Origin of the sequence: Nocardia wallacei, from assembly GCF_029868745.1 — a bacterium.
In the GTDB taxonomy this organism is placed as follows: Bacteria; Actinomycetota; Actinomycetes; order Mycobacteriales; family Mycobacteriaceae; genus Nocardia; species Nocardia wallacei_B.
The window spans coordinates 1-57,671 of the sequence record NZ_JARWOP010000323.1 but is presented as its reverse complement, the minus strand read 5'-3'; the positions used below and the strand labels follow the sequence as shown (position 1 = coordinate 57,671).

Here is a 57,671-nt window from a genome sequence, read left to right as displayed (position 1 = left end):
GACACTGGAACCTAAATCCAGCGCGTCTGCCAATTCCGCCACTCGCGCGTGATGGTACGACCGTCCAAACTCTACCGGGCTTGACCGCCATCATGAAGTTCCCCCGGGGCGTTTCGTACCCACGAGTAACACGACCTGCGATTATAACAATCGAGTAACGGGCAATGTGAGGGACCCTCAACTTTCCTACGGCGGTGTAACCGGCTCCACCAGCGGGTTCAAACATGAGGGAGGGTCATGTTTGGCGGTGTTCTTGTACGGACGTACCGAAATACTGGGCGGTAGCGGCCGTGACCGGACGGCAAACGTGAGGATTTCCTCATGATTTATGCGATCCTCGGATTTCATCAGGTCCTCAGGGGCGAGGGACACCTGCGCATGGACAGCGGCCCCCACGAGGGACCGGCCGCCACGAGTAAGGAAGTCGAACGTCTTGACGATCAACGAGAGCACCGAGACCGGATCGAACGCCAAGATTGTTGGGGGAGCTTCGGATACGGCGATCAAGTCGTCACTGCTGGATCGGCTGCTGGCCGGGGAGACGTACGCGCTGGCCTTCGGGGGGCAGGGCGCGCAATGGCTGGGCGAGCTGGAGGAGATCGGGCGCGACAGCGCGCTGGAGCCGGAACTGACCGCCCTGGTGAACGAGGCCGCGGCCGCGCTGGAGCCGGTGGCGGCGCAGCTGCTGGTGGTGCGGCCCGTCGGCTTCGACCCGATCGGGTGGATGCTGGAGGACGACCTCGCCGACCTCGATCAGGGCGAGGTGTCGGCCGCGCCGTCGGAGCAGGTGCTGCGGTCGGCCGCGGTCTCCATGCCGGGCGTGTTCCTGGCGCAGGCGGCGGCGCTGCGCGCGCTGCGGCTGCAGGGGCTGGACCCGGCCGAGCACGCGCCGGTCGCGGTGGTCGGGCACTCGCAGGGCCTGCTCGCCGCCAAGGCCGCCGAGTCGCACGGCGCGCGCGACGCCGAACTGCTCGCCCTGGCCCAATTGATCGGCGCCGCCGCGACTCTGGTGGCGCGCCGTCGCGGATTGATTCCCGTGGGCGCGAAGTCGCCGATGGTCGCGGTGTCCAATGTCGACCCGGACCAGCTGCGGGCCGTGGTGGCCGAGGTCTCGCAGGGCGTGGACCCGAATATCGCCGCGGTGGTGTCGATTCGCAATGGACGGCGGCGAGTGGTGCTGTCGGGCACCGTGTCTCAGCTGGACCGGGTGCGGCAGCGCTGCGCGCAGATCCATGACGAGCAGACCCGCGACCGCGACGCCAAGAAGCGTGGCGGCGCCGTGTTCGCGCCGGTGTTCGAGGATGTCGAGGTCGAGGTGGCGTTCCACCACCCGGCGCTGGCGGACACCGTCGAGCTGGTTACTGCGTGGGCCGAGCAGTGCGACATCGACACCGCGCTGGCCGCGGAGCTGACGCGCGCGATCCTGGTCGACCCGGTGGACTGGGTGGAGATCGTCGACGGGGTGGTTTCGGCTGCCGCGCACTGGATCCTGGATCTGGGCCCGGGCGACCTGCTCACCCGTCTGACCCAGGGCTCGCTGAAGGGCACCGGCGTCGGCGCCGTTCCGGTCGCGACTCGTCCGGGGCAGCGCGCCCTGTTCACGCCGGGCGCCGCGCCCGAGGTGCCCCCGGCGTGGTCGGCGTTCGCGCCCGAGCCGATTCGCCTGCCCAACGGCCGCGTTGTGGTCGAGACGTCCTTCACCCGGCTTACCGGCCGTTCGCCGATCCTGCTGGCGGGCATGACCCCGACCACGGTCGACGCGAAAATCGTTGCGGCCGCGGCCAATGCGGGCCACTGGGCCGAACTCGCCGGTGGCGGCCAGGTGACCGAGCAGATCTTCACCGACCGGGTGGCCGAACTGCAGACATTGCTGCACCCTGGCCGCGCGGTGCAGTTCAACTCGCTGTTCCTGGACCCTTACCTGTGGAAGCTGCAGCTGGGCGGCAAGCGGCTGGTGCAGCGGGCCCGGTCCGCGGGCGCACCGATCGACGGCGTGATCGTCACCGCGGGTATCCCGGAGCTCGACGAGGCCGTGGCGCTGATCGAGGAACTCTCCGAGGTCGGCATCACCCATGTCGCGTTCAAGCCCGGCACCGTCGCGCAGATCCGCGCGGTGCTGCGAATCGCGGACGCGGTCGGGGACTACCCGGTGATCATGCACATCGAGGGCGGCAAGGCCGGTGGCCACCACTCCTGGGAGGACCTCGACGACCTGCTGCTGGAGACCTACGCCGAGCTGCGCAATCGCGCCAACGTGGTGGTCTGTGTCGGCGGCGGCATCGGCACACCCGAGCGCTCCACCGAGTACCTCACCGGCGAATGGTCTGTGGCGCACGGCTATCCGGCCATGCCGCTGGACGGCGTCCTGGTCGGCACCGCCGCCATGGCGACGCTGGAGGCCACCACCGCTCCCGAGGTGAAGCAGCTGCTGGTCGATACCCCCGGCACCCCCGACTGGGTGGGCGCGGGTACGGCGGTCGGCGGAATGGCTTCGGGCCGTAGCCAATTGGGCGCCGACATCCACGAGATCGACAACTCGGCCTCGCGCACCGGACGACTGCTGGACGAGGTCGCCGGGGACGCCGACGCCGTCGCCGAGCGGCGCGCGGAGATCATCGAGGCGCTGAACAGCACGGCCAAGCCGTATTTCGGCGACGTCGCCACCATGACCTACCTGGAGTGGCTGGAGCGCTACGTCGAACTCGCGGTCGGACTGGACCGCCGCAAGGACTTCGACTGCGGCAGCGACCTGGGCGACGCCATCGCCGACGCCACCCGCTCGGTGTGGCTGGACATCACCTGGCGCGACCGGTTCGCGGAGATGATGCGCCGCACCGAATCTCGGCTGCACCCCGCCGACCGCGGCGAGATCCCGACGCTGTTCGGCGACGACGACGCGTTCGAGCAGCCGGTGCAGGCGATCTGCGCGCTGCGCGAGCAGTACCCGGCCAGCGCGAACACCGTGCTGCACCCGGCCGACGTGCCGTTCTTCGTCTCGCTGTGCAAGACCCCGGGCAAGCCGGTGAACTTCGTGCCCGTCGTCGACCAGGACGTGCGGCGCTGGTGGCGCTCGGATTCGCTGTGGCAGGCGCACGATCCGCGCTACGCCGCCGACCAGGTCTGCGTCATCCCGGGCACCGTGTCCGTCGCCGGTATCACCCGCGTCGACGAGCCGGTGGGCGAACTGCTGGACCGGTTCGAGCAGAACACCGCCTACGCGCTGATGCGTGACGGCGTGACGCCGAAGGCGGTCGACGGCCGCCGCCGCGTCGAGGTCGCCGCGGGCGCGCTCGACATCGTGCTCGCCGCACCGGATGTGCAGTGGGCCGGGCGCACCACGGTCAACCCGATCCACCGCCTCGGTGACCTGAGCGAGTGGACCATGAACGGCAAGGGCGCGAAGCACCCGCCGACCGGCGCGACGCTGAGCGCCACCGAGGGACCCACGAACGACCATGCGTACGTGGAGCTTTCGGTGCCGCTGCTGGGCCGCGACGCGGTGCGGATCCGCATCACCGTGCCCGCCTCGGTCTACAACGGCGGCGCGCCGGTCATCACCGAGGACGACGCCGAGGCCGCCATGTCGGCGCTGCTGGCGGTCGCCGCCGGGCAGTCGCTGCCGGAGGTCAAGTCCGCCGACGGCACGCACGTCGCGCATGTCAACACGGCCTGGACCCCGGATCTGATCGCCGACCACGCCGGTGTCACGGGCTCCGGACTGCCGCCGACCCTGAGCACCATCGGCCGCACCGTGCCGGACGTGCTGGTGGGCGCCTGCTGGCCCGCCGTCTTCGCGGTGCTCGGCGCCGGCCGCACCGAGGACGGCGCCGCCGTCATCGAGGGCATGCTGGATCTGGTGCACCTCGATCACCGGATCGAGCTGGTGGGTGAATTGCCCGACAGCGCAGCGGTTCTCAGCGTGCGCGCGGAGTCCGCGTCGGTGCTCGACACCGATCTGGGCCGCGTCGTGGAGGTGAATGTCACCGTCGGCGTGATGCGCGACCACGGTCTCGAGACCCCGACCGTGGCGAAGCTGGTGGAGCGCTTCGCGATTCGCGGCCGCACCGGCGGCGGTGAACTCACCGATCCGCCGCGTGCCGGAGGCGCCGTCTCCGACTCAGCCACCGACACCCCGCGGCGTCGCCGCCGCGATCTCACCATGGTCGCGCCGCGCGCCATGGCCGCGTTCGCCGCGGTCTCCGGCGACCACAACCCCATCCACACCAGCGACAACGCCGCCAAGCTGGCCGGGCTGGGCAGCCCGATCGTGCACGGCATGTGGCTGTCGGCCGCCGCGCAGCACGCGGTGTCGGCCGTGGACCCCGAATCCCCGGTTCCCGCACGGACTCTGACCGCGTGGACCACCCGCTTCCTGGGCATGGTGCGGCCGGGCGCCGAGATCGACGTGCGGGTCGAGCGGGTCGCCGTCGATGAGGGCAGCGAGATCATCGAGGTCTCCTGCCGCGCCGCCGGTGACCTGGTGATGACCGGCACCGGCCGGCTCGCCGCGCCCAAGACCGTGTACGCCTTCCCCGGTCAGGGCATCCAGTCCAAGGGGATGGGCCTGGATGCTCGCTCGCGTTCCAAGGCGGCCAAGGAGGTGTGGGACCGCGCCGACAAGCACACCCGCGAGGCGCTGGGCTTCTCCATCCTCGCCGTGGTGCGCGACAACCCGACCTACCTCAAGGCCCGCGGCGTGGAATACCGCCACCCGCAGGGCGTGCTGCACCTGACGCAGTTCACCCAGGTCGCGATGGCGACCCTGGGCGTCGCCCAGGTGGCGGAGCTGCGCGAGGCCGGGGCTTTCGTCGAGGGCGCGATGCTGGCCGGGCACTCGGTCGGTGAGTACAACGCGCTCGCCGCCGTCGCCGGGGTGCTGCCGCTGGAGGCCGTGCTCGAGGTGGTGTTCCAGCGCGGCTCTGCCATGCACGAGCTGGTGCCGCGGGATGCCCAGGGCCGCAGCGACTATCGGATGGCCGCCATCCGCCCGTCGCAGATCGGGCTGCCCGACGCCGAGGTCATCGACTTCGTCGCGGAAATCGGCGCTCGCGCCGGAGAATTCCTCGAGGTCGTCAACCTGAACCTGCGCGGCTCGCAGTACGCGATCGCCGGCACGGTCAAGGGCCTCGAGGAGCTGGAGGCCGAGATCGAGCGCCGCCGTGCGGAATTCGGCGGCAAGCGGGCCTTCGTGCTGGTGCCCGGCATCGACGTGCCGTTCCATTCGACCGTGCTGCGCAAGGGCGTGCCGGAGTTCCGGCAGAAGCTCGAGGACCTGCTGCCGGAGAATCTGCACCCCGAAATCCTTGCGGGACGCTACATTCCGAACCTGGTGCCGCGGCCGTTCTCGCTGGAGCGCGAGTTCCTCGCCGAGATCGCCGATCTGGTGCCCTCCGAGCCGCTGGCCCGGGTGCTGGCCGACTGGGACGACTGGTCCGCGCGCCCGACCGAGCTGTGCCGGGTGGTGCTGATCGAGCTGCTGGCCTGGCAGTTCGCCAGCCCGGTGCGCTGGATCGAGACCCAGGACCTGCTGTTCGGCGACCCGGCCGAGGGCGGGCTCGGGGTGGAGCGCTTCGTCGAGATCGGTCTGGCCGCCACGCCGACCGTGGCGAACCTGGCCACCAACACGTTGAAGCTGCCGCAGTTCGCCACCGCCAAGGTCGAGGTGCTCAATATCGAGCGCGAGGCCGGCGTGGTGTACTCCACCGACACCGACCCGGCGCCCGTGGAGGAGCCGGAAGAGGTTGTGGCCGAACAGGCTCCGGCCGCTGCCGCCGCTCCGGCCGCCGCGGCTCCCGCTCCGGTCGCTGCCTCCGGTGGCCCGCGTCCCGACGACATCCCGTTCACTGCCGCCGACGCGACCCGCGTGCTGATCGCCCTGTGGACCAAGCTGCGCCTGGACCAGATCGGGCCGGTGGACACCATCGAGAGCCTGTGCGACGGCGTCTCCTCGCGGCGCAACCAGCTGCTGGTCGACCTCGGCTCGGAGCTGTCGCTGGGCGCCATCGACGGCGCCGCCGACGCCGACATGGGCGCCCTCGCGGCGACCGTGGAGCGGCTGGCCCGCACCTACAAGCCGTTCGGCTCGGTGCTCTCCGACGCCGTCGGCGACCACCTGCGCAAGGTGTTCGGCCCCTCCGGCAAGCGCCCGGCGGCCATCGCCGACCGCGTGAAGAAGGTCTGGGAACTCGGTGACGGCTGGGCCCACCACGTCACCGCCGAGGTCTCGCTGGGCACCCGCGAGGGCGCCAGCGTACGCGGTGGCGACCTGGGCGGCCTGGTCTCCGGCGCGCTCGGCGACGCCGCCGCGGTGGATGCCGCGATCGACGCCGCCGTGCAGTCGGTGGCGGCCCGGCGCGGGGTGAGCGTCTCGCTGCCCGCCGCCGGTGGCGGCGGCGGCGCGACCGTCGACGCCGCCGCGCTGGGTGAGTTCACCGAGCAGATCACCGGCCGCGACGGCGTGCTGGCCACCGCCGCCCGCGTCGTGCTGGAGCAGCTGGGCCTCGCGGAGCAGGTGTCCGCGCCGGAGGCATCCGACGACTCGCTGGTCGACCTGGTGTCCGCCGAACTCGGTTCGGACTGGCCGCGGCTGGTCGCCCCCGCCTTCGACGGCCGCAAGGCGGTACTGATCGACGACCGCTGGGCCACCGCACGCGAGGATCTCGCGCGCCTGTGGCTCGGCGACGACGCCGACCTCGGCGAGCTGCCGGTCGACACCTTCGTCGGCGCGGGCGAAACCGTTGCGGCGCAGGCGAACTGGTGGCGGCAGCGGGCGATGTCGGAGGCGCGCTCGGTGCTCGCCGGCGTCTACGAGCGGATCGCCGAGGCGGCCCTGGACGCCGACGAGGCCGGAGCCTGGTCCTCGGATATCGCCGTGATCACCGGTGCGAGTAGGGGTTCCATCGCGGCCGCGGCCGCCGGACGTCTGCTCGGTGGCGGCGCGACGGTCATCGTCACCACCTCCAAGCTCGATGATTACCGGCTCGGGTTCTACAAGCGGCTCTACCGCGAGAACGCCCGGCACGGCGCCGCGCTGTGGGTGGTGCCCGCCAACATGGCGTCCTACGCCGACATCGACGCGCTGATCGACTGGGTCGGTAACGAGCAGACCGACAATGCCGGTGGCGCAAAGGTTCTCGTCAAGCCCGCGATGACGCCGACGCTGCTGCTGCCGTTCGCGGCCCCGCGGGTGGCGGGCGACCTGGCCGACGCCGGCGCCCGCGCGGAGATGGAGATGCGGGTGCTGCTGTGGTCGGTGGAGCGCCTCATCGGCGGTCTGTCCGGCCTCGGCGCCGACCACGACGTGGACGCGAAACTGCATGTGGTGCTGCCGGGTTCGCCCAACCGCGGCATCTTCGGCGGTGACGGCGCGTACGGCGAGTCGAAGGCCGCGCTGGACGCCGTGGTCGCCAAGTGGCGGGTCGAGAAGTCGTGGTCGCAGCGGGTCACCCTGGTGCACGCGCTGATCGGCTGGGTGCGCGGCACCGGGCTGATGGGCCACAACGATCCGCTGGTCGCGGCGGTCGAGCGGGCCGGTGTGCAGACCTGGTCGACGACGGAGATCGCCGACGAGCTGCTGAAGTGGTGCACCAGCCGGGCCCGCGTGGTCACCACGTCCGGACCGCAGCAGATCGACCTGACCGGCGGCCTGGCCCGCGCCAAGCTCGACCTGCCCGCGCTGGCCAAGGAGGCGGAGAACGCCGAAACCGACGCTGCCGCAGTCGAACTCGAGGCCGCCGAGCGCACCATCGCCGCCCTGCCCACCCCGCCGACGCTGACCTCGGCGCTGCCGGTGCCCGAATGGGGTCCGGTGACAGCCGATCTCGCCGACATGGTGGTCATCGTCGGCGCCGGTGAACTCGGCCCGTACGGCTCGGCCCGCACCCGCTTCGAGATGGAGGTCTCCGACGAGCTGTCGGCGGCCGGCGTGCTGGAGCTGGCGTGGACCACCGGCCTGGTGACCTGGGAGAACGAGCCCAAGCCGGGCTGGTACGACACCGAATCCGGTGAGTACGTGGACGAGTCGGAGGTGGCCGAGCGCTACCACGACACGGTCGTGGAACGTTGCGGCGTGCGCCGCTACGGCGACGACGGCGCCATGATCGACAACACCTCGCCGCTGCTCACCTCGGTGTTCCTGGACAAGGACCTGTCGTTCGTGGTCACCAGCGAGGCCGAGGCGCGCGCCTTCCAGGCCGCCGACCCCGAGCACACGGTCGTCGCGCCGGTGCCGGATTCCGGCGACTGGCAGGTGACTCGCCAGGCGGGCACCGAGATCCGCGTCCCGCGCAAGGCGAAGCTGTCGCGCACCGTGGGCGGCCAGATCCCGCAGGGCTGGGACCCGACCAAGTGGGGCATCTCGCCGGATATGGCGAGTTCGGTGGACCGGGTGGCGCTGTGGAACATCGTCTGCACCGTGGACGCGTTCCTGTCCGCCGGGTTCAGCCCCGCGGAGTTGATGAGCTGGGTGCACCCCTCGCTGGTGGCCAACACCCAGGGCACCGGCATGGGCGGCATGTCCTCCATGCGGTCGCTGTACATCGACAACCTGCTGGGCGAGCCGCGCGCCAACGACATCCTGCAGGAAGCGCTGCCGAATGTCGCTCTGGCACACGTGGTTCAGTCCTACATCGGCAGCTACGGCGGGATGATCCACCCGGTCGCGGCGTGCGCGACCGCGGCCGTGTCGGTCGAGGAGGGCGTGGACAAGATCCGCCTCGGCAAGGCCGATGTCGTGGTCGCCGGTGGGTACGACGATCTCGGCATCGAGGGCATCGTCGGCTTCGGCGACATGTCGGCCACTGCGGATTCGGCCGCGATGAGCGCCAAGGGCATCAGCGACCGCTACTTCTCCCGGGCCAACGACCGCCGCCGCGGCGGGTTCGTCGAATCTCAGGGCGGCGGAACGGTGTTGCTGGCTCGCGGCGACATCGCGCTGGAGGCCGGGCTGCCGGTGCTGGGCGTGGTGGCCTACGCGCAGTCGTTCGCCGACGGCGTGCACACCTCGATTCCGGCTCCCGGACTCGGTGCGCTGGGCGCGGGCCGGGGCGGCGCTCAGTCGCGACTGGCGGCCGAACTGCGGAAGCTGGGCGTCGGGCCGGACGACATCGCGGTGCTGTCCAAGCACGACACCTCCACGGCCGCAAACGATCCCAACGAGTCGGAGCTGCACGAGCGGCTCGCGGGCGCGCTGGGCCGGTCCGAGGGCAATCCGCTGTTCGTGATCTCGCAGAAGTCGCTCACCGGCCACGCCAAGGGCGGCGCGGCGGCCTTCCAGCTGATCGGGCTCTGCCAGGTGCTGGAGCAGGGCGTGATCCCGCCGAACCGCAGCCTGGACTGTGTCGACGAAAAGATGCAGGAGTACCCGCACCTGGTGTGGGTGCGGGAGCCGCTGCGCTTCGGAGATCGGTTCGCGCTCAAGGCCGGTCTGGTCACCTCGCTCGGCTTCGGCCACGTGTCCGGGCTGCTGGCGGTCGTGCACCCGCAGGCGTTCGTCCAGGCCATCGACCCGCAGCGGCGCGAGGAGTACCTGCGCCGGGCCGAGGAGCGGCAGCTGGCGGGACGGCAGCGGTTCGTCGAGGCCATGTGCGGCGGCGCCCCGCTGTACGAGCGCCCCGCCGATCGCCGGCTGGGCGCGGACGGCACTCCGTCCGGGCAGATCCGGCAGCTGGAGGCCGACATGCTGCTCTCGCCCCAGGCTCGCCTGGCGCAGGACGGCACCTACGTCGCCGACGGCGGGCCCGCCTGCCGTTGATGGTGAACTGACGGAAACCGCTGCCGCGCAGGCATATTCGCGGCAGCGGTTTCGTCACTTCGCCCGGAGACGGAAATCCCCGCGGTTCCGTCTCTCGTTGTCCCCGGGGAACGGCTGCCGCGCTGGTATGTTGCAGCCGAATCGGTGATCGCTCGTCACGAGCGGCGGTCGTCGTGTTCGAGTTCATTGAACGAACGGCGGTGACGCGGTCGCCGCGGTGCACAGACGGTTGAGGAGCTGCGACGCTGTGACCATCTTGGGGATCGGGCTGGACCTGGTGACCATTTCCGAGTTCGCCGAACAGTTGAAGCGGGCCGGAACCACCATGCTCCGGGAGAGCTTCACCGCGGGGGAGCGCCGCTACTGCGAGAGCAAGGGCACCGACCCCGCGCGCAGCTACGCGGCCCGCTGGGCGGCGAAGGAAGCGGTGCTGAAGGCTTGGGCCTCATCGCGTTTCGCCCGCAGCCCCCAGATCGGCGACAACCCGTACCCCCTCATCGAGGTGGTCAACGACGCCTGGGGCCGCCCCAGCATCAAACTGCACGGCCTCGCCGCCGAATTCCTCCCCCGAGTCCGAGTCCACCTCTCCCTCACCCACGACGGCGACACCGCCGCCGCCATGGTCGTCCTGGAAGACCCGGGCGAACTGGCAGACCTCATCAACTCCTGAGCGGTCCCGATCTACTCGTCGCGTTGGCCGCCCGTGCGGGATTCCTTTTCCGCCACCAGTAGATACGCGACCATGAGGCGCTTGAGTTCGGCTACGGCGGCTTCGTGGCTGAGGCCGTCCTGGACGGAGAAGTTCATCATCGAGTAGACGACGTGGACCAGGACCTGGGCCATCATGGAGCGGCGGGCGCGGGGGGTGCGGGGCATCAGGGGGCGCAGCATCTGCTGCACGGCCTCGGCGAACTCCTTTTCGTGGATGGCGCCGGTGGCCCGGGTGGAGGGGGTGGACTGCATGGCCAGCCAGACCTCGCGGCGGGACGGGTCGGTCATCCACAGGTCGGCCAGGTGGTCGACGAGCTTGTTCATGTGGCGCAGCCAGTCCATCGAGGGGATCTCGCCGTGGAAGTCGGCCAGCTCCTGCGATACGGCGACCAGGTCCTGCCGGTTGAGTTCGCACACGATGACGTATTTGTTGGCGAAGAACTGGTACAGCGTCCCGATCGGGACCTCGGCGCGTGCCGCGACCTCTTCGCAGGTGAACGATTCGAACCCGACCTCCACCAGCAGCTCCCGCGAGGCCTGCAGGAGGGCGTCGAACTTGCGCTTGCTGCGTTCCTGCGTGGGCCGGCGCCGGGGCATGAGTTCCCGCGGGTCGTCTTGCAACTCCAACGCGGGGTCCGCACGTCGGTTCGACCTCGTTGCCGTGCGCGCTTCCACCACGTCACCAGGCTAGCGGTAGCGACACGCTGATGACACGCGGCGGCACCGACTGAGTCCGGTTTGGTTGCCGTTCATAACCCATCCGTACCAGATGTGGTGACGAACACATAACCGAGTGAGCGTCCATCGACCAGGCGGAAGGCTGATCAGTAGTGGCTCGATTAGTGGTGACATTCGGCGTTTCCACCGAGCGCGGCGCCGTGCAGGCGGTGGCGCTCCGCAGCGGCCCGGACAGTTTGCCGGAGCGAATCCTGCACCATCGCACCCAGCGCATCCGCGGCGACGGCAAGCACGACCTGGCCCACGCGGTCGAAACGGCGCTGGAGGATCTGGACGCCGAACTCGGCGCCGACTACGAGGCCGCCGGTGCGGCGGTCACCTACCGCGACGCGGCCGAGCGCCGCGCGATCGTCACCGGTCTGGCCTCGAGCCCGTGGCGCACGGCGTCGCTGGTGTCCGCCAAGTCCGCGCATCTGGCCCTGGCCCGCGCCATGACCTGGGTCGACGGCTTCGATCACCTGGTCATCTGCGAGGTGGTACCCGGCTATCAAGGCTTCTCGCTGATCTCCCCGGGCCGCGACCGGGTGGTGGCGGGCCTGACGGCGGCGGGCGGCGCGGTCACCCGCGAGACGATGCGGCCCGCGGTCACCGCCGCGTGGGACCAGTTCGAGGCGGCCGGTGTCGACCCCGACGCGGTGGTACTGATCGGCTCCGCAGCCGGCGATGCCGCCGTCGCGTCGGCGCTGGGCACCGGCTTCGGCGCGTCGATCGTGCCGTGCAAGGTGGCCGCGGCCGGGTCGGCGATCGGCGCCGCGCTGGTGGCGCAGCCGGAGTTGTCCGACACGGCGGAGAGCGGCCCCCGCGCCCGGGTGTCCCGCGGCGCCACGGCGGTGTTCGCGGCGGCGAGCGTGCTGGCGGGCGGGCTGGTCGTCGGCGGCGCCTACCACGCGACAGGCAAGTCGCGCACCGACTCCGAGCTGACCGATGCCCGCATAGCGGCCCAGACACACCGCACGGTCCCGAGCGCGCATCCCATGCAGCGGCGGGATGCCCTGCGCGGGAGCGACGAATCCGCCGGCTCGGAGCCCGATCCCGAGATCATCACCGTCGACCCGGCCGCCGTGAACTGGCGACCATGCGATTCCGACCGGCTCGGGATACGCCAATTCGATTCCGAGCCCGCCGATTCCGAGGTCTCGGAGGGACAGCCGCTCCTGCATCACTCCGATGCGGAGCCGGCGGCCATGGGCTCGTCCTCGGTGATTCCGGCGCCCACCGTCCAGGTCGGCGCACCCAACGGCTCGCTGCTGTTCCCGGGCGAGACCGCGCCGCCCCAGTTCGGCACCGAGGAATTCGGAAAGTGGTGGGACAACCACTGGCGCATGATGGTCCAGTGGGCGGCCCAGCTGATGCCGCGCGTATGAACAGCGAAACGGCCCGGGGCAGCACGTCCCGGGCCGTCGTCGTTCCGGCCGGTCTACACCGAAAGATCGCGGCGGAGCTTCGCCACGTGCCCGGTGGCGCGCACGTTGTACTGGGCCAGGGCGATCTTGCCGTCCTCGTCGACCAGGAAGGTGGAGCGGAGCACGCCGGTGATCTTCTTGCCGTACATCGTCTTCTCGCCGAACGCGCCCCAGGCCTCGAGCACCTCGCGGTCGGGGTCGGAGAGCAGCGGGAAGGTGAGCTTCTCGTTGTCGCGGAACTTGGCCAGCTTGGCCGGCTTGTCGGGGGAGATGCCGATGACGTCGATGCCCGCGCCGCCGAGTTCGGCCAGGTTGTCGCGGAAGTCGCAGGCCTGCTTGGTGCACCCCGGCGTGCTGGCGGCGGGGTAGAAGTAGACGATCACCTTCCGGCCGCGGTAGTCGGCGAGGGACACCTCCTTGCCGTCGGCGTCGGGAAGGGTGAATTCCGGCGCGGTATCGCCGGGACTGAGTCGGTTCTCGGTCATGTCCAAGCACGGTAATCGACGGCGGTGACAACGGCGACGACTTCCCCGCGCCGGATAGACTCGTCCCCTAGCGACGCACGACCGACGACGAATATTTCAGGAGACACTTGTGGCGAAGGAAACCGAGGGCATCGAGCGGGAGATCGAAGCCGCGCGCAATCGGCTCGCGAACACACTCGACGAACTCGCGGTGCGGGCGGACCCGCAGCGGATCGCCGACAACACCAAACACGCCGTGGTCGCGAAGGTCAACGAACCGAAGGTGAAGTACAGCCTGATCGGTGCGGGCGCGCTGGTGCTGCTGCTGGTGCTGGTGAAGGTCTTCCGGCGCTGAGCCCGGACACACGACACCCGGTGTGGCAGCGTGCCACACCGGGTGTCGTCGTTGACGCGAGTGCCGCTCTGGGAGCCGTTCAGACGGTCGGGCAGGCCATTCCGGTGCCGTCGGGGTCCAGGTGCGGGGAGTAGCCGGGCTCGCCGCGGAACAGCGGCGCGCGACCCGCGGCGCGGGCCTCGTCGCAGTTCTTGAATGTGCCACCGGCCGAACCGGTCTGGGCGAGTCCCGCGGATCCGGTGGCGCCGATGGCATCGTCGATGCCGGAGGAGCCGGTTCCGGCCGAGCCGGAGGGTACGAAACCCTCGGCCGAGGCCGAGGTGGAGAGGGTGATCGGGGCCGCGAGGGTGATCAGTCCCGCGCCGGCGGTCACGATTAGCCTGCGAACGTTCATGTATTCCTCGATGTCTGATGGGTCGTCTGAGACGGGGCCGGTCGGCACTCCCCGCGGGGCCGGGCCGGGATCCGCGGAGTCTACTGTTCTGATGGCTCGGCCAGTTGTCAACTGGGCGGCCGAGAGCCGCTTACTCGCCCAGCCGTCGCCCGGTCACGTGCTCCGCCGGAATGTGCCCCATCCGGCCCGCCTCGAAATCCTCGATGGCCTCGATGATTTCGCTGCGCGAGTTCATCACGAACGGACCGTATTGCACCACGGGCTCGCGGATCGGCGCCCCGCCGAGCAGCAGGACCTCCAGATCCCCGGACGGGGTGTGCTGGTCGGCGTCGGCGGTCAGGGTGAGCGCGTCGCCGTGCCCGAACACAGCGAGCTGTCCCTCGGTGAGCGGGCGGCTCTCCGCACCGGCCGTGCCGCTGCCGCCCAGCACGTACGCCATCGCCGAGAACTCTTGCGGCCAGGGCGTTTCCAGGCGCCCGCCGGGGCTGAGGGAGGCGTGCGCGTACGCGATCGGGGTGTGAGTGGCACCGGGGCCCGCGAAGCCGCCGATCTCGCCCGCGATGACCCGCACCAGCGCGCCGCCGTCGTGCGAACTGACCAGCGTCAGCTCGCTCGCGCGCAGATCCTGATAGCGCGGTGGGGCCATCTTCTGCGCCCGCGGCAGGTTCACCCAGAGCTGGATGCCGTGGAAGACGCCGCCGGAGATCACCAGTTCCTCGGCGGGTAGTTCGTCGTGCAGGATGCCGGAGCCGGCCGTCATCCACTGGGTGTCGCCCTCGCTGATGACACCGCCGCCGCCGTTCGAGTCGTGGTGCACCATCGTGCCGTCGAGCATGTAGGTGACGGTCTCGAAGCCGCGATGCGGATGCCAGGGCGCACCCTTGGCCTCATAGGGCTCGTAGGCGACCGGGCCCATCTGATCCAGCAGGATGAACGGGTCGGCCTGGCGCAGTTCCGCGCTCGGGAACGGGCGGCGCACCTCGAAACCGGCGCCCTCGCGCTGGCGGTGTGCCGTGCTGATGCCGCGGACCGGCCGCTGCCGCGCGGTGCCGTCCGGTCGGGGCAGCCGCGGCAGTACCAGAATGTTGTCGACGGTGATGGCGGGCATCGGGACCTCCTCGGCGGGTTGGTGTCCATGTCAACCAAACGCCGGTTAGGATCATTCCATGGTGCGATGGCTCGGCGACGCGGAACAGGCGACATGGTCCGCGTACATCCGGATGCGGCAGCGCCTGGACGCGGCGATGGCGGCCGGGCTGGCCCGCGACGGCCTGTCGATGTCCGACTACGAGATCCTGGTGGCGCTGTCGGCGGCCCCCGGCGGCTGTCTGCGGGCCAAGGAACTGGCCGCCGAGATCTGCTGGGACAAGAGCCGCCTGTCGAAGCATCTGGGCCGGATGGACAATCGCGGCCTGGTATCGCGCACCCCGGCCGCCGACGACGCGCGCGGCGTCCTGGTGCGGCTGACCGAGGCGGGCCGCCGAGCCCTCGAAAAAGCCGCCCCCCATCACGTCGAGCTGGTGCGGCGGCTGTTCATCGACGACATGACCGAGGACGAGGCGAAGGCGGTCCGCTCCCTGGCCGAGAAGGTCGTGCGCGAGGCCGAGCACAGCACGGATATCGATCTCGGCTGACCAGGGTCGTCCGGTGGCGCGGAGTCTATTCGCCTGCGCTCGAACCCTTCTCGAACTGCGCCCGCTTCCAGTCGCCGAACGGCTCGTCCCGCTCGCGCACGGCCTCGCGGAAGCCCACTGTCGCCGAACGCAATTGGAAGGCGTAGCCCTCGCGGGTGTGCCGGGAGATGCCGTCGAAGACCGTGCTGACCATGCCCGAGTTCGTCACGCCCTGCGCCAGCAGCGCGCTGTTGAGTGCCAGCTTCGCCATGATCAGCTGATTGATCGGGACGCGTGAGATCCGTTGCAGCAGTTGCTCGGTACGCTCGTCGAGTTCCGCGGCCGGACAGGACTCGACCGCCAGGCCCCACTCGACGGCCTGCTTGCCCGTCAGGCAGTCGCCGGTGAACAGGAGTCGCTTGGCGCGCTGATCGCCGAGCCGATGCGCCCACATGCCCGCGGCGGGAATGCCCCAGACCCGGGTGGGCGGATAGCCGATCTTGGTGTCGTCGGCGCAGATGATCTGGTCGGCGAACAGGGCGATGTCGGTTCCGCCGGCGATGGCGAAGCCGTGCAGTTTGGCGACGACCGGCTTGTTCGCGTGCAGCAGGCTGGCGAAGCCGCGGTTGAACCGGCTCATCATCTGATAGTCGACCATGGGATCCCAAGTGCCCCAGGGGTTGTGGTTGCGGGCCTGCACGGCGGGGTCGAGCACGGTGCCGGTGGTGGGCTGGGCCGCGCCGGTGGGGGAGAACCCGCCCTCGGCGAAGATCGACAGGTCGTAACCGCCGCAGAAGCCCTTGCCGCGGCCGGATACCACCATGACGTGCACGCGCGGATCCAGATCCGCGCGCTCGACCGCGTGAGCCAGCTCGATCGGGGTGTCGGCGGTGATCGCGTTGCCCTGCTCGGGCCGGTCGAAGGTGATTCGCGCGATGCGGCCGGTCACCTCGTAGGTCAGCGTGCGGTAGGCGATATCGGCGTCCGGCGCGGGGAGGCCGGTGTACGGCGAATCGTCGCCGCTGGTCGCGTCGTCGCGCCAGGCCGCGGGGCGGGTGCCGGAATGGTGCTCGTAGTCGGGTGCCACATCAAGGAGTGAACCCCTGTTCATTTCTTGATGTCAAGGCCCCGGCTCGGGTGCGGTCCACGGCTTCACGGGCGGCTTCACCCACAGGATCTTCTCGTCGCGGTGTGCGCGCCGCGCCGCGGGATGCTCGGGGTGGCGGGCGGCCCAGTCGTCCTTCTCGTCGAGCAGGCGCGCGACCATGGCCCAGGTCTCGTCGGTGCCGGGCGGATTGGTGTCGGCGGCGCGGGCGAGTTTGCGCCGGGTCGCCGCGGGCAGGGCGAGCAGGTCGGCGCCGGTGATGCCGCGCTGCCAGAGGTAGGCGGCGAGGCGGCGCGCCTTGTCGGCGCGGCCCTTGGCGGCGTGGTCGGTGTGTGCGTAGTCGGGCATGGCGGACTCGTATCGCGGGGACGGTGGCGTCGATCCTAGTCGCTCACCATGCCGAGGGCCGGACCCTGCCCGGCGCCACCACCCGCGCCAGCGCGTCGCGCAGGCCGGCGGTCCGCTCCCTGCCGAGTGCGGCTTCCCATCGCGCGGTGAATTCGGCGGCCGCGGCGTCGGCGGCCCGGGTCGCCGCCCACCCGCGCGCGGTGAGGGTGATGAGCCGGGAGCGGGCGTCGCGCGGATGCGGATTGCGTTGCGCGTAGCCCTTGTTCACCAATTCCTCGACCAATTGACTCGCGGCCTGTTTGGTGACGCCGAGGTGTTCGGCGATCTCGCCGGCCGTCGCGCCGTCGGGCGCCATGCGGGCGAAGGCGAAACCGTGAGTGGGACGCACATCGTCGAATCCGGCCGCGGCCACCGCGGCGTGCACGGCGTCGGTGACCTCCGCGGCGGCCGCGAGCAGCAGCATGGGCAGATCCTGGGCGGGTGCGGCGGCTCGGGTCGGCATGGTTGCATCTTGGCACTTGACAGATAGGTCAAGCAGCTTGACTATATAGTCAAGAAAGTTGACTAAAGAGGAGTTGTCCGATGCCTGTCGTCCGTGCCGCCGAGGCCGATGTCCACGAAATGCACAACGCCCGCTTCATTTCCTACGCCCGGCCCGGCACCGGCAGCACCGAGCTGTGCGTCTGGCAGCTCGAGGTGGCCGCCGGCACGGCCGGGGAGCCGCATCGCGTGCTGCGCGAGGAGGTGTTCGTGGTGCTGGCGGGCGAGATCGTGCTCGCGATCGATGATGCGGCAGAACGGTTGTCGGCCGGTGACGCCGCCGTCGTCCCGGCCGGCGCTCGCATCCGGGTCGACAATCTCGGCGAGTCGCCGGCCGTGCTGATGGTGAGTGTGCCGGTCGGCTTCTCCGGTGAACTCGCCGACGGGAGCCGGTTCACCCCGCCCTGGGTGAGCTGAACCGCCGCCGGGTTCAGGCGACCCCGGCGCCGATCAGCGTGCCGATCTCGGCACAGATATCGTCCAGTGTGAGAGGCGATTCCGGGTCGTGCCGGGCGAGTTCCTGGGCCAGCGAGTTCACCGCGCCCATCACCGAGATCGCGAACAGCCCGTAGTGCCCCCCCCCCCCCCCCCCCCCCCGCCCCCCCGCGGGCCCCCCCGGCGCCCGCCCGGGGCGGGGCCACACCGCGCGTTCGGCCTCACCCTGCAACAGCGCGCCGATCCGCTTGCGCCACTCGGCCCGCCACCGCTCCACGGCATCGCTGACCCCGACCACCTCGATGTAACACACCCGCGCCGAACCAGGTGTGCGGCAGGTGATCTGGAGATACGCGCGAACCCCGCGGGCGATTCGCTCGGCCAGGGGCAGTTCGGCCGCGGCGTCGATCTCGGCCAGCCCGGCGGCGACCGCGCGGCCGATGAGGTCGTCCGCCAGGGCGATCAGCAGCTGCTCACGGCTGCTCATTTCCTCGTAGAAGCTGCGCGTGGAAATGCTTGCCGCGGAACACAACTGCTCGATGCTGGTGGCCGAATACCCCTGGGTTCCGAATAATTCGAGCGCGGCCTGCAACAGTCGTTCCCGTCGTTGTCCGGCCCGCTCTTCGGCGGTGCGACCGCCGTAGTGGCGCCTGGCCCGGGCGCCCTGCTTCGTAGCCACTGCCGCGACGTTACTCGAGCGCGTCAGATCTGGTCAACCTGTGATGCAGACCACCTATGTCACCAGGTCGCGCGGCATCTGTCTCAGTAGGCCCGGCCGAAGATCACCCGTTTACCGTAAGTGGACGGCGCGCCGCAGCGGACGCAGGCGCCCGTCGCCGGTTCGCCGTCCAGCGGGATGCATCGCGGGGTGGCGGCGGTGCCGGACTTGATGTCGTCCTCGCAAGCGGGTGTGCCGCAATGCAGCGCCAGGGCCCAGCCGGTCGACACGGCGTCCGCGAAATCGTCCCAGCTGACGACTGTTCGGGTGTGGCTGTCGCGGAATTCGGTGGCGCGGGCGAGCAGGAAGGCCTGGAATTCTTCCAGGATGCCGGGCAGGACCTCCGGCAGAGTATCGATCGGCACGGCCTGTTTGCCCTCGCCGCCGAGCCGCCGCACCAGCATCGCCGTCCCGGCTTCCAGATCCCGGGGTCCCAGTTCGAGCCGGACCGGGACGCCGCGCATCTCCCACTCGTTGTACTTGAACCCGGGGCTCAGCTGCGGGCGGGCGTCGACGTGCGTACGCACCCCGGCGGCCCGCAGGCGGCGGGCCAGCTCGTCGGCCGCCTCCTCGACCGCGGTGTTGCCGCCGCGCGTGATCGGAACGATCACCGCCTGGTACGGCGCCAGTCGCGGCGGGAAGACCAGGCCCTTGTCGTCGCCGTGGGTCATCACGATGCCGCCGATCATGCGGGTGCTCATGCCCCAGGAGGTGGTGTGGCACAACTCGTCTCGACCGGCGTCGCTGGTGTATCGGATGTCGAAGGCCGTGGCGAAATTGGTGCCCATGTAGTGCGAGGTGCCCGCCTGCAGGGCGCGGCCGTCGCGCATCATGCCCTCGATGGTGAACGTCGACACCGCGCCCGCGAACCGTTCGCCCGGCGTCTTCTCGCCCGGAATCACCGGCATCGCGGCCAGATCGCGCGCCACCTCGTGATAGATGTCGAGCGCGAGCTTCGTCTCCCGGTGCGCGTCGGCCGCGTCGGCGTGTGCCGTGTGGCCCTCCTGCCACAGGAATTCGGTGGTACGCAGGAACATTCGCGGGCGCAGCTCCCACCGCACCACGTTCGACCACTGGTTCAGCAGCAGCGGCAGATCCCGGTGCGAGCTGATCCACTTGGCCATCATCTCGCCGATGATCGTCTCCGACGTCGGCCGCACCACCAGCGACTCTTCGAGATCCTTGCCGCCGGCGTGGGTGACCACCGCCAGTTCGGGCGAAAACCCTTCCACGTGTTCGGCTTCCCGGCTCAGGTAGCTCTCCGGGATCAGCAGCGGGAAGTAGGCGTTCTCGTGACCGGTCGCCTTGATCCGCCGATCCAGCTCGGCCTGCAACTGCTCCCACAACCGATACCCGTACGGTCGAATGACCATGGTGCCCTTGGCAGGTCCCCGGTCGACGAGTCCGGCCTTGAAGACCACCTCGTTGTACCAGGCAGCGAAGTCCTCACTCTGGGCGGTCACACCGCGCTCATCCCGTGCCATGCCCAGAGAGATTACTGGTCCGGGCCACGATCACCCGACCCCGCCCGATCCCACAACTCGCCCCGCCCCCAGGGCAGCAACAGCGAACTGGCCACCAAGATCACCGCGCCAAAGTATTTCGGCTCTACGCCCGATTGTCAGACGAGCGCGGTCAGGGGTTCGCGGGGGACGAAGGCTACTCCGCGGCGGGTTAGTTGGAGGCGTAGGCGGCCTACTCGGGCGAGGATCAAGGCGACGACGAGCGCGGCGGCGGCGGAGACGGTGCCGCAGGCGAACAGGCCGATGCGCGGGCCGAATTGCTCGGTGATCCAGCCGACGATGGGGCCGCCGATCGGGGTGCCGCCGGTGAACACCATCATGTAGAGCGCCATGACGCGGCCTCGCACGGTGGGCTCGGTGGCCAGTTGCACCATCGAGTTGCTCGATGTGTTGAACGTCAGCCCGAGCAGGCCCACGAGCGTCAGCATCGCCGTGAACAGCCAGTACTCCGGCGCGAACGCGGTCACCGCCTCGAGCACGCCGAAGCCGACCGCCGTCATCACCAGCATGCGCAGCCGCACCTGGGTCCGCCGCGCCGCCAGCAGCGCGCCGAGCAACGACCCGGCCGCCAGCGCCGTATTGAGCAGGCCGTACATTCCCGCGTCGACGTGGAAGACGTTGTAGGCGTAGCCGGACAGCACGGTGGGGAAATTGAATCCGAACGTCCCGAGGAAGCCGACCAGCACGATCGGCCAGAACAACTGCGGCCGCGCACTCACATATCGCAACCCTTCCCGCAGCTGCCCCTTCCGGCGCGGCGCCGGCGGCAGCGACCGCAACTGCGCGGGCCGCATCATCAGCAGGCTGCCGATCACCGCCGCGAACGACAAGGCATTGACCGCGAACGCCCACCCCGTGCCGACCGCCGCGATCACCACACCGGCCACCGCCGGGCCGACCAACCGCGCGGACTGGAAGTTCGCCGAATTCAAACTCACCGCGTTCCGCAATTGTCCCGGCGTGACCAGCTCCGCGACGAACGTCTGTCGCGTCGGATTGTCCACCACTGTGACCATCCCGAGCAGGAATGCCAAGAGGTAGACGTGCCACACCTCGACCATCCCGGTGAGCGTCAACACGGCGAGCGCCCCCGCGAGCAGGCCCATGGCGCTCTGGGTGAAAAGCAGCAGCCGCCGCTTGCCGAAGCGGTCCGCGATCACCCCGCCGAACAGGCCGAACAGCAGCATCGGCAGAAACTGCATAGCGGTGGTGATACCGACGGCGAAAGAACTGCCGGTAAGACTCAGAACCAGCCAGTCCTGCGCGATCCGCTGCATCCAGGTGCCGGTGTTCGACACCATCTGACTGGCGAAATAGTAGCGATAGTTGCGGACCGCCAGCGAGGCGAACATCCCGACTGTCGAAGCCACGTCCTCGTCCCTGCGCGTCGTGCCCTCCTCCGCTGTCGATCTCTCTGTTACCAGGATATTTCATTAGCTTTCCTAAGTGAAAGTGATTTTCGTCTGTGCGGCTACTCTGTTCGGCGTGGCAGACGAGGGCGGCGCTGTGCCGGTTGTGACGAAGAAGGTCGGGCGGCCGTTCTGGCAGGAGCTGCCGTTCCTCGTGGTGATCGCCGCGGTGATCGCGGCCGTCATCGTCCACCTCATCGGACGGCCCTACGTCATCCCGTCCGAGTCGATGGAAACGACGCTGCACGGCTGCGCGGGATGCACCAGGGATCGCATATTCGTCGAGAAGCTGAGCTACTACTTCCGCGATACGCGGCCGGGTGACGTGGTCGTGTTCGTGGGCCCGACCGATTCCTGGAACAAGAACCACGCTTCGCGCCGATCGAGCAACCCTGTCGTCCGGCCGGTGGAAGACTTCTTCTCGTTCTTCGGGCTGGTGCCGCCCGACGAGAACGACCTCGTCAAGCGCGTCGTTGCGGTGGGCGGGCAGACGGTGGAATGTTGTGACCCGCAAGGGCGAATCATCGTGGACGGCAAGGCCCTCGACGAGCCCTACGCCCGATACGACATCCCGTACCAGCCCGGCCTCGCCTACAAAGCGAGCTACGGCGCAGGCCGCGAATTCGGTCCCGTGCGAGTGCCCGAAGGCTATCTATGGGTCATGGGCGACAACCGAAACCATTCGGCGGATTCCCGCGCGCACACATCCGACGAGTTCGGTGGCACCGTCCCCGTCAGCGACGTTCGGGGCCGGGCTGTCTTCAAGATCTGGCCACCCAGCCGACTCGGACCGGTAGAGAGCCCTCGCTAATCGAGTCTCGGTGACCCGTTCTGATCAAAGCTCGCCGGCTTCGCGACGCCGGTCGATCTCCGCCTGCCTGGCCGCTTCCTGTCGCCGCGCTTCCTGGCGTTGCTGTTCCGCACGCTCGCGCAGCCCACGCAGGAACGCCTCGTCCGCCTCCGAATTCTGCGGAACATAGCGTCCGGGCCGGTCATATTCGGGGAATCGGCTCGGCGCTGTGTTACGGCCCTCGGAGATCGGCCGCCCGATGAACAACCACAGCAGCGCACCGACGGTCGGCAACAGGATCACCACCAACAGCCACCCGGCCTTCGGCAACTGCCGAATTCCGCTCTCCGGCGCAGTGATCACATCGATCAGGCAATACACCCACAACAGGAGAGTCACGACCCCCACAACGGCGTACGGCATCCCCCACTCCTTCGTCTACCGCGAGACGCTCATCCTACAGAGCTTCCGGCGCAGGGCAATTCGCGCGAACTCACCGCCCCGTGCAATTGACCGCCGCGTACTTGCCCGTGGCGGTCCGCTCGTCCGCCACCACCCCGTCCACGGTGATCCGGCACGTCACCGAGGTGCCGTTGGTCTGCGCGCTGAGCCCCGAGACGGTCACGGCCGAACTGTTCACCACGGTCTTCACCCACGGCGCGCGAACACCCGGTTCCTTCGCGAGATCGGACTGCTCGTCGAAGTAGGCGACCGTATTCAGCCCGGCATTCGAGATGACTTCGTAGGTAATGGTTTTGGGCTGCGGTGTGGTCGGCAACGGCGGAATAAGCACCGCCGGAGTGGGCGCGGGGCTCTCCGCGGGGGGAGTCGCCGCCGCAGCGTTCTCGGCGGATGACCGGATCGCCAAGTCCACGGCGGCGCTGATCACCGCAGCACACCCGCAGAGCGCGAGAATCGTGGCCCCGAACAGGATCCACGGCCACAGCAGGCGCTCCTTCGGACGCGGCGGAGACTCCGGCTGCGACGGAAATAGCGGCGGCATCGTCATGATCTGTCCTCATCTGAAACATCGATGCCTCGAAGCCTCTACTCCGATTCCCGCACCGCAATAGGGCATTTCGTCCCTGCTTTGCCCCCGAAGCTGGATGACGTGTCCCCCTCCCCGCCGACGATGCCGTGCTCCGTGTCCGGTGCGGCGCGCTGGTTGCCTCATGACAAATGCCCGGGTACGACAGGCATTGTTGCCTCACTCGAGAATGCCCGCGTAACACGCGATACGCGCACGTCGAGCAGGGTAACAAGGGAGATGCGGATGACATTTCATTGTCGTGCGGCGGCGGCTCGGCTCTAGTGTGGTTCGAGCATGAATGTAATACTCCGAGCGACGGTGGCCCCGAGCGAGGAGGAAGCGGAATGTCCGAGATTGTTCGGGCCAGGCGACCGAGATCGAGTCGAGACATTGTGGATCGATCGTTGCTGGCCGCCTCGGCAATGGTCACCGAGACCGCCACGGCGCCCGCGGGCGACTTCGAGCGCTGGTGGGAGGAGATGCGCTCCGACACAGAGCTCGCGGTCGAGCGCGTGCCGTTCGCCGACCTGCGGAACTGGAAGTTCGATGCGGAGACCGGGAATCTGGGGCACGACAGCGGTCGCTTCTTCACTGTCCAAGGTCTGCAGGTCACCACCGAACAGCCGCCGGTGCCGCATTGGACGCAGCCGATCATCAATCAATCCGAGGTCGGCATACTCGGATTGGTCGTCCGGGATTTCGACGGCGTGCTGCATTGTCTGGTCCAGGCCAAGGTGGAGCCGGGCAATATCAACGTGGTGCAGGTGTCTCCCACGGTCCAGGCCACGCAGAGCAACTACACCCGGGTACACGGCGGACTGCCGGTGCCGTACCTCGAATACTTCACCGCCCCCGACAAGGCCCGGGTGCTGGTGGATGCACTGCAGTCCGAGCAAGGGTCGTGGTTCTATCGAAAGCGCAACCGCAACATGGTCGTCGAGGTCACGGAGACCGTACCGGTGCGGCACGGTTATCGCTGGATTACCCTCGGTCTGCTGCGCCGCATCGCTGCCGTGGACAACCTGATGAATATGGACTTGCGCACCGTCTTCGCGTGTATCCCGTTCGACCGGAGTGCGGAGGTCCTGGAGGGCCGGGTCGAGGATGATTTCCGGCTGGCGGTGGCCCGCTCCCTCTCGCCGCGCACCGGCGCATTACATACCAGGATCGAGGTGATGCGCTGGTTCAACGACATCAAGATCCGGAATTCGATTGCCGCCCAACTCCTCCCGTTGCGCGAGGTGCGCGGATGGCGGCGCACCGAGGGCGACATCGCGCACGAGAGCGGGAAATACTTCTCGGTGATCGCCGCGGCGGTGCGTTCGTCTCGACGCGAGGTGCGTGAGTGGACGCAGCCGTTCCTCGCTCCGGTAGGTATCGGGGTGATCGCATTCCTGGTCTGCGGATTCGCCGGGGGGCTGCATGTCTTGGTGCATGCGCGGATCGAACCGGGCTACCTCGACATCGTGGAGTTGGCGCCGACCGTCCAGTGCACGCCGGAGAATTACGCCGATTGGCCCGACCGGTACCGACCGCCGTTTCTGGATGCGGTCCTCGAGGCCGAGCCGGGACAGATCCGCTACGACGCGATTCAGTCCGAGGAGGGCGGCCGCTTCTTCCAGGCGCAGAACCGCTACCTCATCATCGAGGTGGACCAGGACCTGGACGTTCCTCCCGACTATCTGTGGATGACGGTCGGCCAGCTCACGGGCCTGCTCGAACACGGCCACTACCTGAACGTGCAGGCGCGCAGCCTGATCGCGTGCTTGAATTCGGTGTGGTGAGCGGCGATGTTGCGTACCGCCGAACCGGTGGACCTGAAAATTTCCATCCTGGGGACCATGACATTCACAGCCGGTGATCGCGCCCCGATGTTGAGCGCTGCCAAGCCGCGGCAACTGCTGGCACTGCTGATCATGAATCCGAATCGGCCGGTCCCGATCGACAAACTGGCGGCCGAACTGTGGGGTGATACCCCGCCGAAAAGCGCGGTCACCACAATTCAGACCTATATCCTGACCCTCCGGAAGTTCTTCACGAACTCATTGGCCGTCGACGCCAAGGTGGTGACGAAAGAGGTTCTCGTCACCGAACCGGTGGGCTACACCCTGCAAATGCGCTCGCGGCAGCTCGATCTGCACGACTTCACCGATCTGGCGGCGCGCGGACGACTCGCGTCGACCGAGGGCCGGATCGCCGAGGCCGCGGAATTACTTCGCAACGCGCTGGATCTCTGGCGCGGATGTCCCTTCGCGGATGTTCCCATCGGGCAGGTGCTGCGTCCGAAGGTTCGCGGTCTCGAGGAGGCCAGAATGGTCGCCTTGGAAGATTGCATCGATGCCGACCTGCGGCTCGGCCGCCACCGCGAGGTGATCAGCGAGCTCTCCGAATTGACCGGCGAGCATCTGTTCAACGAGCGGCTGCACGGTCATCTCATGATCGCGCTCTATCGCAGTGGCAGACGGCTGGAGGCACTCGAGGTCTTCCAGCGATTGCGCGCCCGGATGATCGACGAGGTGGGGCTGGAACCGTCGAAAATGCTGTGGCGCGTGCACCAGGCCGTGCTCGCCGACTCCGGGCTGGAGTATCTGTCGGACTGACGGACCGATCGCGCTTACACCAGCTGTTCCAGGGATCCGACCAGCTCGGCCGGGCTCGGCGTCGCCAGCATCCCGGCCCTGATCGACTCGGCTCCCGCCCGATACGACGACTCCCGCAACACCAGGGCAAGCTCCCTGCCGAGCACTTCGACGGTGGCTTCCTCCTCGGCGGGCAACTCGGCGGCGAGGAGGTGGCGACCCCCGCCGCCGGCCGCCCACTGCGATCCGATCAGCGCGGGCTCCGGCCTGGTCGTGATGATCAATTGAGGCACGCCGTTGATACCCGCGGTGAGGGTGGTTCCCGCGCCGCCGTGGTGCACCACCGCGGCGCAGCCGGGCAGCAGATACTTCAGGGGCAGGTCGATCGCGACGCGCACGCCTACCGGCAACTCGCCCAGTTCGACCCGCATCTGCTCGGTGGTGGCGAGCACGACCTCGACGTCCAGCGCGGCGGTCGCCCGCAGGACCCCGCGGACGAGATCCGTTGGCGCGGCGCCGAGTTTGGCCTCGGTGGCGCCCCACGTCACGCAGACCCGCGGCCGCGGACCCGGCTCGAACAACCAGTCCGGAACGGCGCCGGGCCCGTTATAGGGCACGTACCGCACCGGCAGACACCGTCCGTCCAGCGGTAGGCGGATCGCGGGCGGACACGGGTCGATCCAGGCCGTCGGCGTATTCCGGATCGGCGCGGCGCGCGTGGCGTAGAGGTCGACGTACTCCGGCAGCGGCTCGGAGCGGAAGTCACGCATCTCGGCGCGCTGTGGACCGGGCGCGCCCCACAGGGAACTGACATTCGGCACGTCCAGCACCGACGCGGTGACCGCCCCGGCGAACGACAATGCGTCGTGCAATATCAGGTCCGGTCGCCAGCTCCGCGCGACCTCGATGAGGTCGTCGACCATCGCCTCGGCCATCCCGATGTGAATGCGTCCCACCGCCGCGACCAATTCGCGCTGTGTCTCGTCCAGCAACTCCGGGTGGATCGGCCACCTGTCCGGCCACCGCCTATGGGCTCGGCGCGCCGTGCGTCTGCGAGCGGCGGGACCGGGAGTCATCTCGACATCCTTGCCGACCGCGACCGCAGGCATTCCCGACCGCAGGATCACGTCGGTCAGGCTCGGCGTGCTCGCCACCAAGACCTCGTGTCCGGCGGCCTGGCATGCCCATTCCAGCGGCACCATCGGAAAATGGTGTGACGGCCACGAAAATGTCGTGCACAGAATTCGCATGCCGGTATCCGTTTCTCTCCACGCGCGGGAATCGACCTCATGGTGCCACGCGCTACTCGAAACATCCTGGAGTCGTGCTGGATTCGACTGCCGCTTCAGCGTGGCTCCAGTGCCGCTCGATCGCCACGATGGACAGTGGAAGAGGTCGATCCGGTCCGTTTCCGGCCCGGAGTGTTCCCCTCGGAGACAACGGCAGACATGACAATTCGCCTGGGTGTTATCGGTTGTGCCGACGTGGCTCGCCGAAAGACCCTGCCCGCACTCGAACAGGTGCCCGAGCTGAACCTCGTGGCCCTCGCCAGTCGCGATCTCGACAAGGCCGAGACCTTCTCGGCTCGGTTCGGCGGCGAACCCGTGGCCGGCTACGACGCGCTGCTGGCTCGCACCGACATCGACGCCGTCTATATCCCGCTGCCACCGTCCCTGCACGCCCACTGGGCGCACCGCGCTCTGCACGCGGGATTGCATGTCTTGATGGAAAAGCCGTTGGCCACGACGAAAGCCGAAGCGTGGGCGGCGGCATCGGCCGCCTGCGAGCGCGACCTGGTCCTGGTCGAGAACTTCACCTTTCTGCACCACAGCATGCACGCCGCGGTGACACAGCTGGTCACCGACGGCGTCATCGGTGAGTTGCGCGCCCTCACCGCCGATTTCGCCTTTCCCCCGTTGCCGGACAGTGATATTCGTTACCGGCCCGAGTTGCACGGCGGGGCGCTGTACGACGCCGGCGTCTACCCGATCCGCGCCGCGCAATTGTTCCTCGGCCCGGAGCTGGAACTCGTCGGCGCCACACTGCGGATGTCGCCGAAGCACAATGTCGATATCGCGGGCAGTGCACTGCTGGCTTCGCCGACCGGCGTCACCGCGCAACTGACCTTCGGTTTCGCGCACGACTACCGCTGCGCGTACACACTGTGGGGCGAGCATGGGCGGATCAGCGTGCATCGAGCGTTCACTCCGCCGGACGACCTCGCACCGATCGTCCGGATCGGCCGCCAGGGCGTGATCGAGGAACGAAGACTGAGCCCGGATACCCAATTTCGCAACAGCCTGGTGGCATTCGCCCGGGCCGTCGGAACGGGGCGAGGCACCGACGTGGCGGCCATCGTCCGGCAGGCGGAGCTGGTCGAGGCCATCGCCACCACCGCGCGGCGTATCCGTTGAGCACCGATCACGACGAAGGAGCGGTCGAATGAATATCGAGGAACTGAATGTTCCGGATTCCTACCGGATCACGCCCGAGAAACATCATGACGAGCGCGGGTACTTCTACGAGGCAATGCGCAGCGGCCGGCTCAGCGACGCGGTCGGGCACCGGTTCGAGGTTGCGCAGATGAACTTCTCCGTCTCACGCCGTAACACCCTGCGGGGGCTGCACAGTGTACAGATCCCGCCCGGCCAGGCGAAATTCGTGATGTGTCTGCGCGGCAGCGCGCTGGACATCGTCGTGGACCTGCGCGTCGACTCGCCCACGTTCGGGTCCCACAGCGTGAATATTCTCGACGCGGCGGGCGGGATCGCCGTGTACATCGCTGCCGGGCTGGGCCACGCGTTCCTCGCGCTCACCGACGACACCTGCGTGGGCTATCTGTGCTCGACGACCTACGTGCCGGAGGCGGCTTACACGATCCATCCGCTGGACGCGGAACTGAATCTGCCCTGGGGACTGAGCGAACCGCCGATCATGGCGACGGAAATGGCGCACGCGATGAGCCTGGGCCAGGCCATCGAACGTGGTGTGCTGCCGACCTATGGCGAGTGCAAGGAGTACTACGCGAACAGCTAGCGCGGACACCGTCAGCGGCTCGCGCTCACCATGTAGATGTTGGTTCCGGCCATACTCGGATCCTGACCGGCGTCCACCTGGTAGCCGCGGCCGCTGAGCCGCTCCGTGACGCGATCCACCCGGTGGTCCAGATCATGCACCTCGACGACCACCCGGTCGATGCGCGGCCACGTGGCGTCGCCGATTCCGTTCATCACCTCCAGTTCCGCGCGTTCCACATCGATCTTGACCAGCGCCACCCGCTCGATATCGAACCGCGCCACGAGTTCGTCCACCGTGGTCACCGGCACGACGGCGTGGCTGGTGTCCTGGAACTTCGCGACGATGGCGCTCTCCCGCTGCGCCCGGGCGGACTCGGACAGGCCCGCGTTGCGCAGATAGGTCCGACTGACCTCGACCGTGTCCGCGAGATCCGGATACAGCGTCGAGTTGGCGGGGGACCGGCGGTAGTACGTCAATTCCGCTGTCCCGCAAGCAGATCCGACGGCGGTGTGCACCGCAACGCAACCGGGTGCGTGCCGCTCCAGGTTGGCGAGGAGGGCCGCGTGGCTGACCGGCGCGGGCTCGGCCGCGATCACCCGGAGGCCGGGGGCCGCGGCGACGAAGCAGAGTGTGGTGAGGCCGATATTGGCGCCGATGTCGAGCACGACATCGCCCGCGGACAGACCGGCGGCCGCTGCTCCGTAGAAAGGATCTTGAGATACCGACCGCCACAGCAGCTTCGCGTACAGCGGATCGGGAGTGAGGATCTGCCTGCCGTCGGGCAGGTCGTGTTCCGACAGCACAGTGCGGAGTTCGGAGTGCGACATCGTCATATCCCTTCGGCGGGCGTCGTGGGTGGGTCGGGTCAGGGGGACCGCCGCGGGACCGGTCGTGCCGGCAGTTCCCGCACGCCGCGGAATGCCGAGTCGCGCCAGAGGATCTCGTCCGGATCGACCGTGAGACGCAGATCCGGGTACCGACGCAGGATCCGCTCGAATGCGGTCACGGCCACCAGGCGGGCCAGCGGCGCGCCGACGCAGCGGTGCACGCCGTAGCCGAAACCCAAGTGCCCCATCGGCTTCAGCCTGCTCGCCACCGTCTGCGGTGCGTCGAAACGCCCGGGGTCCCGATTGGCCGCCGTGAGCGACACCCACACCAACTCACCCGCCGACACCTCGACACCGTCCAGGCTCACCGGTTCGAGAGTGACTCGCGCGGTAGTGAAATGGGAGGGACCGTCCCAGCGCAGGAATTCCTCGACCGCGGCCGGGATCTGCTCCGGAGCGGTGCGCAGCGCATCGAACAGCGAGCGGTCGCGCAACAACGCGAACAGACCGGTGCCGATGAGGTTGGCGGTCGTCTCATGGCCGCCCATCTGTAGCAGGAACAAGGTCGCGACCAGCTCATGCTCGTCCAGTCCGCCTTCGCCCTGCGCGACGATGAGCGCCGACAGCAGGTCCACACCGAGATCCGTGCGCCTGGCGGCGACGAGCTCGCCGAGGAACCGCACCAGGCTGGCGCCCGCGGCGGCGACCTGTTCGGGTGTCACCGTCCGTACGGCCTTGCGCGACTCCAGTCCGGGCATGGCGTCGAGCAGTAATCGCCGATAGCGATCTCGATCGCGCGGCGGCACCCCCAGCAGGTCGCAGATCGCGGCCAGCGGAATCGGGCGGGCGTAGTCGGCAATGAGGTCGACCACCGGTCGGTCCGCCATCCTGTCGAGCAATTCGTCGGCGTGGGCGATGATTCCGGGGCGCAGCGCCTCGACTGTGCCGGCGCTGAACGCCCCGGTCACGAGCTTGCGCAGCCGAGTATGCTCGGGCGGATCGGAATTGAGCATGTGCCGAACCGGTCCGGGCGTCCGGGTGTCGCCGGGCTTCGACAGATGACCCATGATCGCCGCGAACCCGTCGGCCCGGCGTCGGACATCCGCCGGCGCCCGGTCCAGGTCCTTGCCGATCCGGCGGTCGGTGAGCACCTTGCGGGCCAGGTCGTACCCGGTGACGAGCCAGCCGGTCTGGCCGTTGGGCAGCCGCACATGATGCACAGGCGCGCGCAGCTGTAGCTGCTCGTACACGCGGTGCGGATCGGCCAGGAAATCCGGCCCGAGTTCGACCAGGTCGCCCTTCTCGGTGATGGCACCGCGGGGCACCTTTCCACCCCCAGCGCCGCCGACATTCCCGGCCATCCGCATTCATTGACGGTACCTCATTGTTCGAGTTCCATCAATGAATGCAGCGCAACGTCTTTCGCGAGGTCGGGCGGTGTCCTGTGCATTCTTCCGAGGTCATTTCGATCGCGTCGCGGCCGGATCGGAGGCCTCCGACTTCGGCCGCTGCCGGGTGGTCAACCGGATATCTCGAAGCAGGCACGATGCCACGAATCCGAGTAGGGCACAACCCATCCCGGCCCAGAAGACGCCTTGTACGCCCGCCGTGACGCTGTCGTGCACAACATCCTGCACCTGTGCGGGGAGGGCGTGGACCCGCTCGGGCGTCAGGTTGTTGCCGTCCGCGGGTACCCCCGGGCCGAGCCCGCCGTGCTCGTCGGCGGTAGCGGTGAATCGCGACGCGTAGACCGTGCCGAGCACCGCCGCACCGACCGACATGCCCATCGTGCGCAGAAAGGTGCTCATCCCCATCGCGGCACCCATGTCCCGCAGGCCGACGCTGTTCTGTGCGATCAAGGTCGGGACCTGCAGGGTGAATCCGATTCCGATGCCTAGCACGATCATTCGCGCGATCAACGCCGTCTGACCGGTCTGCACGTCGATCAGGGCAAGCAGCAGCATGCCGAGGGCCGAACAGGCCATGCCGACGATCGGATAGAGCCGTATCCTGCCGTTGCGTGCGATGATCTGGCCCAGCAGGGCGCTGACGATCACGGCGGGAGCCATGATGGGCAGGGCGAGCAGGCCGCTGCTGGTCGCGGAGAGCCCCTGCACGAGTTGCTGATACGGCGCCATGAAGGCGGCCGCCGCGATCATGACGAGGCCGGAGATGAAAGCGAGCACGCTGGCCAGTGCGAAATCCCGGCCGGTCAGCACGTGCAGCGGCGTGATCGGTTCGACGGCCGTGCGTTCGACCCGGACGTACACCGCGAGCACGACGACGAACACCGCTGCCAGGGTGAGGATCTGCCAGGAATCCCAGGCGTAGCGCGCATGCGCCCAGCTGCCGATCAACACCAGCGCGGTGGTCCAGACCGTCAGCAGGAGGGCGCCGCGCCAGTCGATCACCAGCTTCGGCCGCTCCCGCGGCGGCAGGTGCACGGTCCGCCAGACGGTCAGCAGCACGATGGCTCCGAGCGGCAGATTGACGAGGAACACCCAGCGCCACGAGGCATTGTCGGTAATCCAACCACCCACCAGCGGGCCGCCGAGCAACGAGATCGGCATGATGGCCATGAGCAGCCCCTGGTATCTGGCGCGCTCGGCGGGCAGCACGAACTCACCCAGGATCGCCATCGCGCCCGCGACCAGCCCGCCGGCGCCGATGCCCTGAACGCCGCGAAACAGCGCCAGCTGCCCCATGTCCTGCGCCGCGCCGCTCAGCGCGGAGCCGAGCAGGAACAACACGATCGAGGCCTGAAAGGTGGCTTTGCGGCCGAGGAGATCGCCGGCCTTGCCGAGGATCAGTGTCGAGATTCCGGAGGTGAGCGTATATCCGGTCACCACCCACAGAAGTTGTTGCGCTCCACCGAGTTCGCCCACCATGGTGGGCAGTGCCGTGCCCACGATGGTGTTGTCCAGCATCGCCAGCAGCAGGGCGATCAGCAGGCTGCCCAGAACCGGCAGAATCTCGCGGGCGGTTCGTGCGGCGGGTACGTCGTCGACCTGGGGTGTCGGCCGGGTCACTTCCATCTTTCCCTCGTCAATCAGGTTGTCGCACAGGAGCTGTCGCGCAATCCTGCCCACGCATTGCGGGCGCGACATTCCCATCCCTTCGGGCGCTGGAATAGATCAGAGTACCGGGCGTCGAGCATCTTTGCGTGACAACAGATATCACGTGTTGCCGACCGCGGTGCGCCGCGCTACAAATGACAGTACGCCAACATTGGTGGATCACACCAGGTGAAAGCCGGTTCAGGCGGAGGGGACGGTGCCGGACGATGAGTCGACGACAAATGGTCACCAACGCGATGGCGCTGCGGTATCGGGCCGCGGGAAAGGACCGAAAGAATGCGATCCTGACCGAACTGTGCCTGCGCACCGGCTGGCACCGCGATCACGCACGCAAGCAACTGCGCGCCGCGCTGGATCCGAAAGCCGTTACCCAGCAGCGGCGGCGGCCTCGCCCACCGAGCTACTCCGCGGAGGTATTCGAGGCGTTGCGCACGGTATGGCTGGCACTCGGCACACCGTCCGGTAAGCGGTTGGCGCCGTTCCTGCCCGAGGCGGTGGCGCGCTTACGCGCCTGCGGGGAGCTGGACATCGATGACCGGACGGCGGCGAAACTGTCGGCGTTGTCGGCCGCGACCATCGACCGCAGGCTCGCCGACGACCGGAAACGGTTACGGCCCGACGCGGCGTCGCTGTCACCGGCACGGCTCCCTCGCCCCACCGATGAGCGAGAGCAGCTGTTGCTCAACGAGATTCACGCGAAGCTGCGGTTGCATCACAACTTCTTCTCGCCGCGTCAACAGCTCGTGGCCAAGCATCGGGCCGGGACCAAGGTGGTCCGGCGATACGACACCGCGCGCACGCCGTATCAGCGGCTCCTCGACAACCCGAACGTCCCCCAGCACGCCAAGGCCGCGCTCACTCGGCGGTACCACGAGCTCAACCCCGCTCAGCTGCGCCGCGATATTCTCGCCCTGGCCGGCCAGCTGACCGATCCGGAGCGGCGCCGGCTACGTCCGCCGATGCTGCTGTGGGCGGACACCGTCGAAACACAGTGCCCGCGAGATCAACTCTCGCCGGTCGCCCCTGGCCGGTAGCCGACGATGCGAGCGAAGATGTCCTGGCCGTGGCTGGTCGCCTCCGGAGCACCCACCGTCAGCCGGTAGGTACGGCGGCCGTCGGGCGTGCGCTCGGCGCGCAGGAAAAGGTCCGAACGGTGCCCGGCATCGTAGCGCCGGTGCACGAAATCATAGAGGTGCGTGACGATCAGGACCTTCACCCCCGAATCCAGGAGCGCCGTGACGATCGGGTCGGCGATAACCGCGGCCTCCTGATCGTTCGTGGACGCGAACGGCTCGTTGAACAGCACCATCGCACCGGGCCGGAGCTCGTCGGTGATCTCCCTGATTCGAGCGAGCTCCTCGTCCAGCCGCCCGTGTGTCATGCTCGAGTCCTCGCGCTGCACGAAATGCGTCCACACACCGTCGCGTACGTCGGCGGTGAACGACCCGGCCGTGACGAACATGCCGGCTTGCATCATGACCTGGGCCACGCCGACGCTGCGCAGGAACGTCGACTTGCCGCCGCTGTTCGCTCCGGTCACCACCAGCAGCGTTCGCCCGGCGGCATCGACGCTGTTGCCCACCACGGTGTTCGATGACAGGCACAGCGACGTGTCGCGCAGCTCCTCCGCACGTAGCGCCGGGTCGCTCCCGACCGTCGGCTCCGGAAAGCAGATCGGGACACCGCCCCGCCGCAGCCGATCGTGCAAATTCAGGCAGCCGAGATAGAATGCCAGCTCCGCGCGGAGCGACCGGAAGAACTCCTGAACATTGTCGGTCGCGCGGGACACCACCTCGGCGACCGCATCCAGCGGTGGCTCGATGACCGCCATCAACGGATCGTGCGGCAGCTCGAAATTGCTGGTCGCCTCGAATGCGGTACCGCCGCGGCGCGGACCGAACAATGTGCGTTTGACCTCTTTCGGCGGCTCGTGCAGCATGACCCGGTACGGCTTGTTGCCTGCGCCGAGAGTCGCACTGAACATGATCCCGTAGTCGGCGAAGTCCAGCGACTCCAGGTGCTCGGAGAGGGTCACCAGATAGTCCTCGTCGAGCAGGTCAGTCAGCACAGTGCACAGCCGGATCAATCCGTCGGAAGTGCATGCGCCCGCGTACTTTTCGCATGTTTGCCGGAGTCTACGCAGATGGACGGCCAGTTCTTCGAGCGGTTGCCGGGCCAAGCCGAGCTTCACCCGGGGCGTACCGCCGCGCCCGGAACCCCAGCGTCGCACCGCAACCGCCTCGGTGGCGATGGTGAAGAAGTCGTGCAGCATTTCGGGAGTCGCGAGGAAGTCGCCCAGGACGGATTGCCGGTAACGGATCACGTCCACGTCGGTGAGACTCGCGGGCACAACGGCTTTCACCACCTGCGCAACGAACTTGTCGCCGAGAGCCATGGCTGCGTACAGCTCGTCCAGGCCGAGATCGACGGGCATCGCCGCCCCGTGCCGGGCGAGGCGTCCGGCGCCGTTCGGTGGTTGCAGCAGGCCGACGGTGATCATCGCACCCGCTCCCGAATCGCGTTGTAGGTCAGCCCGTGTCGCTGCGCGACCACCGCCGCGTAGGTGAGCCCGTCGGGCGGGCGCCGCTCGATCCGGAACGTGCGGACCGGATCGTCACCCGATTCGATGCCCGCGACCATACTCACCACCTCCGGCCCCCATTCGGCGAGCTCTCCGACGAATGTCACGAATACGGCCACCGCACCGGAGGAAACAATGCGCCGCACCACCTCCCCGCCGAGCAGGGCCGCGTCGGCGGCCGTTGTGGTACTCAGGCTTTCGTTCAATACCACGATACTGTGCGGCGTGAGCCGGTTCAGGATCTCGTTCAGGCGAAACAGTTCCTGCGCGAGGGCGCCGTCCGGGTCGTTGGCATCGTCCTCGCGCACGAAATGCGTGAACAATCCGTCCGACAGCATGACCCGCGCCCGGGTACCCGGCACCGGGCAGCCCAGAGCCGCGAGATACATCAGCTGACCGAACATCCGGCCGAAGGTGCTCTTGCCGCCCTGATTCGGACCGGTCACCACCAGCACCCGCTCCACCCCGTCGAGCCGGAAGTCGTTGGTCACCACCGCGCTGTCCCCGCCGGCCAGTGTGTTGGCGAGCGCCAGGTCGTAGCCGCCCTCGACGAACATGCCGGTGAAATCCGCCGTCACCTCCGGATTGCAGAACCGTGCGCCGTGCCGCTCCAACCGCTGGACGAACCGCAGATAGTCGAGGTAGAAACGCAATTCGAGGTCGAATCGCGCCACCGTCGAGTCGATCACCCCGCGGTACTGCCGGGCGTGCTCAGCCAGCCGCCGGAACTCGCGGGGGTGACGGTCGGCAACGGTGGCGAGGATCTGTTCCTCCACCTCGTTCATGTCCGGCCACGGGTCGATGACACGCGGTCCGCGAGGATCGTTCACCGGACGGAGTCTGGCGAGCGCGTCCGCGATCACCTCGCTGTAATCGGACTGGCCCGCGTAGGACCCGACGACGACCTGACGGCCCTGGACATGAATGGTGTAGCGGAGGGACTCCAGCGCGGTCCGCACGCTCGCGCCGTCGTCCGCGAACCCGCGGAACTCCGCGCCGTTCAGGTGGGCGTCGAGCCAGGCGCGCCAGTCCAGCAGCCCGGCAGCGCGCAGGGGCAGTTCGTGCAGCGCGTTGCGCAACTCCTCGAGCGTCCGGACGTACACCGCCTCGCCGTCGAGTTGCCAGCGGTCTCGCTGGTAGGAGTTCTTCATCTGCTCGGTGCGCTCGAGATGTCTTCGGACCGAACGCATTCCGGCGACGAAGGCATCGAACACCGCGCGGACCGCGTCGTCTCGGAGATCGTCGAACACCTCGTGGCGATACCGCACGACGGACACGTCGGACAGTGGGCGCCCATGCACCGCCGCGTGCAATTCGCCACCGGCGGCAGCGAATATCTGATCGAGATTCAAGTCGGTGAGGGCCTCGGGCGCGATGGCGACCGTGCCGGTTTCGCCGGCGTGCCCCCAGACGATGCTGCCGAATCGCATCAAGCCCCGTTCCTTCCCCTCGCTCGACGCGAAGGTAGCACGGGACCGTGCCTCCGACCAGCATTCAGGACGCATTCATCAATGTCGGCGGAACAGTCGCGCAAGACCGAGATCACGCTCGAATCACCTGCGTGAGCGACCGCACGACCTCGGCGGGGCTGGGCTGAGCCATTATCTCTCGCCTGAGTTCGGCCGCCGCGTTCCGGATGGCGTCGTCGCCCAGCGCCGCGCCGACCGATTCCCGCACCAGGCCGGGTTGCAGGTGCTTCGCATCCAGCCCGATCCCGGCGCCCGACTTCGTCAGCAGCTCGGCCACCAGCCCCTGATCGATGATCTGTGGCACAAGGATCTGTGGCACACCGTGCGCCGCCGCGGTGAGCATGGTCTGCGCGCCGCCCTGATGGAGAATCGCGGCACAGGTCGGGAGCAGGATATCGAGCGGCAGGTCCACCACCACCCGGCTGTTCGGTGGCAGGTCGCCCAGCTGATCTCGATCGTGCGGGCGGACCGCGACGACGACCTCGACATCCAGGCCGCGCAGCGCCTCGAGCAGTTCGGGGAGCAGCGACCCGGCGCCGCCGCTCAAGGCCTGCATGCTGGTCCCCCAGGTGAGGCAGATCCGTTGGCGCGCAGGTGGTTCCGACAACCAGCGCGGCAATGTGCCCGCCCCGTTGTAGGGCACGAAGCGGACGGGCGACCGGCGGGGGACTCCCGGCACCTGAATCAGCTCCGGACACGGGTCCACCGTGCGGAGGGCCGCGCCCGCTCCGATGTCGACTCCGTAGCGGTCGTAGAGCCGCCGCAGACCCTCCGGCCAGCCGACCGCGGCGTCACCACCGAGGCCCGGGAAACGCATCACGCGCAGGAAATCCGGGCCGAGCAGGTGGTGGACGAGCGGGGCACCGACGACACTCGCAGCCACCGGTGCGGCGTACATCAGGGGATCGCCGATGACGAGTTCGGGCCGCCAGGCGCGCGCGAACTCGACGAGGTCCGGCGTCGCGTCCTCGGCGATCCGGACGTGCGGAATCATCATGAAGGCCAGGATGGGCGCCAGCTTGTCGTCGGGCAGCTTCCACAGATCGCCGACATCGCCGCTCAGCTCGCTGCGCGCCCGCTGCAATTCCGGCGAGCGCCGAAGCTCCGTCATTCCGGCCGAAAGGTCGGAGCGGCCGCCGATCGACACCGCGATCATTCCCGAGCCGGTCACGGCTGCGGTAATGCTGGGATGCGCCGCGACCCGGACCTCGTGCCCCGCCGCGCGCGCGGCCCAGGCCAGCGAGGTCATCGCGTAATAGTGGGTGGCCCATTCGAACGGCACGAACAGAATCTTCATCGGGTCCCCCGATCGACGACATCCTCGCCTTCGGGGTTACCGACGATGGCGTCGAACGAATGCGGAATCCACGGCGGGATACCGCCTTCGGCGTTGATTCCCTTCTCGATCACCGCGAGATTGTGATACACGTGCACACCCACCACCTGATTCGCGGGCGAGGCGCCGGGATCGTCGGGTCGCTCTTCGTAGTGAAGTTTGTCAAGGAGATTCTTCAGCATTCCGATGGCTGTCGTCGGCGGCGAGACCGATTCCGCGACCCCGCCGAACCCCGGACAATAGGTGGTCCACAGGTCCTCGATGACATACAGACCACCGGGCCGGACATGGTCGAACAATGTGTCGAACGAGGTCAGGATGTGCTCGTTGATGTGGCTGCCGTCGTCGATGACGATGTCGAAGGGCCCGTGTTCGTCCGCCAGCGTGGTCAGGAAGGCCGGATCGTTCTGGTCGCCGCGCACGGTACGGATACGTGGCTGTTCCACGCCGCGCTTGGTGAAGACATCGACACCGGTAACGACGGCGCGCGGAAAATACGCCTTCCACATCCGCAGTGACTCGCCGCCGGCATCGGGGTCACGATAACCACCGATGCCGATCTCGAGAATCCGGATCGGATCGACGCGGCGGCTCCGTAGATGCATCTCGTAATGCGGCGCGAACCAGTGCACTGTGCCCCACTTGTCGGAGCCGAATCGGACCGCCAGCTCGCCGAGGTCGGGGCAGCGGGCGGAGCGGCCGCTGAGCACCGCGTCGATCGCGCGGCCGATCGAGGGCCATGCCTGATCGAGTACCGGCAGGTAGACGGCGCGCACCGCGGGCTCGGCCAAGCGCAATTCGGTGCGGTGGGTGCCCGCGGCCCGCTCCCGCGGTGGCCCGTACAGATCGGCGACGAGGTCGGCGAGCTCGAACTCCAGACGCGCGATCGCGGTCTCCTCCCGCCCCGCGGTCACGCCGATGGGTTGCCCCGATTGCACGGCGAGGGAATGACCGAATGTTTCCCCGCCGTGGCGCAGTTCCAGATCGATCACCATGCGGTACTCGTTGGTGGGCGGACGACAGCGGAACACCAACTCGTCGACTATCAGCGCGCCGACCGCCTGCGCGCCGATGTCCTCGATGGCGGCGACGAGGTCTGCCGGTCGGCAGCCTGCCGCCAGGATGAGGCGTTCGGCCTGATCGGTGGGTCCCATCCCACTCTCCTCCAGTCACATCGGTCGCGTCGACCTGGTGGCTTCCAGATGTATTCGCTCCAGGTACTTTCCGTACTCCGAGGCCGATCCGACGGCCGCTATCGCCGCCGCCAGACCGTCCCGGTCCAACATGCCCATTCGATACGCGACCTCCTCGACGCAGGCGATTCGCACACCCTGCCGGTTCTGGATGACCTGCACGTAGTTCCCGGCATCCAGCAGGCTGGTGTGGGTGCCGGCGTCGAGCCAGGTGGTGCCCCGGCCCAGGTTCACCAAGTCGACTCGGCCCTCCCGGATGAAGCGGCGGTTCAAGTCGGTGATCTCGAGTTCCCCGCGTGCCGACGGCCGCAACTGCGCGGCGTAGTCGAGCGCCTCGTTGTCGTAGAGGTAGAGGCCGGTGATGGCCAGCGACGAGGGCGGTCGATCGGATTTCTCCACGATGTCGATCAGGCGATCATCCCGGCCGAAGACTGCGACACCGTATCGTTCCGGGTCGGCCACCGAGTAGCCGAACAGGGTGGCGCCGTTCAGTTTCTCGATGCTCTCCTGCAGAATTCGGGCGAGGTTGTGCCCGTGAAAGATGTTGTCGCCCAAGATCAAGGCCACCGGGCCGTCGCCGACGAATCCGCGCCCGATGACCAATGCCTCGGCGAGCCCGTTCGGTTCGCCCTGCACGGCATAGTGCACCGCTATGCCGAGACGGCGCCCGTCGCCGAGCAAGGTCTGGAAGTGGCCCACATCGCGAGGGGTGCTGATCAGCAGAATCTCGCGGATGCCCGCCAGCAGGAGCACCGACAAGGGGTAGTAGATCATGGGTTTGTCGAAGACGGGCAGCAGCTGTTTCGACATGACCTGAGTCAATGGCGTGAGCCGGGTGCCGTGCCCTCCGGCCAGGATTATGCCCCGCACACGATCCCACCTCCGGTATGCATCGGCTCCCCCACCCAAAACCGCTGCCGCGCAAAGAGTGTCGGCTCCGGCGCGAGCAACACAATGAATGACAGTACGCGAATGCAGCGACCCCGGCAAGCATTCACACTGCATTCTTTTGCATTGTCGGACCGTTCGCCGGCGGCGGCCGAGGACCTCGCGGAACGACGACATAGCCGTCGGTATCCGCCTCCGGGCGGATCCAGCCCGGCGTGCTCGGAGGCCGGCCCGGCGCGCCGAGCCCCGCACGTTCGGCCGGACCACTCGCGTGCTCGGCCGAGACCGTGCCGTAGACGATGCGAATCCGGTCCAACGAAGTCGGTTGCATCCGGCAACACAACACGGGATCGGCCGTCGCGCCGGGCATTACCAAATGACGTGATCAAAGGACAGAATGCTCATGATTGCCATAGTCTTAGGCAGCCGCAATGATAAGCCAGCAACAACGGGGGAAAGACTGTGATGCGAGTTCCGGTGACGCCGACCTTTGAGGTGAATTACAACGCGTTCTCATTCCCGGCTGCTGTTGCACCCCCATGGCTCAATGATTTTCAGTGCCGACGAACTTGCACACGCCATGTTCACCACCGGGCGTGCCCCTGGTGACCGATTCGGTCATGGCGGGGCATCACTGTGGGAATTCCTGCACCGCTCAGCTGTCGTCCCAGCGTATATTCGTCGTCGCCCTGACGGCGGGCTTACTCGCTCACGGCTTGCACATGAATTGGACAGATCGGAGCTGGTTGGCCTGTCTTACGCGCTTTGCTGAAGCGAAAGGGCGCTCTCGGGGTATGGAGAGAGCGCTTCGTGGCAAGCTCGTGGACCAGAAACGTTCTGTGCTGTCGATCGAGTCAGCGCCACCGAGCCTCGCGCTGGGGTGCGTCGCTCACTTTCCAGGTGCCGGGGAGAACTTGGTTGTAGACGCGTTCGATCCTGATGAATCCGCAGAAGATTCGATACGGATTGACGACTTGACGATAGACCGGTATCTGTACTCCTATTACGTCCCCTTCGTGGAAGCTCTGAACCTTGGTCAACCGTACGTCGCAAACTCGGGCATCCAGATGGAAGCGGTAGATTTCGGCGTCTTCGGACTTCGAGTCAGCCTCCTGCAAGGAATAGCCGATCTGACGAGAAGCATACCTGCGGATGATTTGGCCGGATTCGGTGAACGTGTCTACGCAATCACCAGTTCGGCAACCGACATTGGCGCGCAGATCCGGCCGGACGGATCAATTATCTCAACAGACTGGGCGGATGCTGTACAGAGAAGGGATTGGAACGTCGAATAAGAATATGATCGTGTGATGTCAAGTCCGGAGATCAACGTGGCCAGCGGCAAGGTCCGGCGCAGGCTGAGCCGAGCTATCTTCAAACGGTTGTACGTCCTCGACGGCAAGATCATGAGTTCCCGTCGATGATGGTGAGGGCAACGCCGAGTCCGCCCGACCCGACCGCCACAGTGAGCAACTCGACCACACCACCGTCGGAAGGCGCACCGGTCACCTGCCGGACCCGACCACGGAAGTTGCGGTTGCCGTTGAGCCAGTCGGCCAGCGCCATATAGTCGTCGACTGCCCCGCCCTCGATGCGAATCTGCAGATCCACCGCCCCGTCCCTTCGACCGTCCGGCCATAGCTACGGCATGTTCAGCGTGCACATGGCCCATATGGCGTTGGACGTGTCAGGACCATGTGTAAGACATCGGCGCAGGGTGATTATGGACAGAGTTTCGTGTATGCGGGTGCGGTCGGCACGTATTTGTTCCATTGGTCGTGGGTGAAGAAGGTGGGGGCCGCTTCGCACAGCGAGATCTCGGGCCGGATTGTGAAATCGACGTCCCACAGCCGGACGGTGTTGTCCCGGTCGGCGGTGGCGAGGGTGGTTCCGTCGGGACTGAACGCCATCGACTCCACCTGGCCGGCGAGTGGTTCACCGATCGTTCGGCGGGAGCGTACGTCCCATAACCGGACGGTGCCGTCGTGGCTAACGGTGGCGAGAGTGGCCCCGTCGGGACTGAACACCACTGAGGCCACCGGGCCGGTGTAGCCGGTGAACGGCTCGCCGATCGGTTGACGGGTGCGCACGTCCCACAACCGGAGGCTGTTGACAGTGTTGTCTTCGTCGGCGATGGCGAGGGTGGCCCCGTCGGGACTGAACGCCATCGACGACACCCGGCCGGTGCGGCCAGCAAGTGGTTGACCGGTCGGCCGACGCGAGCGCACGTCCCACAATCGGACGTTGTCGAACATGTTGCTGCCGACGGTGGCCAGAGTGGTCCCGTCGCGACTGAACGCCACCAAGGGTGACGTGCCGGTATCACCGATAGGCGGGGAATCGATCGGCTTTCGGGAATGCACGTCCCACAGCCGAACAGGGCCGTCGGCGCTCGCTGCGGCGAGAGTGGTCCCGTTGCGATTGAACACTATCGAGGACACCGCCCCCTCGGTGCGGCCCGTGAGCGGGTCACCGATCGGTGTTCGGGAGTGTGCATCCCACAATCGGACGGTGCCGTCGCTGTCGCCGGTCGCGAGGGTGGCCCTGTCGGGACTGAACACCAGTGAGGACACCGAGCCGGTGAGGGGTTCGCCGATGGGTTGTCGGGAGCGCACGTCCCACAGCCGGACGGCGCCGTCATTGCTGCCGACTGCGAGGGTTGTCCCGTCGGGACCGAACGAGTACACCTCGCCGGCGTCGTTGGTGAAGGGTTCGCCGATGGGTCGCCGGGAGTGCATGTTCCATAGTCGGACGGTGTTGTCCCAGCCTGCTGTGGCCAGGTCGGTGCCGTCGGGACTGAACGCTAACGAGGACACCAGGCTGGTGTGGCCGGTGAGGGGTTCGCCGATGGGTCGCCGGGAGCGCGTGTTCCATAGTCGGACGGTGTTGTCCCAGCCTGCTGTGGCCAGGTCGGTGCCGTCGGGACTGAACGCCACCGACGACACTGGGCCGGTATGGCCGGTGAGGGGTTCACCGATCGGCTGCCGAGTGGGCACATCCCACAATCGGATGGTGTGGTCCTGGCCGCCGGTGGCCAGGCTGGCGCCGTCGGGACTGAACGCCACCGACGACACTGGGCCGGTGTGGCCGGTGAGGGGTTCGCCGATCGGCTGATGGGAGCGTGCGTCCCACAGCCGGACGGTGCCGTCGGCGCCGCCAGTGGCCAGAGTGGTCCCCTCGTTACTGAATGCCACCGAAAGTACGATCCCGGTGTGACCGGTGAGTGGTCCGCCGTTCGGTTGCCGGGAGCGCACGTCCCACAGCCGGACAGTGCCGTCGGCACTGCTGGTGGCGAGAGTGCCACCGTCATGGCTGAACGCCACCGAGTACACCGAGCGGTTGTTGCCGCTGAGTAGTTCGCCGATGGGTTGTCGGGAGTGTGCGTTCCACAGCCGGACGGTGCCGTCGGCACCGCCGGCCGCAAGGATGGTCCCCTCGGGACCGAACGCCACCGAGGACATTACGCGGTTGCTGGTGAGTGGTTCGCCGACCGGTTTCCGGGAGCGCACGTCCCACAATCGGACGGTGTCGTCGTTGCTGGCGGTGGCGAGGGTGGCGCCGTCAGGACTGAACGCTACCGAGGACACCTGGCCGGGTACGGGGAGCTTGGCTGTGGCCGGGTTGCCGGCGGCGAGGAGCAGGGCGTGGCGGGTCTCGGGGCCGGGAGCGATCCTCCACGCGGCCAGGGCGGTTACTCGGGAGCCGTCGGGGTCGGTGGGGGCAAGTTGTTCGCTGCGGCTGACCAGTTCGGCAGCTACGGCCTGGTCGCGTTGGCGTGCGAACCGGACGCTGGCGCGGACCGCGACAAGGGTGGCGGCGGTGAGTGCGACAACCAGGAACATCAATACCCCGACGGCCGCGTAGCGTTGCCTGCTGCGTCGGCGCTGAGCCCGGATGCCCGCGGCGAGGAACTGTTGCTCGCTGTCGCCGAGGGGTGGGTAGCGAGCTGGATCGGCCGCGACGTGATCCGCCGCGGCGGTGGCCGAGTCGAGGATCCTGCCGGAGTACAGGTGTGCAGCGTCTCGGTCCTGGCGTTCCCATTCGGCCGCCGCGGTACGCAGCCGCGCACACACCGCTCGGTTCTCGCGTGTTTCGGCCAGCCAGGTGTCGCGCAGCAGCGGCCACGTCGACAACAACACCTCATGGCTGATCTCGACGGTCTCGGCGCCGAGGGTCAGCAGTCGCTCGCCGGCGAACGCCGCAAGTACCGCGTCGACGTCGTTGTCGTCGACCCCACGCCAGGACAGATCGCGGCGCTGGACCCGGTCGGCGGTGTCGGCGCCGTCGGTTCCGGCGATCACCAGCCGGGTGAACACCCGCCGCGCGACGCTTTGCTGCGACTGGGTCAGTGAGCTGTAAGCACGATGAGCGCTGTCGGCCACCGCGCCTTCCAAGCCGCCGCTGCGTTCGTAGGCGCCGATGGTCATCGGGCCCGCGGCCCGCAGGCGCCAGGTTCGGTCCAGTGCATAGGACAACAACGGCAGTACCCCTGCCACCGACCGCTCCGTTACCGATGCGGTGGAATCGGCGACACGGGTGCGTATTTCACGTAGCAGTTGGTCGGTGAGATCGTCATCGACGCGGGAGCCTGCTTGTTTGGCCGGCTCGGTAATCGCCATCCGCAGCTGGCGCTCGGTCATCGCGGTCACCAGATAGTGGTGCTGGACCGCATCGATCAGTTCTTCGTAGTCGCCGCAGCCGGCCTCGAAATCGGCGCGAACCACTAGAACCACCAGCACCGTGGTTTCCGCGTGCCTGGTCGTGGCCGCCGCGTGTAGTGCTGTGATGAACGCCTGGCGTTGCGTAGGGTCCGGGCACTGGGTGAACACCTGCTCGAATTGGTCGACAATCAAGATCAGCCCGCCACCGTCGCCGGACTCGGGCGTGGACAATCTGCGGGCGGCTTGGGCGGCGGTCACGGCGAATCCCGCTGGATCCGTATGCAATTCGCGGCGTACTGTCGTCGCGTCCAGGTCGGCAAGTTGCGCGGTGGCGATCGCTAGTTCGTCGAGCGGAGAGTGCCCGGCGGTGAGCAGCAGGCACGGCCACGCGTGTGCCTGCGGCGCCCCCTTCAAGCCCTCCCGGTGGATGCGAGAGATGACACCGGCACGAACCAGCGACGACTTTCCCGCCCCCGACACTCCGGTGACTATGAGAATCCCGGCCTGCTTCAGACGCCGGGAAAGCCGTTGCCGCACTTCGTCGATCGCGGAGTCACGACCGTAGAAGAACGGCGCGTCCCGCTCGGAAAACCAGCCCAACCCTCGATACGGCGACTCGACCTCGCCGGTGAACCCGATCAACGGCGCCGGCGCTACCCCATCGCTCCACGTTCCGTGGTAGCTGTAGATCACCTGCGTGTTGTGATCACCGATCTGCACACCCTGTGCGTGGCGGGCATCCACCGCCCGGCCGGAACCAGTACCCGCATCGCCGCCCGGACCAGCTACGTCGGTACCGGTCTCGCGACCGTCACTGGTCATCCGAACGTGTTGTGCTGGTTGCTGTAATCGCCGATCTGCACACCCTGCGCATGGCGCAGATCAATCCTGCTGCGGGCCTGTTCGACGCGCTCGGGCGGCACCTTCGACAGCAGAGTCTCCGCGATCGAGCGCAGCTCACCGTCCTCGGCCGAACGACGCAGCCGCAGCGTGTCCTCGAGGTCGCCGACATTGCCGCCCGGCACTGCCTCGTTCGCCTCGATCACCGCAACGGCACCGGAATTATCACCGCCACCGGTGAGCCGATCACGCAACGCCGTATACGCGTCGCGAACCGTCGCGGATGCGGCATCCTTACCCCCGGCAGCGGCACCGGCGATCAACGCCGTCGTGATGATGGTCAACGGATCCACCTGCGCTCCCTCCCTGACACTGTTCAGGCAAGGTAACACAACCATGCGGCCGCAGACACTCGGAAACATCGAATTACCTTGCCAGGCAATATAAGTCAGAAAGCACCCGGATTCGCTGGCTGTTCGGTGGCTTCGGGTTGCCCGGACGCGTGCGGGTCGGCCCGGGTCAGGGGTTGGTGGCAGCTCGGTTCGGGGTGGGAGTTGTCTACGACATCACACCCGGCGACGAATCCAAGTGGATCAGACTGCGCGACAATGGAACCGGCACCACCCTCGCCGTCGAAGAGATCACCAGCGACGCCATCGACGGCACCCGCGAAATAGAGGTGAGCGTGGACGACTTCGAAGCCACCAACACCCTGCTCGAGATGCTCGGCTTCACCGCCAAGTCCTACCAGGAAACCCAGCGCGTCAGATTCACCCTCGACGGTGCACAACTCGAACTCGACACCTGGCCGCGCATCCCGCCCTACCTGAAATCGAAGCAGCTACCAAGGCCGACGATGAATTGCGTTCAATGCAACACTACGCACCGTCGCGATGAAGGCTTCGTCGCAGGTAGAGAGCAATTGATGCCGTAGCGCATTGCCCTGAAAGTTGGGCCTAGCTGGTGTATATATCAGTTCATGACCATGTTTCGGGGGAGCATCTACATCTACGGCACAATAGACGATGCTGTTTGGCTCGTAGCTATCTATGCCAAGCATATGGCGCTCGAGATCGGTGGCGAGGCGGCGCACTTCTCTATGAAGGAAGACTGGTTCGATTCTTTCAAGCTGGTGTCGCAGTGGTTGGAATACAACGAGGACCTCACCACGGACGACTTGCCGGAACATAGAAAAGTTCTGGAGATCAGTTGTGTTTTCGACTCGCTGACGAAACTGGAGCCGGACAGATTCATCGAAAATACGATCGATGCCGCACTGGCGGACTTCTATCGATACGGTGGGCGCCCGAATCTCGGTGATCCCACTTCCATCCCCTGGGCCAGTTCGTCCGATGAACTCGGCGAAGAAGAGGTCGAGCGTTTCCGGAGGCAATTTCCGGCGTGATCGATTAGTTTGCGAACACCACTCTCGACGTATCGGCCCCGAGCCCTCGCCAATAGCGGAGAATAACGCCCCGCGTGCGATGCCGATGGGCGTGGTTCCGAGAACACATGGCACCCGTCGTCGACCTTCGCCGAATGCCTCTATCTCCGCCACGGCTTCCGCCGCGCGGGGATGACCGGGGCCATTTTCCCGACAAGCGCTGGTCGGCGCAGGGTGGGGACATATGCGGAGGCGAGGCACCGTCGCCACAATGGAAGGGTCAGTGGCGACGGCACCGCGCTGCGGTGGTGCTAGAACATGGCCAGGTCGGGCGGGGCGAGGTAGGGATCTTGGGTGCGCCAGGCGAGGAAGCCGCGGATTTCGGGGATGTCGCTGATGGCGGTGGTTTGCAGGGTGAATGCGAAGGGTTCGCGCGCGGTGGGGCAGCGCAGGCGGAGGGGGCGCTGTTCGTCACGGCCGTAGGCGACGTCGATGCTGGTGTTCATGTGGTGGGTGAACAGCGGGTTGAGCGAGAGCTGGTGGTAGAGGCGGATCACCTCAGGGCTGGTGCGGTAGCGGGCGATCGTGCCGCGGAGCATGCCGACGAGCCATCGTCCTTCGCCCACGGGCTCGGCGAGTAGCGGTGCGGCCGGCGAGGGCGCGGGAGCGGGCGGCAGCGCCCATCGCGCGACGTTGCAGCTGGGACATTCCCGTGAGGGCGTCACCGAGCGGCACTACATCGCTTCCCCGGTGCAAGCGCCGGATTCATCGGCCGTGCTGGAGCTGGGGCTTGGCACGACCAGGTGAAGGAATGTTTGGTGCCGAATTCTTGGCATAGTCTTGGCGATTGCCCGACCGGACAGGTCATGCGCATCCATGCGTAGGCCCTGACCTGGTATTTTAGGTGCGCCATCAGGGACTCGAACCCCGAACCCGCTGATTAAGAGTCAGCTGCTCTGCCAATTGAGCTAATGGCGCTGGTGCGTGGCCCGGTGGCGGGGCCCTGGGGGCTCCGTTCCGGTGCGGGGAAAACCATAACAGGCGGGTGTGGGGAAAGTGAAATCGCCTGTTCAGTGGGGGTGGGGAGGGAATGTGTCGCCGGTTGTTAACGGATGGGGGCCGGGAACGGATGAAGGGGCAGACCATGCGGCGGGCCCGCCGTGTTTGCGCGTTTCGGGCCCTTCCAGCTGGCAGAATAGGCGGGGCGTGGTCTCGACCGATCCCCGCGAGCGTGGTGGGTTGAGCAGCATGCCGGGGCGGCCCGGCGGCGCCGAGAACATGAAACGGGGTTGGACATGGGTATATGGCGGGGTCGACGGCGGTCGAGGACGATGCTGGGGGCAGTGGCGATACTGTCCGTGCTGGGGCTGGCGGCCACCGCGTGCAGCAATTCGGGCGCCGACGGCACGAAGGCCGCGATCGAGCCCAACCCCGTGGCCGACCTCATCAAACCCAAGCTCGTGGTGCCGGTCAAGGACGGCGAGGCGGGGGTGTCCCCGGGCGTGCCGCTGCAACTCCGCGCCGAGGACGGCAAGCTCGCCTCGGTGACGCTGGTCAATCCGGAGGGCGTCCAGGTGCCGGGGCAGGTCGCGCCGGACGGGCAGTCCTGGCAGGTGGGCGAGCAACTCGGCTTCGGCCGCACCTACCGGTTGCAGGCGGAGGCGGTCGGGCTGGGCGGCAAGACCTCGACCGCGCTGAGCTTCACGACGCTGTCGCCGCGCAACCGCACGCACCCGTGGCTGCTGCCGGGTGAGAACGAGGTGGTCGGCATCGGCCAGCCGGTGGCCGTGCAGTTCGACGAGAACATCCCGGATCGGCGCGCCGCGCAGGAAGCGATCAAGATCACGACGAATCCGCCGGTGGAGGGCGCCTTCTACTGGGTGAACAACCGCGAGGTGCGGTGGCGGCCCGAGCACTTCTGGGCGGCGGGCACGCGGGTCAACGTCGACGTCAACACCTACGGCAAGAATCTCGGCAACGGCCTGATCGGCGACAGCGACATCCACTCCGCGTTCACGATCGGCGAGCCGACCGTCTTCACCGCCGACGACAACACCAAGACGGTGGTCGTGGAGCGCAACGGAGAGGTGATCCGCAGCATGCCGACCTCGATGGGCAAGGCGTCCGCGCCCACGAACAACGGCATCTACATCATCAGCGACCGGTTCGACCACATCATCATGGATTCCTCCACCTACGGCGTCTCGGCGACCGGTCCCGACGGCTATCGCACACCCGTCGACTACGCGACCCGGATGTCCTACAGTGGCATCTTCATGCACTCCGCCCCGTGGTCACTGGGCGCGCAGGGCTACTCGAACACCAGCCACGGCTGCCTGAATCTCAGTCCCGTCGACGCGCGCTGGGTCTACGAGAACGCCAAACGCGGCGATATCGCCATCGTGAAGAACACGGTGGGCGACACGCTGTCGGGCATCGACGGGCTGGGCGACTGGAACATCCCGTGGTCGGAGTGGAGGGCGGGCAACGCCGACGGCAGTTGGTGACGATGTGATCCCGGCGATGCCCGAGCCGCTGCGCGGAACCCGCTTCGCCCGCCCGCACGTTGACCGTGCGACGGCAGACAGCGAGGAGCGGGCATGTTCGACCAGTGGCTGGATCCGGAGGAGGCGTACGCCCGCGGCCGCGCGCTGCGGGAGGACGACGATCACAGCGAACATCGGGAACTCGCGCTGCCCGACGACCGTCCGTCGATCGTCGATTTCGTGCACGCGAGCAATGCCGATCGGGTACCTGAGCTGATACCGCTGCGGGTCGGGCGCATGCTCGAGTCGCCGTTCGCGTTCTTCCGCGGCAGCGCCGCCCTGATGGCCGATGACCTCGCCGTGACGCCCAGCAGTGGCCTCACCGCGCAGTTGTGCGGCGACGCGCACGCGGCGAACTTCGGGCTGTACGGCACTTCCGACGGTCGAATCGTCATGGATATCAACGACTTCGACGAGACCGCGCCGGGCCCGTGGGAGTGGGACCTGAAGCGACTGGCCGCCAGCCTGGTGCTGGCGGGCCGGGTGGGCGGAGTGTCGGAGAACGGCTGTCGCGAGGCCGCGCACGACGCCGCCCGCAGCTACCGCCGCACCATCGACCACCTGGCGCGGCTGCCGTTCCTGGAATCGTGGACGGCGCTGGGCGACGAGTCGGTGATCGACCGCGTCGAGGCCGACGAACTGCTCGACGACTTCGCCAAGGCCGCCGGGAAGGCGAAGAAGAACACCAGCGCGAAGATCGCGGCGAAGACGACGAGCGCCGAGGGCGGGCAGTGGCGATTCGTCGCCGACCCGCCCGTGCTGACCGAGGTGCCCGACGCGACGGCCGATGAGGTCGTCGCCGCACTGGACGATTACGTGGACACCCTCCGCGAGTCGCGGGCGCATCTGGTGCGGCGGTACACGGCGTGCGACGTGGCGTTCCGGGTGGTCGGCACGGGCAGCGTCGGACTGCGCAACTATCTGATCCTGTTGCGCGGCAACGGCGACGAGGCTTTGGTGCTACAGGCCAAGCAGGCCCGGCCGAGCGCGTTGCAGCAGGCGCTGGGCCTCGCACCGGTGCCGCACGAGGGCCGGCGGATCGTGAACGGCGCGCGGCTGGTGCAGGCCGAGACCGACATTCTGCTGGGTTGGGCGACGATCGGCGAGCGCCCGTACATCGTGCGGCAGTTCCGAAATCGCAAGGGCTCCATCGAGGTCACGGAGCTGAAGCGCGACCATCTCGACGACTACGGCCGCCTCGCGGGCGCTCTGCTGGCCCGCGCGCACAGCCGCTCCATCGACCCGCGCATCCTGGCCGGTTACTGCGCGGACGGCGACAAGATGGACCCGGCCTATGCCCGCTACGCCCTCGATTACGCCGACCGCACCGAGGCCGACCACGAGGAGTTGGTTCGCGCGGTGAAAGCCGGTGCGCTCCCGGCCGAGGAGGACTGACGGATTCCGGTTCACCGCTGAATCCTGTCGCGTCGCAAGCTTTCCCGGTACTGGCTACCTGATGTCCGATGAACCTCGCGCCGACCGCGGGTAGGGTTCATGCGGCCGGAATCGGTTGCGGAGCACAGGGAGGGTGACGATGTCGGACGCCTCGGTCGAGGTGCTGTTGGACGACTTCGAGGACAAGGGGAAGTGGGAGATCACCGGCGACGGGGCGAGCCGTACGCATCTGACCACGTTCGCCGAGGGAGCGCCCGCCAAGCGGCCCGGCGTCTACAGCGACGGCGCCGCGGGGGCTGATCACCGGGCGTTGGTCCTGCTGGTTCGTTTGGCGACCGACGGGCTGGAGGTCGAGTTGGTGGCCAAGCCGGGCCGGGCGCTCGCGATCGCCGGGCAGCTGGACGCGGTGAACCTGTGGGTGCGTTCGCCGCACGCCTCGATCGACGTGTACGCGCGGATCGGGATCGCGGAGGAGTCGCGGGATCTGTTGCTGGGCAACGTCTCCGCGCACAGCGAATGGCAGCGCGTGCAGCACCGGGCGGAGTCCGCGTTCACCGGTGCCGAATTGCTCGGTCTGCGGGTGCGGCTCACGGAGGTGGTCAAGCGACAGGGTGAGGTCATGATCCTGCTCGACGACCTTACGGCCCACACGACATCGTAATCCGTTGTGCTGCAGGGGTTTCGACCGCACGCAGGCGCGGTCGTCCTACTCCGAAGGAGAGTCGGGGGAGCGGACCGACAGCGCGATCAGCATGGCGACGCGCTGTTGGGGATCGTTCAGGTGCAGCGGGACGATCCGGCTCATCTGGTTGATGCGGTTGCGCACGGTGTTGGGGTGGACATCCAACATCTTTGCGGCCGCGGACAATTCGCCGTGCGCCTCCAGCCACGATTTCAGTGTCGGGAGGTAGTGCGTGTCGTTGCGGGCGTCGTAATCCGCCAGTTGCGCGACCGGATCCCGCGCGGGCAGACGGCCTTTCGACGCCACCGACTTCAACCGCTGAATCAGTACCCGGTCCCACGCGGTGTCGTAACAGACCGGCACCGGGTCACCGGAACTCATGTGCAGTGCCATGCACTCGTCGGCCTCCTGACGGCTCGCCGCGACCTCGCGCAGATTCGCGGGCCCGCCGATCCCGGCGAATATCTCGATGTGCGCGGGCAGCCCGGCGGCCAGATCTCGGACCCAGCGATAGGCCTGTGCCGGATCGTCCCCGGTCGGCAGCAGGGTGTAGACCGTGTTGCCGAACAGCGTGCTGCGTCCGACCCGGGACCAGCCGAACCCGGTGGTGGCTCGTTCGAAGGCGAGCAGAATCCCGGCGTGCCGCTCCAGTTCCGTGTGCGCTTGCAGTGCGATCACGCGCAGGTGCTCGGCCGGTATGCCGAGTTTGCCGGCGACCGCCTCGTCGTCCGGGCTGCCCTCCAAAAGCTGGATCACCAGTTCGGATTCGACCTGCCGCTCCAGATCGGCGCTGACCCGGGACCGCAGCAGATGCAGTGCGACCGTGCGGGCGCCGTCCTCCAGGATCCGCGACTGGGTGGGGGAGAGGGGGTCCTCCGACGAGATCCACAGCGATCCCAGCAGTTCGCGTCCGGTCCGGACGGCCGCCACCGTGCGTCCCCGCAGTCCGTGCTCGGGTGACGGCGGAATGTGGAACGGGGCGTCGGTGCGCGCCAGGTGGTCGAACACGCCCTGGTGTTCGAGTAGGCCGCGTACGTGGTCCGGCATGCGACGGCCGAGGATAGTGTCTAATCGGACCGGATCGGTGTCGTGAGGCGTACTCGAATACGCCATCACCCGGCACAGCTGGTCCTCGATCGTCACGGGGGCGTCGAGGGTGGCGGCGAGCGTGTCGGCGAGGGCGAACAGGTCGCTCGGCCCCCGGCCCGATTCGGTCTCGCGGCCCTCGAGCACCAATCCGTAGACCACCGACGCGATCTGGCTCCACGACACCGCCGGGTCCGCGAGAAGTAATGCGGTACCGGCCTTTTCGAGCGTGTCGATGAGAGTTCGGCTGGGCTGCTCGGTGGTCCGGGCGACGACGAGCATGGCCCGCGTGCGCGCGGCCAGTGCGACGGCCTCCTGCAGATCGGCGATGCCCACGGCGAGGAAAACGTCCCCGACGGCGGAGTGCGGGCGCACCGGGTCGTGCACCGTCACGCTGTGCAGCTCGGTGTCGCGCGCCGCCGCGTGCCCGTGCAGCCGGGTGCCGTACCTGCCCAGGATGTTGATCAGGCGATCCAACTTGACCATCGCTACCGACCGCTACTCCTGCTGCACGAACTCACACTGCCTCCGGTGACTGTACGGCATCCCCAACGACACTCTGGCAGATTGTGCGAATCGGACAATCTCATCCGGTCGCCGGTGGGTCACTCTGAACGTGGAGGTCGGCAAGTGCGCCGCATCGCGGTCGATCGAAAAAGGTGAGGGCAGAGAATGTATTCGTCACAACTGCTACAGCTCGTCGGTGTGGCAGCCGCATTCTCGTATGTGGCCTGGCTCGTTGTCACTTCGCGACAAGTGTCGCGCCGCCGCTGTGAACTCTGCGGCCACCTCTACGTGGCCCACGACCCGACCGTGGGGGTGTGCCGCGGCCGGGCGAGCACCGTCCCCGGCGTCGGCCCCGACGACTGGACCCTGTGCGCCTACGACCTCCGCTGCCGCTGCCGCGGCTTCATCACCCTCGCCGACGACATCGGTGTCGACCCGGGAGACGAAACAAGCCCGAGTCAGCGGATCGACCGGCCGACCCGGGCGGCTCAGGGCGGCTGACACCGCAGTTCAGCCCAGGACCGACCTGCATCGTTCTGCCCCAGCTGCAAAAGCGGAAGGGCGTTGTAACCGGTCGAGTTCAGTGTGCCGGGCGCTTGATGCTGATGATGGTGAGTAGTTTGTCGAGGCCTTGATAGTCGGCCGGATTGGTGGTGTACAGCGGGAGACTGTTGGCAATTGCGATGGCTGCGATCATCTGGTCGGCGAGTCGGCGTCGCGGTTTGCGACCTGCGGCGATGACGGCCGCGGCAATGCGGCCGTAGATGCGGGCGGCTTCGGCGTCGAACGGTATCGGGTCGAATTCGTTCTCGACGCGTTGCAGGATCTCCAGCCTGCGGGCGCGCTCCTCGTGCTCGTCGTAGTCCTTCTGTTCGGTATTGCTGCGGACCTCATGCGGCCCGGCGGACAGCTCTGCGAGGGTGATTGCGCTGATCGCCATCCTGGCGGGCAGTTCGGCTGCGTCGATCCACTGCCGCAGGATGATGATATTCGTGTCGAGCAGGCCTGCGTCTGCGAGCGCTGGATCAACGCTCATATGCGTCGTCCGCGTCGTGCTCGAGTGCGATGTGTTGGTCGGCGCGGAAGGTTGTGAGGTCGATCGAGGGCGCGTTGCGGGACATGGCCGCGAACTCTTCTTGGGTGACGAAGCGGCGTTTGCGGCGCAGCGGAATCAACTCGCCGATCTCGTGTCCGTCGCGGGTGACCGTGAAGGACTGACCGTGCTGGACCGCGTCCATGATCTCCTTGGACCGGTTGCGTAGGTCGCGCTGGGTGATTTCAGGATGGGCCATAATGCCCAGTGTACGCGCTGTAGCACCAGGTGCCACCGCGTGCTTGGTGGAAGTAGGGACCGCGGGAATTCCACGAAAACAGGTCAGGTCCGGTCGATTGACCGGACCTGACCTGATCTTCAGGGTGGCTGACGGGACTCGAACCCGCGACAGCCAGGATCACAACCTGGTGCTCTACCAACTGAACTACAGCCACCATTGCCGGTTGGCACCGGCGGGCTAGATCGTATCGCGTACCTTGGTGAAGCGCCTAATCGGGGCGGTGAGCTGGGGTTTATTGAGGGGAGAGGAGGTCGGCGGCGACTGCGGCGATGTCGGCTGTGGCCGGGCCGGGGGCGGGGACGAAGGCGGTGCGGCGGTAGTACTCGAGTTCGCGGATGGATTCCTTGATGTCGGCCAGGGCGCGGTGGGCGAGGCCCTTCTCGGGCTGGCCGAAGTAGATGCGCGGGTACCAGCGGCGGCACAGCTCTTTGATGGAGCTGACGTCGACCATGCGGTAGTGCAGATGGGCGTCGAGGTCTGGCATGTCGCGGGCGATGAAGCCGCGGTCGGTGGCGATGGAATTGCCGGCCAGCGGGACGGTGCGGGGCGTGGGCACGTACTGCTTGACGTAGTCGAGCACCTGGCGCTCGGCCTCGGCCATGGTGACCGTGGAGCGGCGAACCTCCTCGGTGAGGCCGGACCGGGCGTGCATCTCCTGGACCACCGGCGGCATGGCGGCCAGCGCGGCGTCGTCGGCGTGGATGACGATGTCGACACCGTCACCGAGAATATTGAGATCGCTGTCGGTCACCAGCGCGGCGACCTCGATCAGCTTGTCGCTGTCCAGCCGCAGGCCGGTCATCTCGCAATCCATCCACACCATGTATTTCTCCGACACCCGGTCGACACTACAGCGCGGTCGGCGGCCGTTCGGCGAACCGGCGGCCGGTGCGTGGGATCGGCCGGTACTGCCGTACGGGCCGCCGCAATGCGGGACCGGATGTGGCACGACTGTGTCGCCGTGAAGTTGCTGTGCACGGGTTGCTCCCGCGCAGTGGTACTGAGGGATATGGTTTGCGCAGATCCGCGCTTTGGTCAGGCGGTCGGCAATGTTGGCGGGAAGTTGGCAGGGCAGACGGAGGATCGGTGATGACAACCCCTCAGGAGAAGGCCGCGGCGGCGCGTCAGGCGGCTGCGGAGGCGGCGCGGGTCGCTGCGGAGGCGGCGGCCGCGGCGGAGGCCGCTGAGCGCGAGGCGACAGATGCGGAGGGTCAGGAGCAGGACGCGGAACTCTCGGCTGCCGCTTCCGGCGATGCGAAAAGCTCTGCGCCGCAAATGGAATCCGGCAATACGGTCGCGCAGGAGATCGCGGCGGGATACGCCTTCGAGGGTGCCGCGCTGGAGCTGGGGACCGTCGTGGTAGGCGAATCCGTGGATCCGGCTGCGCGCGTGCGCATTCCGCTGCGGATGATGAACCGGCACGGTCTGGTCGCGGGCGCCACGGGTACCGGTAAGACGAAGACGTTGCAGGGCATCGCCGAACAGCTGTCCGCCGCCGGGGTGCCGGTGGTGTTGGCCGACGTGAAGGGTGACCTATCGGGACTGTCGCGGCCCGGGGCGCCCGGCGACAAGGTTGCTGCGCGGGCCCGGGAAACCGGCGATAGCGAGTGGGCCCCAGCGGGTTACCCGACCGAGTTCGTCTCCCTGGGCACCGAGGGTATCGGGGTGCCGATTCGTGCCGCCATCACGTCGTTCGGTCCGGTGTTGCTGTCGAAGGTGCTGGGGCTCAACGAGACTCAGGAATCGACGCTCGGCCTGATCTTCCACTGGGCCGACCGGCAGGGGCTCGCGCTGCTGGATCTCAAGGACCTGCGGTCGGTGATTCAGCACCTGACCAGTCCGGAGGGCAAGGAGGATCTGAAGGGCATCGGCGGCGTCTCGGCCGCTACCGCGGGTGTGATCCTGCGGTCGCTGGTGAATCTGGAGAACGACGGCGGTGACACCTTCTTCGGCGAGCCGGAATTGGACCCGGCCGATCTGCTGCGCACGGTCGACGGGCGGGGCGTGATCACGCTGTTCGAGCTGGGTGCGCAGTCGTCGCGGCCGGTGCTGTTCTCCACCTTCCTGATGTGGGTGCTGGCCGATCTGTTCCAGACGCTGCCCGAGATCGGCGACATCGACAAGCCCAAGCTGGTCTTCATCTTCGACGAGGCGCATCTGCTGTTCAATGACGCGTCGAAGGCCTTCCTGGATCAGGTGGAGCAGACCGTGAAGCTGATCCGGTCCAAGGGTGTCGGCGTATTCTTCTGCACGCAGTTGCCGACCGATGTGCCGAATCAGGTGCTGTCGCAACTGGGTGCGCGGATACAGCACGCGCTGCGCGCCTTCACCCCGGAGGACCAGAAGGCGCTCACCAAGACCGTGCGCACCTACCCGAAGACCAGCGCCTACGACCTGGAGCAGGCGCTGACCACATTGGGTATCGGCGAGGCGGTGGTGACAGTGCTCTCGGAGAAGGGTGCGCCGACCCCGGTGGCCTGGACGCGGCTGCGCCCGCCGCGGTCGCTGATGGATACCATCGGGGAGGACGATATTCGCGCGGCCGCGCAGGGTAGTGAGTTGCACTCGAAGTACGGCGAGACCATCGATCGGGAATCGGCGTACGAACGTCTCGCCGCGAAAGTGGCTGCGGCGGAACCGGAACCGGAGCCCGAGCGCCGGCCCTCGAAACCCGAGGAGTCGGCGGCCGACCGGATCATGAAGAACCCCGCGGTCAAGGGATTCCTCCGCTCCGCCGCCACCGCCGCGGGGCGCGAGATCAGCCGAAGTATTTTCGGGACTCGGCGGCGGTGACCCTGTCTTGGGGGGGGCGGGGGGGGGGGGCGGGGGTGGGGGGGTGGCGGGGGGGGGGGGGGGGGGGGGGGGGGGGGGGCCGGCCCGCGCGCCCCCCGCCCCGCGCGCCCCCGATCGTTGGGAGGTCGTGGTGGGCGCGGAGCTCCGG

Annotated in this window: 49 protein-coding genes and 3 tRNA genes (1 of these 52 running past the window's edge); 20 read left to right on the top strand and 32 right to left on the bottom strand. The window is 67.8% G+C overall.

Annotation, left to right across the window (positions count from 1 at the left end; all coding sequences use genetic code 11):
* A tRNA-Leu gene (locus QH470_RS30515) sits at positions 1–48 on the bottom strand; it reaches 34 nt to the left of the window's first position.
* 385 nt (positions 49–433) lie between these two features.
* Between QH470_RS30515 and QH470_RS30510 the strand changes: the two genes are divergently transcribed.
* Positions 434–9,751: a type I polyketide synthase gene (locus QH470_RS30510; RefSeq protein ID WP_280275829.1), complete on the top strand. Its 9,318-nt coding sequence runs from the start codon at positions 434–436 to the stop codon at positions 9,749–9,751.
* Positions 9,752–9,998: 247 nt separating this feature from the next.
* On the top strand, positions 9,999–10,421 hold the full coding sequence (gene acpS / locus QH470_RS30505; RefSeq protein WP_187684751.1) for a holo-ACP synthase AcpS: 423 nt from the start codon (positions 9,999–10,001) through the stop codon (positions 10,419–10,421).
* Between the two features lie 11 nt (positions 10,422–10,432).
* On the opposite strand, the gene QH470_RS30500 is transcribed toward acpS, so the two are convergent.
* The gene (locus QH470_RS30500; protein ID WP_400183004.1) at positions 10,433–11,059 is read right to left on the bottom strand and encodes a TetR/AcrR family transcriptional regulator; all 627 of its coding nucleotides are present in this window, start codon (positions 11,057–11,059) and stop codon (positions 10,433–10,435) included.
* A 248-nt stretch (positions 11,060–11,307) separates the two neighbouring features.
* Here QH470_RS30500 and QH470_RS30495 point away from each other — a divergent pair, with 248 nt between their 5' ends.
* Entirely contained in the window at positions 11,308–12,564 is a 1,257-nt protein-coding gene (locus QH470_RS30495; protein ID WP_280275827.1) for a DUF7159 family protein, read from the top strand.
* 53 nt (positions 12,565–12,617) lie between these two features.
* Here QH470_RS30495 and bcp read toward each other — a convergent pair whose 3' ends face one another.
* Entirely contained in the window at positions 12,618–13,088 is a 471-nt protein-coding gene (gene bcp / locus QH470_RS30490; RefSeq protein WP_280275826.1) for a thioredoxin-dependent thiol peroxidase, read from the bottom strand.
* A gap of 109 nt (positions 13,089–13,197) precedes the next feature.
* Here bcp and QH470_RS30485 point away from each other — a divergent pair, with 109 nt between their 5' ends.
* Complete coding sequence (locus tag QH470_RS30485; protein ID WP_280275825.1) at positions 13,198–13,422, top strand: DUF3618 domain-containing protein; 225 nt, start codon at positions 13,198–13,200, stop codon at positions 13,420–13,422.
* Between the two features lie 79 nt (positions 13,423–13,501).
* Here QH470_RS30485 and QH470_RS30480 read toward each other — a convergent pair whose 3' ends face one another.
* Both QH470_RS30480 and QH470_RS30475 read right to left on the bottom strand, forming a co-directional pair.
* Positions 13,502–13,816, bottom strand: coding sequence for an excalibur calcium-binding domain-containing protein (locus QH470_RS30480; RefSeq protein ID WP_280275824.1), 315 nt, complete (start codon positions 13,814–13,816; stop codon positions 13,502–13,504).
* 130 nt (positions 13,817–13,946) lie between these two features.
* On the bottom strand, positions 13,947–14,924 hold the full coding sequence (locus QH470_RS30475; RefSeq protein ID WP_280275823.1) for a pirin family protein: 978 nt from the start codon (positions 14,922–14,924) through the stop codon (positions 13,947–13,949).
* Positions 14,925–14,982: 58 nt separating this feature from the next.
* Here QH470_RS30475 and QH470_RS30470 point away from each other — a divergent pair, with 58 nt between their 5' ends.
* Entirely contained in the window at positions 14,983–15,450 is a 468-nt protein-coding gene (locus tag QH470_RS30470; protein WP_280275822.1) for a MarR family winged helix-turn-helix transcriptional regulator, read from the top strand.
* Positions 15,451–15,475: 25 nt separating this feature from the next.
* Here QH470_RS30470 and QH470_RS30465 read toward each other — a convergent pair whose 3' ends face one another.
* The 3 genes from QH470_RS30465 to QH470_RS30455 are packed head-to-tail and all read right to left on the bottom strand — an operon-like array spanning position 15,476 to position 17,384.
* On the bottom strand, positions 15,476–16,516 hold the full coding sequence (locus tag QH470_RS30465) for a crotonase/enoyl-CoA hydratase family protein (protein WP_280275821.1): 1,041 nt from the start codon (positions 16,514–16,516) through the stop codon (positions 15,476–15,478).
* A 33-nt stretch (positions 16,517–16,549) separates the two neighbouring features.
* A complete protein-coding gene (locus QH470_RS30460) occupies positions 16,550–16,882 on the bottom strand; it encodes a hypothetical protein (protein ID WP_280275820.1) in 333 nt (110 codons plus the stop codon).
* A 43-nt stretch (positions 16,883–16,925) separates the two neighbouring features.
* Positions 16,926–17,384 carry a MarR family winged helix-turn-helix transcriptional regulator gene (locus tag QH470_RS30455; protein ID WP_280275819.1) on the bottom strand — a complete coding sequence of 153 codons (459 nt, stop codon included), beginning with the start codon at positions 17,382–17,384 and terminating at the stop codon, positions 16,926–16,928.
* 80 nt (positions 17,385–17,464) lie between these two features.
* Between QH470_RS30455 and QH470_RS30450 the strand changes: the two genes are divergently transcribed.
* Entirely contained in the window at positions 17,465–17,839 is a 375-nt protein-coding gene (locus tag QH470_RS30450) for a cupin domain-containing protein (protein WP_280275818.1), read from the top strand.
* 13 nt (positions 17,840–17,852) lie between these two features.
* Here QH470_RS30450 and QH470_RS30445 read toward each other — a convergent pair whose 3' ends face one another.
* The 3 genes from QH470_RS30445 to QH470_RS30435 form a co-directional block, all read right to left on the bottom strand.
* Entirely contained in the window at positions 17,853–18,536 is a 684-nt protein-coding gene (locus tag QH470_RS30445) for a TetR/AcrR family transcriptional regulator (protein ID WP_280275817.1), read from the bottom strand.
* Positions 18,537–18,619: 83 nt separating this feature from the next.
* Positions 18,620–20,059, bottom strand: a complete 1,440-nt coding sequence (proS, locus tag QH470_RS30440; RefSeq protein WP_280275816.1) for a proline--tRNA ligase — start codon at positions 20,057–20,059, stop codon at positions 18,620–18,622.
* A 137-nt stretch (positions 20,060–20,196) separates the two neighbouring features.
* Positions 20,197–21,468, bottom strand: coding sequence for an MFS transporter (locus QH470_RS30435; RefSeq protein ID WP_280275815.1), 1,272 nt, complete (start codon positions 21,466–21,468; stop codon positions 20,197–20,199).
* Between the two features lie 115 nt (positions 21,469–21,583).
* On the opposite strand from QH470_RS30435, the gene lepB reads away from it, so the two are divergent.
* Complete coding sequence (lepB, locus tag QH470_RS30430; protein ID WP_280275814.1) at positions 21,584–22,318, top strand: signal peptidase I; 735 nt, start codon at positions 21,584–21,586, stop codon at positions 22,316–22,318.
* 24 nt (positions 22,319–22,342) lie between these two features.
* Here lepB and QH470_RS30425 read toward each other — a convergent pair whose 3' ends face one another.
* Positions 22,343–22,720 (bottom strand): PLD nuclease N-terminal domain-containing protein, encoded by a 378-nt coding sequence (locus QH470_RS30425; protein WP_280275813.1) that lies wholly within the window; start codon positions 22,718–22,720, stop codon positions 22,343–22,345.
* A 70-nt stretch (positions 22,721–22,790) separates the two neighbouring features.
* Positions 22,791–23,306 carry an MmpS family transport accessory protein gene (locus QH470_RS30420; protein ID WP_425302813.1) on the bottom strand — a complete coding sequence of 172 codons (516 nt, stop codon included), beginning with the start codon at positions 23,304–23,306 and terminating at the stop codon, positions 22,791–22,793.
* Between the two features lie 413 nt (positions 23,307–23,719).
* Here QH470_RS30420 and QH470_RS30415 point away from each other — a divergent pair, with 413 nt between their 5' ends.
* Complete coding sequence (locus QH470_RS30415) at positions 23,720–25,111, top strand: NDP-hexose 2,3-dehydratase family protein (RefSeq protein WP_280275812.1); 1,392 nt, start codon at positions 23,720–23,722, stop codon at positions 25,109–25,111.
* Positions 25,112–25,168: 57 nt separating this feature from the next.
* Positions 25,169–25,927 carry an AfsR/SARP family transcriptional regulator gene (locus tag QH470_RS30410; protein WP_280275811.1) on the top strand — a complete coding sequence of 253 codons (759 nt, stop codon included), beginning with the start codon at positions 25,169–25,171 and terminating at the stop codon, positions 25,925–25,927.
* A gap of 14 nt (positions 25,928–25,941) precedes the next feature.
* On the opposite strand, the gene QH470_RS30405 is transcribed toward QH470_RS30410, so the two are convergent.
* On the bottom strand, positions 25,942–27,108 hold the full coding sequence (locus QH470_RS30405; RefSeq protein ID WP_280275810.1) for a nucleotide disphospho-sugar-binding domain-containing protein: 1,167 nt from the start codon (positions 27,106–27,108) through the stop codon (positions 25,942–25,944).
* A 246-nt stretch (positions 27,109–27,354) separates the two neighbouring features.
* Between QH470_RS30405 and QH470_RS30400 the strand changes: the two genes are divergently transcribed.
* Entirely contained in the window at positions 27,355–28,320 is a 966-nt protein-coding gene (locus QH470_RS30400) for a Gfo/Idh/MocA family protein (RefSeq protein WP_280275809.1), read from the top strand.
* Between the two features lie 28 nt (positions 28,321–28,348).
* The gene (locus QH470_RS30395; RefSeq protein WP_280275808.1) at positions 28,349–28,942 is read left to right on the top strand and encodes a dTDP-4-dehydrorhamnose 3,5-epimerase family protein; all 594 of its coding nucleotides are present in this window, start codon (positions 28,349–28,351) and stop codon (positions 28,940–28,942) included.
* Positions 28,943–28,953: 11 nt separating this feature from the next.
* Here QH470_RS30395 and QH470_RS30390 read toward each other — a convergent pair whose 3' ends face one another.
* From QH470_RS30390 to QH470_RS30380, 3 genes are all read right to left on the bottom strand, one after another.
* Positions 28,954–29,751 carry an FkbM family methyltransferase gene (locus QH470_RS30390; RefSeq protein ID WP_280275807.1) on the bottom strand — a complete coding sequence of 266 codons (798 nt, stop codon included), beginning with the start codon at positions 29,749–29,751 and terminating at the stop codon, positions 28,954–28,956.
* 38 nt (positions 29,752–29,789) lie between these two features.
* The gene (locus QH470_RS30385; RefSeq protein WP_280275806.1) at positions 29,790–31,076 is read right to left on the bottom strand and encodes a cytochrome P450 family protein; all 1,287 of its coding nucleotides are present in this window, start codon (positions 31,074–31,076) and stop codon (positions 29,790–29,792) included.
* 135 nt (positions 31,077–31,211) lie between these two features.
* Positions 31,212–32,786, bottom strand: coding sequence for an MDR family MFS transporter (locus tag QH470_RS30380; RefSeq protein ID WP_280275805.1), 1,575 nt, complete (start codon positions 32,784–32,786; stop codon positions 31,212–31,214).
* Between the two features lie 248 nt (positions 32,787–33,034).
* Between QH470_RS30380 and QH470_RS30375 the strand changes: the two genes are divergently transcribed.
* Positions 33,035–33,862, top strand: coding sequence for a hypothetical protein (locus QH470_RS30375; RefSeq protein ID WP_280275804.1), 828 nt, complete (start codon positions 33,035–33,037; stop codon positions 33,860–33,862).
* Here the strand turns inward: QH470_RS30375 and QH470_RS30370 are convergent.
* From QH470_RS30370 to rfbA, 5 genes are all read right to left on the bottom strand, one after another.
* The gene (locus QH470_RS30370) at positions 33,832–35,328 is read right to left on the bottom strand and encodes a MutS-related protein (RefSeq protein ID WP_280275803.1); all 1,497 of its coding nucleotides are present in this window, start codon (positions 35,326–35,328) and stop codon (positions 33,832–33,834) included. The genes QH470_RS30375 and QH470_RS30370 overlap by 31 nt on opposite strands.
* Entirely contained in the window at positions 35,325–36,839 is a 1,515-nt protein-coding gene (locus QH470_RS30365; RefSeq protein ID WP_280275802.1) for a MutS-related protein, read from the bottom strand. The genes QH470_RS30370 and QH470_RS30365 overlap by 4 nt, the downstream gene beginning before the upstream one ends.
* 112 nt (positions 36,840–36,951) lie before the next feature.
* Positions 36,952–38,175, bottom strand: a complete 1,224-nt coding sequence (locus tag QH470_RS30360) for a nucleotide disphospho-sugar-binding domain-containing protein (RefSeq protein WP_280275801.1) — start codon at positions 38,173–38,175, stop codon at positions 36,952–36,954.
* Positions 38,172–39,368 carry a class I SAM-dependent methyltransferase gene (locus tag QH470_RS30355; RefSeq protein ID WP_280275800.1) on the bottom strand — a complete coding sequence of 399 codons (1,197 nt, stop codon included), beginning with the start codon at positions 39,366–39,368 and terminating at the stop codon, positions 38,172–38,174. The genes QH470_RS30360 and QH470_RS30355 overlap by 4 nt, the downstream gene beginning before the upstream one ends.
* Before the next feature lie 15 nt (positions 39,369–39,383).
* Positions 39,384–40,277 carry a glucose-1-phosphate thymidylyltransferase RfbA gene (rfbA, locus tag QH470_RS30350; protein WP_280275799.1) on the bottom strand — a complete coding sequence of 298 codons (894 nt, stop codon included), beginning with the start codon at positions 40,275–40,277 and terminating at the stop codon, positions 39,384–39,386.
* An 857-nt stretch (positions 40,278–41,134) separates the two neighbouring features.
* Here rfbA and QH470_RS30345 point away from each other — a divergent pair.
* Entirely contained in the window at positions 41,135–41,590 is a 456-nt protein-coding gene (locus QH470_RS30345; RefSeq protein ID WP_280275798.1) for a hypothetical protein, read from the top strand.
* A 109-nt stretch (positions 41,591–41,699) separates the two neighbouring features.
* On the opposite strand, the gene QH470_RS30340 is transcribed toward QH470_RS30345, so the two are convergent.
* The 3 genes from QH470_RS30340 to QH470_RS30330 form a co-directional block, all read right to left on the bottom strand.
* Positions 41,700–41,906: an effector-associated constant component EACC1 gene (locus QH470_RS30340; RefSeq protein WP_280275797.1), complete on the bottom strand. Its 207-nt coding sequence runs from the start codon at positions 41,904–41,906 to the stop codon at positions 41,700–41,702.
* A gap of 110 nt (positions 41,907–42,016) precedes the next feature.
* Positions 42,017–45,778 carry an nSTAND1 domain-containing NTPase gene (locus QH470_RS30335; RefSeq protein WP_280275796.1) on the bottom strand — a complete coding sequence of 1,254 codons (3,762 nt, stop codon included), beginning with the start codon at positions 45,776–45,778 and terminating at the stop codon, positions 42,017–42,019.
* Positions 45,775–46,149, bottom strand: coding sequence for a hypothetical protein (locus QH470_RS30330; RefSeq protein ID WP_280275795.1), 375 nt, complete (start codon positions 46,147–46,149; stop codon positions 45,775–45,777). Before QH470_RS30330 ends, QH470_RS30335 begins: the two co-directional genes overlap by 4 nt.
* A 176-nt stretch (positions 46,150–46,325) precedes the next feature.
* Between QH470_RS30330 and QH470_RS30325 the strand changes: the two genes are divergently transcribed.
* A complete protein-coding gene (locus QH470_RS30325) occupies positions 46,326–46,730 on the top strand; it encodes a hypothetical protein (RefSeq protein ID WP_280275794.1) in 405 nt (134 codons plus the stop codon).
* 45 nt (positions 46,731–46,775) lie between these two features.
* On the top strand, positions 46,776–47,201 hold the full coding sequence (locus tag QH470_RS30320; protein WP_280275793.1) for a hypothetical protein: 426 nt from the start codon (positions 46,776–46,778) through the stop codon (positions 47,199–47,201).
* 290 nt (positions 47,202–47,491) lie between these two features.
* Here QH470_RS30320 and QH470_RS30315 read toward each other — a convergent pair whose 3' ends face one another.
* On the bottom strand, positions 47,492–47,905 hold the full coding sequence (locus tag QH470_RS30315; protein WP_280275792.1) for a hypothetical protein: 414 nt from the start codon (positions 47,903–47,905) through the stop codon (positions 47,492–47,494).
* Between the two features lie 180 nt (positions 47,906–48,085).
* Positions 48,086–48,158: transfer RNA gene (locus QH470_RS30310), tRNA-Lys, on the bottom strand.
* A 317-nt stretch (positions 48,159–48,475) separates the two neighbouring features.
* Between QH470_RS30310 and QH470_RS30305 the strand changes: the two genes are divergently transcribed.
* The 3 genes from QH470_RS30305 (at position 48,476) to QH470_RS30295 (ending at position 51,782) form a co-directional block, all read left to right on the top strand.
* Positions 48,476–49,687: a L,D-transpeptidase gene (locus QH470_RS30305; RefSeq protein WP_280275791.1), complete on the top strand. Its 1,212-nt coding sequence runs from the start codon at positions 48,476–48,478 to the stop codon at positions 49,685–49,687.
* A 93-nt stretch (positions 49,688–49,780) separates the two neighbouring features.
* On the top strand, positions 49,781–51,121 hold the full coding sequence (locus tag QH470_RS30300; protein ID WP_280275790.1) for a DUF2252 domain-containing protein: 1,341 nt from the start codon (positions 49,781–49,783) through the stop codon (positions 51,119–51,121).
* Between the two features lie 139 nt (positions 51,122–51,260).
* Entirely contained in the window at positions 51,261–51,782 is a 522-nt protein-coding gene (locus tag QH470_RS30295; protein ID WP_280275789.1) for a hypothetical protein, read from the top strand.
* Between the two features lie 45 nt (positions 51,783–51,827).
* Here QH470_RS30295 and QH470_RS30290 read toward each other — a convergent pair whose 3' ends face one another.
* Positions 51,828–53,375, bottom strand: coding sequence for a PucR family transcriptional regulator (locus QH470_RS30290; protein WP_280275788.1), 1,548 nt, complete (start codon positions 53,373–53,375; stop codon positions 51,828–51,830).
* Positions 53,376–53,561: 186 nt separating this feature from the next.
* Here QH470_RS30290 and QH470_RS30285 point away from each other — a divergent pair, with 186 nt between their 5' ends.
* On the top strand, positions 53,562–53,897 hold the full coding sequence (locus QH470_RS30285) for a hypothetical protein (protein ID WP_280275787.1): 336 nt from the start codon (positions 53,562–53,564) through the stop codon (positions 53,895–53,897).
* Positions 53,898–53,976: 79 nt separating this feature from the next.
* On the opposite strand, the gene QH470_RS30280 is transcribed toward QH470_RS30285, so the two are convergent.
* From QH470_RS30280 to orn, 4 genes are all read right to left on the bottom strand, one after another.
* A complete protein-coding gene (locus QH470_RS30280) occupies positions 53,977–54,432 on the bottom strand; it encodes a type II toxin-antitoxin system VapC family toxin (protein WP_280275786.1) in 456 nt (151 codons plus the stop codon).
* The gene (locus QH470_RS30275; protein ID WP_280275785.1) at positions 54,422–54,688 is read right to left on the bottom strand and encodes a type II toxin-antitoxin system Phd/YefM family antitoxin; all 267 of its coding nucleotides are present in this window, start codon (positions 54,686–54,688) and stop codon (positions 54,422–54,424) included. Before QH470_RS30275 ends, QH470_RS30280 begins: the two co-directional genes overlap by 11 nt.
* A gap of 123 nt (positions 54,689–54,811) precedes the next feature.
* Positions 54,812–54,884: transfer RNA gene (locus QH470_RS30270), tRNA-His, on the bottom strand.
* A gap of 78 nt (positions 54,885–54,962) precedes the next feature.
* Positions 54,963–55,553, bottom strand: coding sequence for an oligoribonuclease (gene orn, locus QH470_RS30265; RefSeq protein ID WP_280275833.1), 591 nt, complete (start codon positions 55,551–55,553; stop codon positions 54,963–54,965).
* A 266-nt stretch (positions 55,554–55,819) separates the two neighbouring features.
* Between orn and QH470_RS30260 the strand changes: the two genes are divergently transcribed.
* A complete protein-coding gene (locus tag QH470_RS30260; protein ID WP_280275784.1) occupies positions 55,820–57,523 on the top strand; it encodes a helicase HerA-like domain-containing protein in 1,704 nt (567 codons plus the stop codon).
* Positions 57,524–57,671 lie beyond the last annotated feature (148 nt).

Coding starts and splice junctions, on each gene's coding strand:
- QH470_RS30500 (WP_400183004.1), bottom strand. CDS start 11,059: ATGCCCCGGCGCCGGCCCACGCAGGAACGCAGCAAGCGCAAGTTCGAC.
- bcp (WP_280275826.1), bottom strand. CDS start 13,088: ATGACCGAGAACCGACTCAGTCCCGGCGATACCGCGCCGGAATTCACC.
- QH470_RS30480 (WP_280275824.1), bottom strand. CDS start 13,816: ATGAACGTTCGCAGGCTAATCGTGACCGCCGGCGCGGGACTGATCACC.
- QH470_RS30475 (WP_280275823.1), bottom strand. CDS start 14,924: ATGCCCGCCATCACCGTCGACAACATTCTGGTACTGCCGCGGCTGCCC.
- QH470_RS30470 (WP_280275822.1), top strand. CDS start 14,983: ATGGTGCGATGGCTCGGCGACGCGGAACAGGCGACATGGTCCGCGTAC.
- QH470_RS30460 (WP_280275820.1), bottom strand. CDS start 16,882: ATGCCCGACTACGCACACACCGACCACGCCGCCAAGGGCCGCGCCGAC.
- QH470_RS30455 (WP_280275819.1), bottom strand. CDS start 17,384: ATGCCGACCCGAGCCGCCGCACCCGCCCAGGATCTGCCCATGCTGCTG.
- QH470_RS30450 (WP_280275818.1), top strand. CDS start 17,465: ATGCCTGTCGTCCGTGCCGCCGAGGCCGATGTCCACGAAATGCACAAC.
- proS (WP_280275816.1), bottom strand. CDS start 20,059: ATGGCACGGGATGAGCGCGGTGTGACCGCCCAGAGTGAGGACTTCGCT.
- QH470_RS30425 (WP_280275813.1), bottom strand. CDS start 22,720: ATGCCGTACGCCGTTGTGGGGGTCGTGACTCTCCTGTTGTGGGTGTAT.
- QH470_RS30420 (WP_425302813.1), bottom strand. CDS start 23,306: ATGACGATGCCGCCGCTATTTCCGTCGCAGCCGGAGTCTCCGCCGCGT.
- QH470_RS30410 (WP_280275811.1), top strand. CDS start 25,169: ATGACATTCACAGCCGGTGATCGCGCCCCGATGTTGAGCGCTGCCAAG.
- QH470_RS30405 (WP_280275810.1), bottom strand. CDS start 27,108: ATGGTGCCGCTGGAATGGGCATGCCAGGCCGCCGGACACGAGGTCTTG.
- QH470_RS30400 (WP_280275809.1), top strand. CDS start 27,355: ATGACAATTCGCCTGGGTGTTATCGGTTGTGCCGACGTGGCTCGCCGA.
- QH470_RS30395 (WP_280275808.1), top strand. CDS start 28,349: ATGAATATCGAGGAACTGAATGTTCCGGATTCCTACCGGATCACGCCC.
- QH470_RS30390 (WP_280275807.1), bottom strand. CDS start 29,751: ATGTCGCACTCCGAACTCCGCACTGTGCTGTCGGAACACGACCTGCCC.
- QH470_RS30380 (WP_280275805.1), bottom strand. CDS start 32,786: ATGGAAGTGACCCGGCCGACACCCCAGGTCGACGACGTACCCGCCGCA.
- QH470_RS30375 (WP_280275804.1), top strand. CDS start 33,035: ATGAGTCGACGACAAATGGTCACCAACGCGATGGCGCTGCGGTATCGG.
- QH470_RS30370 (WP_280275803.1), bottom strand. CDS start 35,328: ATGATCACCGTCGGCCTGCTGCAACCACCGAACGGCGCCGGACGCCTC.
- QH470_RS30365 (WP_280275802.1), bottom strand. CDS start 36,839: ATGCGATTCGGCAGCATCGTCTGGGGGCACGCCGGCGAAACCGGCACG.
- QH470_RS30360 (WP_280275801.1), bottom strand. CDS start 38,175: ATGAAGATTCTGTTCGTGCCGTTCGAATGGGCCACCCACTATTACGCG.
- QH470_RS30355 (WP_280275800.1), bottom strand. CDS start 39,368: ATGGGACCCACCGATCAGGCCGAACGCCTCATCCTGGCGGCAGGCTGC.
- QH470_RS30335 (WP_280275796.1), bottom strand. CDS start 45,778: ATGACCAGTGACGGTCGCGAGACCGGTACCGACGTAGCTGGTCCGGGC.
- QH470_RS30320 (WP_280275793.1), top strand. CDS start 46,776: ATGACCATGTTTCGGGGGAGCATCTACATCTACGGCACAATAGACGAT.
- QH470_RS30305 (WP_280275791.1), top strand. CDS start 48,476: ATGGGTATATGGCGGGGTCGACGGCGGTCGAGGACGATGCTGGGGGCA.
- QH470_RS30300 (WP_280275790.1), top strand. CDS start 49,781: ATGTTCGACCAGTGGCTGGATCCGGAGGAGGCGTACGCCCGCGGCCGC.
- QH470_RS30295 (WP_280275789.1), top strand. CDS start 51,261: ATGTCGGACGCCTCGGTCGAGGTGCTGTTGGACGACTTCGAGGACAAG.
- QH470_RS30290 (WP_280275788.1), bottom strand. CDS start 53,375: ATGGTCAAGTTGGATCGCCTGATCAACATCCTGGGCAGGTACGGCACC.
- QH470_RS30285 (WP_280275787.1), top strand. CDS start 53,562: ATGTATTCGTCACAACTGCTACAGCTCGTCGGTGTGGCAGCCGCATTC.
- QH470_RS30280 (WP_280275786.1), bottom strand. CDS start 54,432: ATGAGCGTTGATCCAGCGCTCGCAGACGCAGGCCTGCTCGACACGAAT.
- QH470_RS30275 (WP_280275785.1), bottom strand. CDS start 54,688: ATGGCCCATCCTGAAATCACCCAGCGCGACCTACGCAACCGGTCCAAG.
- orn (WP_280275833.1), bottom strand. CDS start 55,553: ATGGTGTGGATGGATTGCGAGATGACCGGCCTGCGGCTGGACAGCGAC.
- QH470_RS30260 (WP_280275784.1), top strand. CDS start 55,820: ATGACAACCCCTCAGGAGAAGGCCGCGGCGGCGCGTCAGGCGGCTGCG.